The organism is Curtobacterium sp. MCBD17_021, from assembly GCF_003234525.1.
Taxonomy (GTDB): Bacteria; Actinomycetota; Actinomycetes; order Actinomycetales; family Microbacteriaceae; genus Curtobacterium.
This window is the reverse complement of record NZ_QKTS01000012.1, coordinates 1-57671: the sequence shown is the minus strand read 5'-3', so window position 1 is coordinate 57671 and position 57671 is coordinate 1. Positions and strand designations below refer to the sequence as shown.

48 protein-coding genes and 3 tRNA genes (1 of these 51 running past the window's edge) are annotated in these 57671 nt (G+C 69.5%); 27 read left to right on the top strand and 24 right to left on the bottom strand.

The features are described 5' to 3' along the window. The 5 genes from DEI83_RS16130 to DEI83_RS11560 all read left to right on the top strand — a co-directional run. Window positions 1-4238, top strand: the 3' portion of a protein-coding gene (locus DEI83_RS16130) for a DUF6049 family protein (RefSeq protein ID WP_220036783.1). 1 nt of this gene lie to the left of the window's left edge; only the last 4238 of its 4239 coding nucleotides appear in the window; only part of the start codon is in view: it crosses the left edge, with 2 bases visible at window positions 1-2; the stop codon is at window positions 4236-4238. 125 nt (window positions 4239-4363) lie between these two features. Further along, complete coding sequence (gene trxB / locus DEI83_RS11575) at window positions 4364-5359, top strand: thioredoxin-disulfide reductase (protein WP_111082108.1); 996 nt, start codon at window positions 4364-4366, stop codon at window positions 5357-5359. 82 nt (window positions 5360-5441) lie between these two features. Continuing rightward, window positions 5442-5768, top strand: coding sequence for a thioredoxin (trxA, locus tag DEI83_RS11570; protein ID WP_110825783.1), 327 nt, complete (start codon window positions 5442-5444; stop codon window positions 5766-5768). A gap of 267 nt (window positions 5769-6035) precedes the next feature. Then, window positions 6036-7337 (top strand): PLP-dependent aminotransferase family protein, encoded by a 1302-nt coding sequence (locus DEI83_RS11565; RefSeq protein WP_111082107.1) that lies wholly within the window; start codon window positions 6036-6038, stop codon window positions 7335-7337. 44 nt (window positions 7338-7381) lie between these two features. Further along, window positions 7382-8344, top strand: a complete 963-nt coding sequence (locus DEI83_RS11560) for a D-alanine--D-alanine ligase (protein WP_111082106.1) — start codon at window positions 7382-7384, stop codon at window positions 8342-8344. A gap of 2281 nt (window positions 8345-10625) precedes the next feature. Here the strand turns inward: DEI83_RS11560 and DEI83_RS11555 are convergent. From DEI83_RS11555 to rpmH, 8 genes are all read right to left on the bottom strand, one after another. Then, window positions 10626-11615, bottom strand: a complete 990-nt coding sequence (locus DEI83_RS11555) for a ParB/RepB/Spo0J family partition protein (RefSeq protein WP_111082105.1) — start codon at window positions 11613-11615, stop codon at window positions 10626-10628. Then, window positions 11615-12547, bottom strand: coding sequence for a ParA family protein (locus DEI83_RS11550; protein WP_111082104.1), 933 nt, complete (start codon window positions 12545-12547; stop codon window positions 11615-11617). The genes DEI83_RS11555 and DEI83_RS11550 overlap by 1 nt, the downstream gene beginning before the upstream one ends. A gap of 81 nt (window positions 12548-12628) precedes the next feature. After that, window positions 12629-13291, bottom strand: coding sequence for a 16S rRNA (guanine(527)-N(7))-methyltransferase RsmG (gene rsmG, locus DEI83_RS11545; protein ID WP_111082103.1), 663 nt, complete (start codon window positions 13289-13291; stop codon window positions 12629-12631). After that, window positions 13288-13821 carry a R3H domain-containing nucleic acid-binding protein gene (locus DEI83_RS11540; protein ID WP_111082102.1) on the bottom strand — a complete coding sequence of 178 codons (534 nt, stop codon included), beginning with the start codon at window positions 13819-13821 and terminating at the stop codon, window positions 13288-13290. Before DEI83_RS11540 ends, rsmG begins: the two co-directional genes overlap by 4 nt. Beyond that, window positions 13818-14792, bottom strand: a complete 975-nt coding sequence (gene yidC / locus DEI83_RS11535; RefSeq protein ID WP_111082101.1) for a membrane protein insertase YidC — start codon at window positions 14790-14792, stop codon at window positions 13818-13820. The genes DEI83_RS11540 and yidC overlap by 4 nt, the downstream gene beginning before the upstream one ends. Before the next feature lie 7 nt (window positions 14793-14799). Next, complete coding sequence (gene yidD / locus DEI83_RS11530; RefSeq protein ID WP_111082100.1) at window positions 14800-15165, bottom strand: membrane protein insertion efficiency factor YidD; 366 nt, start codon at window positions 15163-15165, stop codon at window positions 14800-14802. Further along, on the bottom strand, window positions 15162-15512 hold the full coding sequence (gene rnpA / locus DEI83_RS11525; protein WP_111082099.1) for a ribonuclease P protein component: 351 nt from the start codon (window positions 15510-15512) through the stop codon (window positions 15162-15164). The genes yidD and rnpA overlap by 4 nt, the downstream gene beginning before the upstream one ends. A 17-nt stretch (window positions 15513-15529) precedes the next feature. Further along, complete coding sequence (rpmH, locus tag DEI83_RS11520; protein WP_043595303.1) at window positions 15530-15667, bottom strand: 50S ribosomal protein L34; 138 nt, start codon at window positions 15665-15667, stop codon at window positions 15530-15532. Between the two features lie 486 nt (window positions 15668-16153). Here rpmH and dnaA point away from each other — a divergent pair, with 486 nt between their 5' ends. The 10 genes from dnaA (at window position 16154) to DEI83_RS11470 (ending at window position 27547) form a co-directional block, all read left to right on the top strand. Next, window positions 16154-17611 (top strand): chromosomal replication initiator protein DnaA, encoded by a 1458-nt coding sequence (dnaA, locus tag DEI83_RS11515; protein ID WP_111082098.1) that lies wholly within the window; start codon window positions 16154-16156, stop codon window positions 17609-17611. A gap of 456 nt (window positions 17612-18067) precedes the next feature. Next, complete coding sequence (dnaN, locus tag DEI83_RS11510) at window positions 18068-19228, top strand: DNA polymerase III subunit beta (RefSeq protein ID WP_111082097.1); 1161 nt, start codon at window positions 18068-18070, stop codon at window positions 19226-19228. A 49-nt stretch (window positions 19229-19277) separates the two neighbouring features. Beyond that, entirely contained in the window at window positions 19278-20186 is a 909-nt protein-coding gene (gene gnd / locus DEI83_RS11505; RefSeq protein WP_375334666.1) for a phosphogluconate dehydrogenase (NAD(+)-dependent, decarboxylating), read from the top strand. 37 nt (window positions 20187-20223) lie between these two features. Next, entirely contained in the window at window positions 20224-21420 is a 1197-nt protein-coding gene (gene recF / locus DEI83_RS11500) for a DNA replication/repair protein RecF (RefSeq protein WP_111082095.1), read from the top strand. Next, window positions 21420-21920, top strand: coding sequence for a DUF721 domain-containing protein (locus DEI83_RS11495; RefSeq protein ID WP_111082094.1), 501 nt, complete (start codon window positions 21420-21422; stop codon window positions 21918-21920). The genes recF and DEI83_RS11495 overlap by 1 nt, the downstream gene beginning before the upstream one ends. A 133-nt stretch (window positions 21921-22053) precedes the next feature. Further along, window positions 22054-24075, top strand: a complete 2022-nt coding sequence (gyrB, locus tag DEI83_RS11490) for a DNA topoisomerase (ATP-hydrolyzing) subunit B (protein WP_111082093.1) — start codon at window positions 22054-22056, stop codon at window positions 24073-24075. A gap of 112 nt (window positions 24076-24187) precedes the next feature. Next, window positions 24188-26872: a DNA gyrase subunit A gene (gyrA, locus tag DEI83_RS11485; protein WP_181431189.1), complete on the top strand. Its 2685-nt coding sequence runs from the start codon at window positions 24188-24190 to the stop codon at window positions 26870-26872. Further along, on the top strand, window positions 26865-27272 hold the full coding sequence (locus DEI83_RS11480) for a DUF3566 domain-containing protein (protein ID WP_111082092.1): 408 nt from the start codon (window positions 26865-26867) through the stop codon (window positions 27270-27272). Before gyrA ends, DEI83_RS11480 begins: the two co-directional genes overlap by 8 nt. Before the next feature lie 72 nt (window positions 27273-27344). Further along, window positions 27345-27421 (top strand) — tRNA-Ile (locus DEI83_RS11475). Between the two features lie 53 nt (window positions 27422-27474). Then, window positions 27475-27547, top strand: a tRNA-Ala gene (locus DEI83_RS11470). Window positions 27548-27894: 347 nt separating this feature from the next. Here the strand turns inward: DEI83_RS11470 and DEI83_RS11465 are convergent. After that, window positions 27895-28455, bottom strand: a complete 561-nt coding sequence (locus tag DEI83_RS11465) for a hypothetical protein (RefSeq protein WP_111082091.1) — start codon at window positions 28453-28455, stop codon at window positions 27895-27897. A gap of 114 nt (window positions 28456-28569) precedes the next feature. On the opposite strand from DEI83_RS11465, the gene DEI83_RS11460 reads away from it, so the two are divergent. After that, a complete protein-coding gene (locus DEI83_RS11460) occupies window positions 28570-29109 on the top strand; it encodes a peptidylprolyl isomerase (protein WP_111082090.1) in 540 nt (179 codons plus the stop codon). A gap of 5 nt (window positions 29110-29114) precedes the next feature. Then, window positions 29115-29966, top strand: coding sequence for a rhomboid family intramembrane serine protease (locus tag DEI83_RS11455; protein ID WP_111082089.1), 852 nt, complete (start codon window positions 29115-29117; stop codon window positions 29964-29966). A gap of 372 nt (window positions 29967-30338) precedes the next feature. Here DEI83_RS11455 and DEI83_RS11450 read toward each other — a convergent pair whose 3' ends face one another. Then, a complete protein-coding gene (locus DEI83_RS11450; protein ID WP_111082088.1) occupies window positions 30339-30593 on the bottom strand; it encodes a cell division protein CrgA in 255 nt (84 codons plus the stop codon). An 81-nt stretch (window positions 30594-30674) separates the two neighbouring features. Between DEI83_RS11450 and DEI83_RS11445 the strand changes: the two genes are divergently transcribed. After that, on the top strand, window positions 30675-31313 hold the full coding sequence (locus DEI83_RS11445) for an aminodeoxychorismate/anthranilate synthase component II (protein ID WP_111082087.1): 639 nt from the start codon (window positions 30675-30677) through the stop codon (window positions 31311-31313). Window positions 31314-31411: 98 nt separating this feature from the next. Here the strand turns inward: DEI83_RS11445 and pknB are convergent, their stop codons facing one another. From pknB to DEI83_RS11410, 7 genes are all read right to left on the bottom strand, one after another. Next, window positions 31412-33220, bottom strand: a complete 1809-nt coding sequence (gene pknB / locus DEI83_RS11440; RefSeq protein WP_258371177.1) for a Stk1 family PASTA domain-containing Ser/Thr kinase — start codon at window positions 33218-33220, stop codon at window positions 31412-31414. A gap of 149 nt (window positions 33221-33369) precedes the next feature. Beyond that, window positions 33370-35094 (bottom strand): serine/threonine-protein kinase, encoded by a 1725-nt coding sequence (locus DEI83_RS11435; protein WP_111082085.1) that lies wholly within the window; start codon window positions 35092-35094, stop codon window positions 33370-33372. Further along, window positions 35091-36545: a penicillin-binding protein 2 gene (locus tag DEI83_RS11430; protein ID WP_111082084.1), complete on the bottom strand. Its 1455-nt coding sequence runs from the start codon at window positions 36543-36545 to the stop codon at window positions 35091-35093. Before DEI83_RS11430 ends, DEI83_RS11435 begins: the two co-directional genes overlap by 4 nt. Then, on the bottom strand, window positions 36542-37981 hold the full coding sequence (locus tag DEI83_RS11425) for an FtsW/RodA/SpoVE family cell cycle protein (protein ID WP_111082083.1): 1440 nt from the start codon (window positions 37979-37981) through the stop codon (window positions 36542-36544). The genes DEI83_RS11430 and DEI83_RS11425 overlap by 4 nt, the downstream gene beginning before the upstream one ends. Next, the gene (locus tag DEI83_RS11420; RefSeq protein WP_111082082.1) at window positions 37978-39339 is read right to left on the bottom strand and encodes a Stp1/IreP family PP2C-type Ser/Thr phosphatase; all 1362 of its coding nucleotides are present in this window, start codon (window positions 39337-39339) and stop codon (window positions 37978-37980) included. Before DEI83_RS11420 ends, DEI83_RS11425 begins: the two co-directional genes overlap by 4 nt. Before the next feature lie 6 nt (window positions 39340-39345). Beyond that, entirely contained in the window at window positions 39346-39909 is a 564-nt protein-coding gene (locus DEI83_RS11415; RefSeq protein ID WP_111082081.1) for an FHA domain-containing protein, read from the bottom strand. Beyond that, on the bottom strand, window positions 39906-40586 hold the full coding sequence (locus DEI83_RS11410; protein ID WP_111082169.1) for a DUF3662 and FHA domain-containing protein: 681 nt from the start codon (window positions 40584-40586) through the stop codon (window positions 39906-39908). The genes DEI83_RS11415 and DEI83_RS11410 overlap by 4 nt, the downstream gene beginning before the upstream one ends. A gap of 85 nt (window positions 40587-40671) precedes the next feature. Between DEI83_RS11410 and DEI83_RS11405 the strand changes: the two genes are divergently transcribed. The 6 genes from DEI83_RS11405 (at window position 40672) to DEI83_RS11380 (ending at window position 44506) form a co-directional block, all read left to right on the top strand. Further along, window positions 40672-40758: transfer RNA gene (locus DEI83_RS11405), tRNA-Leu, on the top strand. A gap of 222 nt (window positions 40759-40980) precedes the next feature. After that, on the top strand, window positions 40981-41817 hold the full coding sequence (locus tag DEI83_RS11400) for an SDR family oxidoreductase (RefSeq protein WP_111082080.1): 837 nt from the start codon (window positions 40981-40983) through the stop codon (window positions 41815-41817). A gap of 40 nt (window positions 41818-41857) precedes the next feature. Next, window positions 41858-42739 (top strand): manganese catalase family protein, encoded by an 882-nt coding sequence (locus DEI83_RS11395; protein WP_111082079.1) that lies wholly within the window; start codon window positions 41858-41860, stop codon window positions 42737-42739. A gap of 193 nt (window positions 42740-42932) precedes the next feature. Next, window positions 42933-43115: a hypothetical protein gene (locus DEI83_RS11390; RefSeq protein WP_111082078.1), complete on the top strand. Its 183-nt coding sequence runs from the start codon at window positions 42933-42935 to the stop codon at window positions 43113-43115. 61 nt (window positions 43116-43176) lie between these two features. Beyond that, window positions 43177-43779 carry a MarR family winged helix-turn-helix transcriptional regulator gene (locus tag DEI83_RS11385; protein ID WP_111082077.1) on the top strand — a complete coding sequence of 201 codons (603 nt, stop codon included), beginning with the start codon at window positions 43177-43179 and terminating at the stop codon, window positions 43777-43779. A 91-nt stretch (window positions 43780-43870) separates the two neighbouring features. Continuing rightward, window positions 43871-44506, top strand: coding sequence for a TetR/AcrR family transcriptional regulator (locus tag DEI83_RS11380; RefSeq protein ID WP_111082076.1), 636 nt, complete (start codon window positions 43871-43873; stop codon window positions 44504-44506). Between the two features lie 7 nt (window positions 44507-44513). On the opposite strand, the gene ctaD is transcribed toward DEI83_RS11380, so the two are convergent. From ctaD to DEI83_RS11360, 4 genes are all read right to left on the bottom strand, one after another. After that, window positions 44514-46211, bottom strand: a complete 1698-nt coding sequence (gene ctaD, locus DEI83_RS11375) for a cytochrome c oxidase subunit I (RefSeq protein ID WP_258371181.1) — start codon at window positions 46209-46211, stop codon at window positions 44514-44516. A gap of 62 nt (window positions 46212-46273) precedes the next feature. Continuing rightward, window positions 46274-47440 carry a glutamate--cysteine ligase gene (locus DEI83_RS11370; protein ID WP_111082074.1) on the bottom strand — a complete coding sequence of 389 codons (1167 nt, stop codon included), beginning with the start codon at window positions 47438-47440 and terminating at the stop codon, window positions 46274-46276. 152 nt (window positions 47441-47592) lie between these two features. Further along, window positions 47593-48708, bottom strand: coding sequence for a Gfo/Idh/MocA family protein (locus DEI83_RS11365; RefSeq protein ID WP_111082073.1), 1116 nt, complete (start codon window positions 48706-48708; stop codon window positions 47593-47595). Then, window positions 48705-49520: a sugar phosphate isomerase/epimerase gene (locus tag DEI83_RS11360; protein ID WP_181431188.1), complete on the bottom strand. Its 816-nt coding sequence runs from the start codon at window positions 49518-49520 to the stop codon at window positions 48705-48707. The genes DEI83_RS11365 and DEI83_RS11360 overlap by 4 nt, the downstream gene beginning before the upstream one ends. 189 nt (window positions 49521-49709) lie before the next feature. Here DEI83_RS11360 and DEI83_RS11355 point away from each other — a divergent pair, with 189 nt between their 5' ends. The 3 genes from DEI83_RS11355 (at window position 49710) to DEI83_RS11345 (ending at window position 53065) form a co-directional block, all read left to right on the top strand. Further along, window positions 49710-51011 carry an MFS transporter gene (locus DEI83_RS11355; RefSeq protein WP_111082072.1) on the top strand — a complete coding sequence of 434 codons (1302 nt, stop codon included), beginning with the start codon at window positions 49710-49712 and terminating at the stop codon, window positions 51009-51011. Between the two features lie 71 nt (window positions 51012-51082). After that, window positions 51083-52402: a carboxylesterase family protein gene (locus DEI83_RS11350; RefSeq protein ID WP_111082071.1), complete on the top strand. Its 1320-nt coding sequence runs from the start codon at window positions 51083-51085 to the stop codon at window positions 52400-52402. A gap of 81 nt (window positions 52403-52483) precedes the next feature. Continuing rightward, a complete protein-coding gene (locus tag DEI83_RS11345) occupies window positions 52484-53065 on the top strand; it encodes a TetR/AcrR family transcriptional regulator (RefSeq protein WP_146243322.1) in 582 nt (193 codons plus the stop codon). A gap of 151 nt (window positions 53066-53216) precedes the next feature. Here DEI83_RS11345 and DEI83_RS11340 read toward each other — a convergent pair whose 3' ends face one another. The 3 genes from DEI83_RS11340 to DEI83_RS11330 all read right to left on the bottom strand — a co-directional run bounded on the left by DEI83_RS11340 (window position 53217) and on the right by DEI83_RS11330 (window position 57576). Continuing rightward, entirely contained in the window at window positions 53217-53978 is a 762-nt protein-coding gene (locus DEI83_RS11340) for an alpha/beta fold hydrolase (protein WP_258371176.1), read from the bottom strand. 74 nt (window positions 53979-54052) lie between these two features. Next, window positions 54053-54769: an alpha/beta fold hydrolase gene (locus DEI83_RS11335; protein ID WP_111082069.1), complete on the bottom strand. Its 717-nt coding sequence runs from the start codon at window positions 54767-54769 to the stop codon at window positions 54053-54055. A 71-nt stretch (window positions 54770-54840) separates the two neighbouring features. Then, window positions 54841-57576: a LuxR family transcriptional regulator gene (locus tag DEI83_RS11330; RefSeq protein WP_146243321.1), complete on the bottom strand. Its 2736-nt coding sequence runs from the start codon at window positions 57574-57576 to the stop codon at window positions 54841-54843. Window positions 57577-57671: the final 95 nt, after the last annotated feature.

Here is a 57671-nt window from a genome sequence, read left to right as displayed (position 1 = left end):
TGCAGATACTCCGTACCGTGCTCGCCGCCGCCGCGTCCGCCCTGGTCGCCACCGGTCTGGTCATCGCGCCCGCTGCGGTGGACGTCGCCGACGCCGCCACCAGCTCCAAGCCCGCCGACCCGACCACCGCCCAGTCCGGCACGACCTCGGTCGAGCTGACGCCCTCCGGGCAGGGTGTCCTCGAGCTCGGCGACGACCTCTCGCTGTCCCTCACGGTCACGAACGACACGGACGTCGCGTTGCCGGCCGGCCGTGCAGACCTCGACATCATCCGCCCGGTCGTGGGCACTCGGGACATCCTCACGGACTGGCTCGGCGACACCTCTTCAGACGGTTACGTCGGCGTCCCGATGGACTCGGTGGACGTCCCGGTGGTCCCCGCGCACCGCTCGGTCACGGTCAGCGCCATCAGCGTGCCGTTCGACGACGTGCGGCTCGGCACGCTGAACCCGTTCGGTGCCCGGCGCATCGCGGCCTCGTACGCAGCGGGGTCGACGTTCGCGGTCGGACGCTCCGCCTTCACGTGGAACCCCGCACTCGACCGCGCGCCCGTCGACGTCGCCGTGGCGATGCCCGTGACGGTCCCGGCGACCGAGGACGGCGTGCTCTCGGCCGGCGCCCTCGCTGCCGACACCGCCGTCGACGGCACCCTGACCCAGCAGCTCGACGCCGCGGAGGGCCACAGCGTCGCCCTCGCCGTCGACCCGCGCATCGTCGCCTCGATCCGGCTCCTCGGCGACGACGCCCCGAGCTCGGCGACCGCCTGGCTCGAGCGCCTCGAGGGCCTGCGAAACGAGAAGTTCCCGCTGTCCTACGCCGATGCCGACGTCGCCGGTCTCCGTCAGGCCGGATTGCCGGGCATCGCCGCGCCGATCTCCTTCGACCAGGCGATCGCCGCGGCCGTCGAGGACGACCGGTTCCCGGGCGCGACGCCGAGCCCCACGGCCCCCGCCCCCTCGGACGGCGCCACCGCCGGGACACCCGGCACGGACGACGGCGCGGACCAGGGCGGTGCCGGCCAGGACGACACCAACCAGGACGACACCGGGACGACGGGCACCCCGACCGCCGACGCCACCCCCGGTGATCCGACGGGCGACGGCACGGGACCGGGTGCTGACGCCCCCGCGGCCCTCCCCACCTCGGAGTCGCTCGTCGACTTCCCCTGGACGGTCGACACCGTCGCGTGGCCCGCCGAGGGCACCGTCGCCACGGACGACCTCACCGCGCTCGGCGCCGCCGGGTACCGCTCGACGATCGTCTCGAGCGGCAACACCTCCGCCGGCGGCAGCACCACCGTCGCCGCCTCCGAGGAGATCGGGTCGACCCAGGCCCTCGTGTCCGACCAGGCCATGTCCGGCCTTCTGCGCGAAGCCGCCAGCGCCACCGACGGACGCGCCGCCGCGAAGGCCATGTCCGAACTGTCCGCCACCCTGGCGACCGTCGCCGTCCAGGGCACCGCGACCGGACCGGTCCTCCTCACGCTCGACCGGTCCTGGCCGACGGACTCCAGCCGCCTCGAGAAGGCCCTCGACACCCTCGAGAGCACGGTCTGGGTCTCGCCGACCGACTTCTCCACCGTCGTCGACGCGACGCCCGGCTCCCTCACCCTGCAGAGCAGCAGCGTCGCTGACGACCGGCTCGCGACGCTCCGACGTCTCGTCCGCTCCGAGCAGGAACTCGCCGACTTCGCCAGCGCCGTCCAGGACCCGGCAGCGGTCACCGCCCCGGCGCGCCTCACCACCCTCGCGGCCGCGTCCAACGCCTGGCGCTCGGACACCGACGGCCTCACGACGGTGGTCGACGGCATCGTCGCCACGAACGACGAGACCGTCGGCACCGTCGGCATCGTCAACTCGAGCGACATCACCCTGCTCGGTGACCGCTCCTCGCTGCCGATCTCGGTCCGCAACCGGTCGGACTTCCCGGTCACCGTGTTCCTGACCGTCACGCCGTCGAACTCGTTCCTCCGCATCGAGGAGAACGCCGTCGAGGTCACGATCCAGCCCCGCTCCTCGACGCGCACCACCTTCCCCGTGCAGTCGGTCGCGAACGGCAAGGTCGCCCTGTCGATGTCGCTGACCAGCGCGACCGGCGCACGGATCTCCTCGCCCGCCACCGTCGAGATCAACGTGCAGGCGCAGTGGGAGACCGTCATCACGGCCATCGCCGCCGTCGCGGTGATCGCCGTCTTCGGCTTCGGCATCGTCCGCAACGTCCGACGCCGACTCCGCCGTCGCAACGGTGAGCCCGAGCCGGAGGACGACGACCCGAACCGTCCGCTCGAGGTCCAGCCCCCCGCACCGGGCGGACTCGCCGCGAGCGTCGTCGCAGCGGACCGCGCCACGCCGGCACCCGACGCCGACACCCGGCCGGGAGGCCCGACCCCCGTCCCCGGGGCCGCCACCGCCATCGCCGCGGCCAGCTCCGGCACCGACACCGTCGGATCCGACGGTGACCGTCTCGAGGACGCGATCATGCGCGCCGGAGCGCGGTCGAGCCTCCCGTCCGACGACCACGACGACGACCGCACCCGCGACGCCCGTCGCCAGCCCGAGGAGCCGACCATCAGCACCACCCCGTCCACCGGGACCGTCGACGCAGCACCGCAGGGCGAGCGGAACCTCGGGCGGGCGAGCGCGATGCTCGCGGCGGGGACGATGATCTCCCGCCTGCTCGGCTTCGCGAAGACGTTCGTGCTCGCCTACGCGATCGGTCAGACGAACTCCCGCTCGGCGGACGCCTTCGCGGTCTCGAACCAGCTGCCGAACAACATACACGCGCTCATCGCCGGTGGCCTGCTGTCCGCGGTCCTCATCCCGCAGATCGTCCGCTCGATGAAGCAGGAGGACGCCGGACGCGCGTACGTCAACAAGATCGTGACGCTCGGGGCCTCGGTCTTCGTCGTCATCACGATCGTCGCGACCCTGCTCGCACCCGTCCTGGTCCGCGTCTACGCGGCGCAGGCGAACGACGGCAAGGGGTTCTCGCCGGCGGCGACCGACCTGGCGGTGGCGTTCGCGTTCTGGTGCCTGCCGCAGATCCTCTTCTACGCGCTGTACTCGCTCCTCGGCGAAGTCCTCAACGCCAAGCAGGTGTTCGGGCCCTTCACGTGGGCACCGCTCATCAACAACGTCATCGCGATCTCGGGTCTCGTCGTGTTCATCGCCCTGTTCGGCAACCGCACGACCAACTCCGGCACCGACGACTGGACACCGCTGAAGATCGCCGTCCTCGCCGGGAGCGCCACACTCGGTGTCCTCGCGCAGGCCGCGTTCCTGCCGTTCTTCTGGAAGCGCGCCGGGCTCAGCTTCCGGCCGGACTTCCGCTGGCGCGGTGTCGGCCTCAAGGCCACCGGGACCGCCGCCGGCTGGCTGTTCGCGATGATCCTCGTCACCCAGCTCGCCGGCATCGTGCAGTCGCGCGTCGCCTCACTCGGTTCCGGGAACGCCGGCAACGCGGTACTGCAGAACGCCTGGCTGCTGTTCATGCTCCCGCACTCGATCATCGCCGTGTCGATCGCCACCGCCTACTACACGCGGATGAGCCACGAGGCCGAGCGCGGCGACCTCGCTGCCGTCCGTCGCAACCTGTCGCTGTCCCTGCGGATCGTCGGACTGTTCACGGTGTTCTCGTCGGTCGCGCTCATGGTGGTCGCCGTGCCGTTCGGGCGGATGTTCTCGAACACCTTCGACGGAGCGGTCTCCATCGGCGCGGTCCTGCTCGCCTACATGCCCGGGCTGGTCCTGTTCAGCATGCTCTTCATCATCCAGCGGGTGTTCTGGGCCATGCACGACCACCGGACGCCGTTCCTCATGCAGCTCGTCCAGTCGGGGCTCTTCGTCATCGGGGCCCTCGCCGTCACCGCGCTGCCGGGGGAGGTCATCGGCCTGGCCGTGGCCGCGTGCACGACCGTCGCCGGGTCGGCCCAGACGATCGTCGCGCTCGTGCTCGTCCGTCGGCGTCTCGACGGCATCGAGGGCCCCGTCGTCACCCGATCGCACCTGCAGTTCGTCGCCGCCGCGCTCGTCGCCGGTGCCGTCGGCCTGGTCGTCGTGCACTTCTTCGGGGCCTTCCGCGCCGACGGGTTCGCCATGGCCGACTTCACGAGCGCGCTCATCACCGTCGTGCTCGGCGGGATCGTCATGGTCGCGGTGTACTTCGGCGTCCTCGCGCTCCTCCGGAACGCCGAGGTCCGCAGCGCCGTCGACCTCGTCCGGGCGCGACTCGGTCGCTGAACCGCGGCTGCGGAGTCGGGGGGCGTCGCCGCCTCGGGCCTCCGCCGGCCCGGCACGCACGGCTGCCGGGGAATGGCCCGCCGCTACCATGGGTTCTCCCGGTAGCACGCAACGGAAGGGCAGTCATGCGCGAGCTCATCATCATCGGTTCCGGTCCCGCCGGGTTCACGGCCGGCATCTACGCCGCGCGCGCTGAGCTGAAGCCGCTCATCGTCGCCTCGAGCGTCGAGACCGGCGGCGAGCTGACCAAGACGACCGAGGTCGAGAACTTCCCGGGCTTCCCCGAGGGCGTCCAGGGCCCCGACCTCATGATCAAGATGCAGGAACAGGCCGAGAAGTTCGGTGCCGAGGTCCTGTACGACGACGCCGTCTCGGTCGACCTCACCGGCCAGGTCAAGAAGGTCACGGTCGGCTCCGGCGAGACGTACGAGGCCCTCACGGTCATCTACGCCACCGGTTCCGCCTACCGCCACCTCGGCCTCGCCGACGAAGAGCGTCTCTCCGGCCACGGCGTCTCCTGGTGCGCCACGTGCGACGGCTTCTTCTTCCGCCAGAAGAACATCGCCGTCGTCGGCGGTGGCGACTCCGCGATGGAAGAGGCCACGTTCCTCACCCGCTTCGCCGACAAGGTGACGGTCATCCACCGCAAGGACTCGCTCCGCGCGTCGAAGATCATGCAGGACCGCGCGATGAACGACCCGAAGATCGAGTTCGCGTGGAACAAGGAGGTCACCGGGATCACGGGTGACTCCGCGGTCGAGGGCGTCACGCTCAAGGACACCGTCACCGGAGAAGAGTCCTCGATGGCGCTCGACGGGCTGTTCATCGCGATCGGCAACGACCCGCGCACGCACCTCGTGCACGGGCAGCTCGAGATCGCCCCCGAGGGCACGCTCGCCGTCGAGGGCCGTTCGTCCCGAGCGCTCGGCGTCCCCGGTGTCTTCATCGCCGGTGACGTGCTCGACCCGACCTACCGCCAGGCGATCACGGCCGCCGGTTCCGGTGCCGTCGCCGCGCTCGACGCCGAGAAGTACCTCGCGGACCTCGACCACGACCTCACCGACCAGGCCGAGGGCGTCACCCCGACCGAGGCGATCATCGACGTCACCGCCAGGGTCTGACCTCGGCGCGGCCGACCGGGGGAATGCCCGGTCCGTCGACCACGTTCACCTTCCCGAACCGACTTCCGTCGAAGGAGCAAACATGAGCAACGCCAAGGCCGTCACCGACGCCACGTTCGAGGCCGAAGTCCTCAAGTCCGACAAGACGATCCTCGTGGACTTCTGGGCTGAGTGGTGCGGCCCGTGTCGCGCCGTCTCGCCGATCCTCGACCAGATCGCCGCGGAGCACGCCGACAAGATCGAGATCGTCAAGCTCAACGTCGACGACAACCCCCAGTCGGCGATGAACTACCAGATCACGTCGATCCCGGCGATGAAGGTGTTCAAGGGCGGCGAGGTCGTCAAGACGGTCATCGGCGCCAAGCCGAAGCCGGCCCTCGAGGCCGACCTCGCGGACTTCCTCGCGTAGGGACTCCGCACAGCGGTATCCGCAGCACAGACCCGGACGCCCCGCCCTCCATTCCATCGGAGGGCGGGGCGTCCGCCTGTCTGGAGGCCCGTTGCGCGGTGGGCAGGACCGCGGGCGCTGGACGGGCCTCCAGGCCGGTACGCGCCCGTGCGACGCCCGTGCGGTCGGGCCCCAGGCCACGGATCGCCGATCGGCCTGCGTCGCGGACCGACGCACGCCCTGCTCCATGTCGTACTGTGGCGAGAACGACCGAGTGGAGGTAACTCGATGACGAACGGCAACAGTCTCGACCCCTGGTACGACTCCTACGCCCAGCGCACCGCCGGGCTGAGCGCCTCCGAGGTCCGAGCTCTGTTCGCCGTCGCGTCGAGGCCCGAGGTGGTCTCCCTCGCCGGCGGCATGCCGTACGTCTCCGCGCTGCCGCGTGAACTCGTCACGGGCTCGATCGACCGGGTCATGCAGGACGACGCGGCCATGGCGCTGCAGTACGGCGGTGGGCAGGGACTGCGGTCCCTCCGCGAGCACATCGTCGACGTGATGAGCCTGGAGGGCATCCGTGCCAGCGCGGAGGACGTCGTGGTCACCACGGGGTCCCAGCACGCCCTGGACCTCGTCACGCGGCTGTTCATCGATCCGGGCGACGTCGTCCTGGCCGAGTCGCCCTCGTACGTCGGTGCCATCGGGGTCTTCCGGTCGTACCAGGCCGAGACGGTCCACGTGGCGACCGACGAGCTCGGTCTGGTCCCCGAGGCCCTGCGCGAGACGATCGCCCGTCTGCGGGCCGCCGGCAAGCGGATGAAGTTCCTGTACACGATCCCGAACTTCCACAACCCTGCCGGGGTCACGATGAGCCGCGAGCGCCGCATCGAGGTCCTCGACATCTGTCGCTCGAACGACATCCTCGTGCTCGAGGACAACCCGTACGGGCTGCTCTGGTTCGACGAGCCCGCGCCGCAGGCCATCCGCTCCATCGACGACGAGGGCGTGGTCTACCTCGGGTCGTTCTCGAAGACGCTCGCCCCCGGGTTCCGCGTCGGCTGGGCCCTGGCGCCGCACGCCATCCGCGAGAAGCTCGTGCTCGCGAACGAGTCGGCCGTCCTCGCGCCGAACTCGTTCGGGCAGTACGTCGTCAACGCCTACCTCGACGCCGCCGACTGGAAGGGCCAGGTCGACACCTTCCGCGGGCTCTACGCCGAACGACGCGACGCCATGCTCTCCGCACTGGGGGAGTTCCTGCCCGACCTCAGCTGGACCGTGCCGAACGGTGGCTTCTTCGTCTGGCTCACCCTGCCGGAGTCCCTCGACTCGAAGGGCATGCTGCCCCGCGCGGTCAAGGAGCTCGTCGCCTACACACCGGGTACCGCCTTCTTCGCCGACGGCCGCGGGGCCGGCAACATCCGGTTGTCGTTCTGCTACCCGACCTCCGAGCAGATCCGCGTCGGCGTGAAGCGCTTGGCCTCGGTCGTCAACGACGAACTCGAACTCATCGAGACCTTCGGCCCGACCGCACGCTCCCGCCCGACGCTCAGCCGCCCGACGGTCAGCTCGCCGCCGCCGAACCTGTCCTGAACAGGCCTTTCCGCACCACATCACCCCTTCGCAGAGGATCCTCCATGGCTGAGTTCGCCCGCCGTCACGTCGTCGTCGTCGCCGGGGGGATCTCGCACGAACGCGACATCTCGCTGCGATCCGGCCGACGCGTCGCGGACTCGCTCGCCGGGTACGGCTGGCAGGTGGACCTCCGGGACGCCGACGCATCGCTGCTGCCCGCCCTGAGCGCTGACCGTCCCGACGTCGTATGGCCGGCCCTGCACGGCGCCTCAGGGGAGGACGGCGCGCTGCGCGGCATCCTGGAGGCCCTCGACATCCCCTACGTCGGGTCACGCTCGACGTCCGCTCGCCTCGCATGGGACAAGCCGACGGCGTCCGCCCTCGTCTCCCGCGCCGGCGTCCGGACTCCGCGATCGATCACGCTGTCGCACGACGTGTTCCGTGAGCTGGGCGCAGTCGGCGTGCTGCAAGCCATCGCCGCCGAGCACCCGGTGCCGCTCGCCGTCAAGCCCGCACGAGGCGGTAGCGCCCAGGGGGTGACCCTCGTCGAGAACGTGGAGGACCTCCCGCGGGCCATGGTCGCCGCCTACACCTACTGCGAGGACGCCGTCATCGAGCAGCTCATCCGCGGGACCGAGATCGCCGTCGGCATCATCGACACGGGGGACGGGCCGCTCGCCCTGGCTCCGGTCGAGATCGTCCCGCGCAACGGCTTCTACGGCTACGAGGCGCGCTACAACGCCGGCGAGACGACCTTCTACACGCCGGCCCGCTTGTCGGACGAGCAGTCGAGCGCTGCGTCAGCGGCGGCGGTCCTCGCGCATCGCGCGCTCGGGCTGCGGCACGTGTCCCGCGTCGACATCATCGTCGACGGGGCCGGCACACCCTGGTTCCTCGAGGCGAATGTCCTGCCGGGACTGACCGAGACGTCGCTCGTGCCACAGGCGCTCTCGGCGTCGGGGTTCGACCTCGGGTGGACCTATGCGGAGCTCGCGGAGCAGGCCATCCGGGATCACACGGCCTGACCGAGCACGACTCGCTCCGGCGGGTGACCTGCCTGAAGCGCGGTCTGCGATCGCGGTAGGGCCGACCCCGATGTTCCACGTGGAACACCATCGCGACTCAACTCCGCCGATCTCACTCGGCGTCCGGCTTCCTGGTCACGGAGCGGTCCGAGACATCCGGCTCCGACGCTCGTCGCAGGTTTACCTGAGCAGCCATCGCGCGTGTGTCCGCAGACAGGGACTGCGTTCGAGATCGGCCCAACCCCCCGATCAGAAGTGGAAACGCTCGGTGTCGGCGTCATCGATCACACCACCACAGGCCCCGCAGTGATTGCGAATGCGGTCACCCGATCGCCTTGTGACGCGCGTATGTTCCATCTGCCACTGCACGAGTTCGCCGGACGGCGCGAGCCCCGCTGGGGGCGAAGCATCGACGGGACGACCCTCCGCCAGACATCGACGACTCCCACCCGATCGTCGCCACTGTCCAGCACGACCCAGTGGATCCGTCAATGAGACGGACGACATCGTGCACGATCCGGCCGTCGGGTGCATCGTGGACCAATCGGCGGCCGCGCTGCGCACACCCACTCTCCCGTATCAGGCTGCTGGGGACGCCGTTCTCGATCGCGGCGATCGTCCTGGCCGGTAGGCGGCGCAGCTCGATCGGTGGGATCCGACGCCGTCGGTGAGTCGGGCCACGGCCGCGCTGGCGCCTCGGTACCTCAGCTGCGCCGGACGGCTCGTTGCGCAGTAGCGTGCGAGTGCACGGATCGCAGCAGGAGCTCAGTTCCGACACCCTCGTCGGCGTCGCACTCGACCCCGTCCTGCCCGTCTGCTTCTGCAGGTGCGGTGATGAGGCCACGTGAGGAGCCCGCCCTCGCTCCGTCGACATCGGAGGGGGACTCTGCGCAAGGGCATGCTGTGGCATCGGCACAGCACCCCCGGCGAACGGACGTAACGACCATCCTTCGCTCCCGTCGTCGGCCTGCGGCGTTGCACCAGCGCTCGCAGGCACGCGGGGCGCTCCGCCACCTGCACCGCTTCATCGTGGCTCGAGGGTGCCGAAGTGGAATGCGTCTGTCCGCCCCTGGCACGATCTACCCCCTGATCGTTCTGCCCCTCGTGCCTTGCGCCCTTGATCGTTCTCCCCCTTGTACGTTGCGCCGTCTGCGTTCTGCCCGTGGGCATTGGGCCGTGATCGTTCTGCGCGTGGTGCTTCTGCCTCGGAGTCGATTGCACCAGTGGCGTCCAGTCGGGGATATCCACCCTCTGTGCGGCTGGGGGAGTGGTGCGTTGACGAGGCAGGATCCGCGCAGACGGAGCTCCGCGACGAGAGACAGTCGACGAGTCCGACGCCACAGCCAGTGAATGGAGTCTCGAGCCCGCCAGGACGTCAGTGACCGGACAACGCCATCTTCCTTGTGCTGCTCGAGCGCGAGCCACCCGGCATGTCTACCTATGCTGGCGGGCCGACGGCACTGCACGCGAGTCGTACTGTGCGGCTACCGGTAGGCAGGAGCGATGTTCCACGTGAAACACGGTCTCGCTGCAGAGCCCATGAGGAAGCACGGCAGTGTCGACGTTTCACGTGGAAGTCGGTCCGGCCCCGAGGCAGCGTCTCCTCGTCGACTGCCTCGTCCATCGGGCCAGTTCGTAGTTGTCGGCCCTCCCACGGTGCTCCTGCGCCTGAGCGCCCCGAACATCCCGCGATTGCCCGCGTCTCCGCCGAGCCGATACCGAGAACGCCGGGTCTCGAGCCGCCGACCCGAAATCCAGCTCTGGCGGTAGACGCTGCTTCAAGGAGGTCTTCTGCGGGTCGGCCGAGGACGATGGGTGCGTTTCTGGCCACCGGGAGCCGCGTCCGAGGCCGTCGACTGTGGTGGGGTTGCCCATCCGCTCATCCGTACAGCTAGCGTCACGGGACGGTGAGTCGACAGACCTGCGTACCTCGCTCGAGGTGTTCCACGTGGAACATCGTTGGCTGCTGCGTCAGTCCCGGGAACCCCCAGCCCCGAATCATCCGCAGGTTGGCGTGCGGATCTCCGTCACCATTGATCCCTCGACCGGGCACCACGGGCTCACCAGATCCGGAGCGCGGGGCCAGAGGCCGCTTTCCCACGGTCTACCGGGAGAAGTCAGCTCGGACACGTCCCTGCGCTTCACAGAGGAGGCCCAGAACGGCGCTGCCGACCGCTGTGCGCCCGCTGAAGGCCACAAGACGTCCTCCTCCTGGCCCGGAGCCGCAGACGTCCCGCGCGCCCCTCAGCGGCCGCCTGTACCCCTCGACGGTGACTCCGGGTCAGTGCGCCACATCGTCGATACCGAGTTCGCCCAAGATCCGGTTCAGGTCGTCCGGGTTCGCGAAGTCGATGGTCACCGACCCCTTGCGAGCACCGACTGCGATCTTGACGCGAGTGTTCAACCGGTCGCCGAGACGCTCCGCCATGTCGTTGAAGTGCACCTGGCGCTTGGACGGCACCGCGGGGGCCTTGGCCGGCGTCTTCGCCGAGAGTTGCTGCGCGATGGCCTCAGCCGCACGTACCGACAGGTCCTCGTTGACGATCTTCTCCGCGAGGTACTCCATGGCCTCGGCGTCGGGCGCCGCGAGGATCGCGCGCGCGTGCCCGGCCGAGAGCACGCCAGCGGCAACACGACGCTGCACGGGGGAGGGCAACCGCAGCAGACGGATCGTGTTCGTGATCTGTGGCCGCGACCGGCCGATCCGCTGCCCGAGCTGCTCCTGCGTGATGCCGAAGTCAGCCAGCAGCTGCTGGTAAGCGGAAGCCTCCTCCAGCGGGTTCAGCTGGGCGCGGTGCAGGTTCTCCAGCAGGGCGTCACGGAGCATCGCATCGTCCGGGGTGTCCTTGACGATCGCGGGGATGGTGGCGAGGCCGAGCTCCTTTGTCGCACGGAGACGTCGCTCGCCCATGATGAGCTCGTACTGCGGTGCCGTACCGGCGGCGCCGACGATCGGGCGCACCACGATCGGCTGGAGGAGTCCGATCTCGCGGATCGAGTGCACCAGTTCCTGCAGCTCTTCTTCACGGAATTCCTTCCGCGGCTGCTGGGCATTCGGAACGATGTCGAGTGGGTTGAGGTTCGCGAGCCGAGCACCCGGAACGGCGAGCAGCTCCTCCGCCGTCGCCGCGCCAGCCGCACCGCTGGTCGTGTCCGCTGCCGAGGTCCCCCCCGACGGGAAGAACACGTCGACGGGCCGCTCCTGCTGCTCGTTCGTCGTGGGGATGAGGGCGCCGATGCCGCGCCCGAGCCCGGTCCGCTTGGTTGCCATCAGGCCTTCGCTCCTCGTTCTGCGATCTCGGCCGCCGCCTCCAGGTAGGAGAGCGAGCCGGTGGAGTTGACGTCGTACGACACCACGCTCTGTCCGTAGCTCGGCGCTTCGCTCACTCGGACGGACCTCGGGATCATCGCCCGCAGGACCTGATCACCGAAGTGTGTCCGCACTTCGTTGGCGACCTGATTGGCCAGGTTGGTCCGGCCGTCGTACATCGTGAGCAGGATCGTCGACACGGCCAGATGCGGGTTGAGGTGCCGCTCGATGAGTTCGATGTTCCGAAGGAGTTGGCTCAATCCCTCGAGTGCGTAGTACTCGCACTGGATCGGGATGAGCACCTCCTTGGCCGCGACGAAGGCGTTGATCGTGAGGAGACCGAGCGACGGCGGGCAGTCGATGAAGACGTAGTGGAACGGCTCCTCGACGGAGGCGAGGTACTCGTCGAGGGCGGTGCGCAGCCGCTGCTCCCGGGCGACGAGCGAGACGAGTTCGATCTCCGCGCCTGCGAGGTGGATCGTCGCAGGCACGCACCACAGCGTCTCGGACTCGGGGGATCGCTGGACCGTGTCCGCCATGGGAGCCTCGTCGACGATGACGTCGTAGATGCTCGCCACCTCGGCCTGGTGGTCGATGCCCAGGGCGGTGGAAGCGTTCCCCTGCGGATCGAGATCGATCACGAGCACCCGTGCGCCGCCGTGAGCGAGCGCCGCAGCGAGGTTGACCGTGGTGGTCGTCTTCCCCACGCCACCCTTCTGGTTCGACACCGTGAAGACACGGGTCTTCTCCGGCAGCGGGAACTGCTGCGTCGCGATCGCTCGTCGGCGCCGGTTGAGATCGGCGATCTCCCTGGCGAGAGGTGTCGACGCGTCGTAGTCAGTGGACGAACTCAACGAGTGCCTCTTCCCCGGTCTGTGTTTCACGTGGAACATCGGGCAGTTCGGTGGTGTGCCACCGCCCCTCGACGCGCTCAGCCAACCAGCAGCAGGCCCGGTCAGACCGGACCGGTCGCGTCACTCAACTGTAGCCCGGAAGACGCGCGTGGTCTCGTCGACCACACCCACTCCGAGCTCGAGGACCTCGACGTCCTCCAGGCGCTTCCGCAGGATCACCTTGCGAGCGGCTGCGACCTCGTCATCGACCCGCGCACCCTTCATGAGGATGAGTTGCCCGCCGGAGCGGACGAGGGGGACGGTCAGCGGGATGAGCTTCGAGAGGGCGCTGACGGCACGCGCCGTAACTTGATCGAGCACGAGCTCATCGGCGACGTCCTCAGCGCGCGCGCGGACGACCGTGACGTTGGTCAGGCCGAGTCGGTCGGCTTCACCGCGGAGCCACTCGGTCCGACGCTCCATCGGCTCGATGAGCGTCATGGACACGTCCGGCCGGGCGATGGCCAGCACGAGACCGGGAAGGCCAGCCCCTGATCCGACGTCGCCCACCGATGCACCTTTCCGGAGCAGCGGTGCGAGCAGCACAGAGTTGAGTATGTGTCGAGTCCACAGCCGGGGCAGCTCGAGCGGCCCGATGAGACCCAGCTCCTCGCCACGGCGCGCGAGTTCGCTCGTGAAGGACCGCGCGCCCTCGATCTGCGCCCCGAAGAGGGTTGCGGCAACGGCCGGCTCCGTCTCCAGGACAGGAGGCTCGGAACCGGCCGTGGTGTCGGCGTCGGTCATCGGGTGACGACGGTGTGACGGTCGCGACCCTCGCCCTCGGACTCCGAGTGGAAGCCCTTCTCGGCGACCAGGTCGTGCACGAGCTTCCGCTCGTAGGACGACATCGGCGGCAGGGCAGCAGTGGTCGAACCGGCTTCGATGCGCTCGACGGCGGTGTCGACGAGACGCTGCAGCTCCGTGGCCCGCGCATCACGGGATCCACCGATGTCGAGGATCAGCCGACTGAACTCCCCGGTCTCGGCCTGCACGGCGATGCGGGTGAGCTCCTGCAGCGCGGACACCGTGTCCGGCTTCGCGAGCACCCGGAGCGCCTCACCGTCGTCCGTCACGGTCAGGTACACCCGACCGGCGCGCTCCTCGATCTCGATGTCACCATCGAGGTCGCAGATGTCGAGCAGCTCTTCGATGTAGTCGGCCGCGATGTCCGCTTCGTCGCGGGTCTCGTCCTCGCCGTCCTCCTCGGGCGCCTGGCCCAGGACCTGCTCGTCCTCGGTGGTGTCGACGACAGCTGCGGTGTCCTGCTCGGTCACTTGCTCTTCCCGTTCTTCTTGGCGCGCGACTTGCCGACCGGCTGCTGCCGCTGAGTGGTGACACGTGCCTCGACCTCGGCCACCGAGGCGCCGGTGCCGGCCTCCGTCAGGACACCGGCGGTCGCCGGGGTGCCGCGCCGCTGGGCCTTCTTGGCCAGACGCGCCTCGCGGGCGAGGGCAGCCTCGGAGCCCGGGGTCGGCATGCTGCGGATGACGAAGTACTGCTGCGCCATCGTCCAGATGTTCGAGGCGAGCCAGTAGAACATGACGCCGAGCGGGAACGAGAGACCCGAGATCACGAACACCAGCGGGAGGATGTACAGCATCATCTTCTGCTGGCGGTACATCGGAGACTCCTTGGTCTCCGGCGACATGTTCTTGGCCACGAGCTGCAGCTGCGTGATGAACTGCGAGGCGGTCATCACGACGATCATGAAGCCGGCGATGACCCGGACTTCCCAGCCGGACGCGTTCGTGAACGTCTCGTGCAGTGGGGCGCCGAACAGGGCCGCGTTGCCGAAGTCGGCGGCGAGCTCGTTCGTGAGCAGACCGATGCCGGCCTTGTTGATCTGCGCCTCGTGCAGCACGGAGTACAGCGAGAAGAAGATCGGCATCTGGATCAGCAGCGGCAGGCAGGAGCTCAGCGGGTTCGTCCCGGTCTCCTTGTAGAGCGCCATCGTCTCGCGGGACATGGCCTCGCGCGAGAACTGGTCCTTCTTGCCCTTGTACTTGTCCTGGATCTTCTTCAGCTGCGGCGCGACCTCGAGCATGCGACGCTGCGACTTGATCTGGCGCACGAAGATCGGGATCAGCGCGGCGCGCACCACGAACGTCAGGAAGATGATCGACAGGACCCACGTGATGCCCGCTGACGGGTCCATCCCGATGGTCTCGAAGAGCCAGTGGAACCCGACGAGGATCGCGGACACCACCCACTTGAGCGGCCAGAGGAGAGTGTTCAGGATCTCCATGAGGAGGTCACGCCTTTCGAGTGCGCTGGGGGAGCAGCACCGGTCGGACCGTGCCGGCCGAGTTCTGCTGTTGCTGCGGGCTCGGTGCGAGCACGAACCCGAACCGACTGACGTTGAAGGGGCGGCGACGTTCCCTGACGTCGTCGATCCCACCGGCGGCCCAGGGGTTGCACCGTGCGATCCGCCACGCTCCCATGGCCGATCCGCGGATGACGCCGTGCTGCTGGATCGCCTCGAGCGCGTACCGGGAGCACGACGGGTGGTACCGGCACACGTTGCCGTAGAGCGGTGAGATCACCGCACGGTAGGCCCGGAGCACGACGACGCACGCGTTGCGCGGGAGCAACGCGACGACCCAGAGGAACCGGTTCATGCTGCCTTCTCCACACCGCGCGCGAAGGAGCGCGTGATGTCTTCGAGCAGGGTAGGCCATCCGGCCTGCGCAGCGGCTGGCAGTGCACGAACGACGACGTCGTACCCGAGCGGGGCGCTCGGGAGGAGTCCGTGTGCGATGGCCTTCAGTCGGCGGCGCACCAGGTTGCGCGTCACCGCGTTCCCGACGGTCTTCGCCACGATGAACCCGAACCTCGTGGGACCACGATCGTCGTCGAGGCGACGGACCACCGACACGACGGCGTGCGCCGTGGCGCTCTTGCGGCCACGGCGCACGACCGTTCGGTAGTCGTCCCCTCGGACGATGCGGTTGGCTCGGGCCAACACGGCGAGGACCCCGCGGATCAGGCGGAGAGCTCGGTGCGCCCCTTGCCGCGGCGTGCGGCGAGGATGGCGCGGCCGGCGCGGGTGCGCATGCGGGCCCGGAAGCCGTGCTTCTTGGCGCGGCGGCGGTTGTTCGGCTGGAAGGTGCGCTTGCTCATGATGATCTCCACACGGCTGCTCGCGGCGAGCCGTCACGTATGCGTTGGTTGACGCGGAAGGCGCGACCGAACGGCCGCAGTCAACTGGACAACGGTACGTGACGACGGCTGACAGGTCAAACGCCGCTGCCCCGCCGGGCCGACCGTCCGCGCCACGACCGATTCTCCACACTGGGGACAACTTCCGTTCGGTGCGACGCGGTCTGGTCCTTTACAGTTGTGTCACTGCACGGCCGGATGCCCGGTACTGCGGGGGAGCACCCCGTCGGTCGCCGTCCACCAGGCCGCGGAACACTCTGTGGACAACCCTGTGGGAAGCTCGACGGTGGACCGGCGCCCAGAACACCGCGCTGACCGTCCACGAAGCGCGGGGTGCTGTCGGTACGGCCCGCGTGTCGCCGGTCGTCCACCACGAGACGCCGCCCCCGCGGACACAGCACCACCCCGAAGCCGCAACCGAGCAACGAGACCAGGAGACGAGCGGACATGACGATGCCGGCCGACCCCGTCGAGGACCTGTGGTCGTCAGTGCTCGGGATCCTGTCCGACGACGACCGGATCACCCCCCAGCTGCACGGCTTCCTCAACCTCGTCGAGCCGAAGGGCGTGCTCGCCGGGACCCTGTACCTCGAGGTGCCGAACGACCTCACCCGCGGCATGCTCGAGCAGCGCATCCGGGTTCCCATCACCGAGGCGGTCTCACGCATCGGTGACGACTCGGTGGTGAACTTCGCGATCACGGTCAACCCCGACATGGCCTCGGAGCCGCGGGTCGACGCGGTCGCGGTGCCGTCCTACGCCGAGCCCGTCCAGGAGCAGGTGCAGCAGAGCGCCGCTCCCCGCCAGTACATCGAGGCGCCGTTCGTCCCGAGCCAGGTCGACTCCCCGGGCACCAGTGGTCGCCCCGAGTCCCGGCTCAACCCGAAGTACAACTTCGACAACTTCGTCATCGGTGCCTCGAACCGGTTCGCCCACGCAGCCGCGGTCGCCGTGGCGGAAGCGCCGGCGAAGGCGTACAACCCGCTCTTCATCTACGGCGACTCCGGTCTCGGCAAGACCCACCTGCTGCACGCGATCGGTCACTACGCCGAGAGCCTCTACCCGGGGATCCGGGTGCGGTACGTGTCGAGCGAGGAGTTCACGAACGACTTCATCAACTCGATCGCGAACAACCGCTCGAACCAGTTCCAGCAGCGGTACCGCGACATCGACATCCTGCTCATCGACGACATCCAGTTCCTGCAGGGCAAGGACTCGACGCAAGAGGCGTTCTTCCACACCTTCAACACCCTCCACGACCACAACAAGCAGGTCGTGATCACGTCGGACGTCGCCCCGAAGCACCTCACCGGCTTCGAGGACCGGATGCGCAGCCGCTTCGAATGGGGCCTCATCACCGACGTGCAGGCGCCGGACCTCGAGACCCGGATCGCGATCCTCCGCAAGAAGGCGCAGTCGGACCACCTGCAGGTGCCGGACGACATCCTCGAGTTCATCGCGTCGAAGGTGTCGAGCAACATCCGCGAGCTCGAGGGCACGCTCATCCGGGTGACCGCGTTCGCGAGCCTGAACCGGACGGCCGTCGACATGGCGCTGGTGCAGACGGTCCTCAAGGACCTCATCACGCTCGACGAGGACAACGTCATCGCGCCGACGGACATCATCAACCACACCGCGGAGTACTTCAAGCTCTCGGTCGACGACCTCTACGGCTCGTCCCGCTCACAGGCGATCGCGACCGCCCGCCAGATCGCGATGTACCTGTGCCGTGAGCTGACGAGCCTGTCGCTGCCGAAGATCGGTCAGCTGTTCGGGAACCGTGACCACACGACGGTCATGTACGCGAACAAGAAGATCGCGGAGCTCATGAAGGAGCGCCGCTCGATCTACAACCAGGTCACCGAACTGACCAGTCGGATCAAGCAGGACCGCCGGTACCGGTAGCGAGCGGCTCCCCGCCACCCCCCCGTCCAGGAGGCCCGTCCCAGACCCGGGATCGGCCTCCTTCTGCGTGTGTCCACCATCTGAGACGGTTCCATGCGGCGGATTCCCCACAGTGTGGAAAGCCTGTGGATAACTGTGGAGGACACGCCGCTCGCTTGTTCACAGGCGGAGGAGTGGTTGTGGAAACTGGGGATGGAAGTGGATAGACGACCAATCCTCATCCAGAGGGCGCTCACACGCCGCCAACAAGTCACACGGTTGTAGTTCCCAGTCCAGGAGCGGCATCCCCAGAGTTGTCCACAGTGTGCACAGGCGTTAAGACCATTACTCCTCTCTTCTCTCTCCCTCTCCCTGGGCCAACCTTGTGGACGGCGGGATGACAGGAATCCGCGGTCTCCCGCCGCTGTGCCACAATGGGGCGGCCGGGCAGTCAACCGATCGACAGGGGTCCACGCTGTGAAGTTCGAGGTCAACCGGGACGTCTTCTCCGAAGCCGTCTCCTTCGCGGTGAAGCTCCTCCCACAGCGCACGACCCTCCCGATCCTCTCCGGCGTGCTGATCCACGCAGACGGTGACCGGCTGACGCTCTCCTCGTTCGACTACGAGGTCTCGGCCCAGACGTCGATCGCCGCCCAGATCGACGACCCCGGCACCGTGCTCGTCTCCGGCCGGCTGTTGAACGACATCGCGAGCCGCCTGCCGAACGCCCCGGTCACGTTCTCCACCGAGGACTCCCGCATCACCGTCACCTGCGGCTCGGCGCACTTCACGCTGCTCTCCATGCCGGTGGAGGAGTACCCGACGCTCCCCGAGATCGGTCCCCAGACGGGTGTCATCCCGGGTGACTCGTTCTCCGAAGCCGTGTCCCAGGTCGCCGTCGCCGCCAGCCGTGACGACGTCACCCCGGTCATCACCGGCGTCCAGCTCGAGGTCGGGGAGAGCGACGTCTCGCTCATCGCGACCGACCGCTACCGCGTCGCCGTCCGGACCATCCAGTGGGACTCGGGTCGCCCCGGCGGAGAGGCCGACTCCGCGACGACCCTGCACGCGCTCGTCCCGGCCCGGACCCTCCAGGAAGTCGGCCGCACGTTCGGGTCGGCGACCACCGTCTCGGTCTCGATCAGCGGCGGTTCCGACCGTGAACTCATCGCGTTCCAGGCCGACGACAAGACCGTGACGTCCCTGCTCATCAAGGGCAACTACCCGCCGGTCCGCCGGCTCTTCCCCGACACGGTGCAGGACCACGCGGTGATCAACACCGCTGAACTGGTCGAGGCCGTCCGACGGGTCTCCCTCGTCCTGGAGCGCGAAGCGGCGCTCCGGTTCTCCTTCTCGGTCGACGGGCTCACGCTCGAGGCGATCGGTTCCGAACAAGCGCAGGCGTCAGAGTCGATCGATGCGTTGCTGACCGGTGAGGAAACGGTGGTCTCCCTGAAGCCGGCGTTCCTCCTGGACGGGTTGAATGCGGTGCACTCCGAGTTCGTCCGGATCTCCTTCACGAAGACTGAGAACCCGAACAAGCCCGGACCGGTCCTGATCACCGGGCAGTCCTCGCGAGAGGAACCTGCCACGGACGGGTACCGGTACCTGCTGCAGCCCAACCTGCTGCTGCGCTAGCCGCAACAGCCATCCAGCGCTGGCGCGTGGACACCAGCATCAGCGCGACATCGACGAAGAAGAGGAAATCATGCAGATCGGTCTTGTCGGCCTCGGGAAGATGGGCAACAACATGCGTGCGCGTCTGCGCAACGCAGGGATCGACGTCGTCGGGTACGACGCCAACCCCGCCGTCTCGGACGTCGCCGACCTCGGCGCCCTGGCAGAAGCCCTCACCGACAGCAAGCGTCTCGTGTGGGTCATGGTCCCGCACGGCAAGATCACCCACGACGTGATCACCGACCTGGCCGGCGTGCTCGGCGAGGGCGACCTCGTCATCGACGGTGGCAACTCGAAGTGGCTCGACGACACCATCCACGCCGAGCAGCTCGCTGCCAAGGGCATCCGCTACATGGACGTGGGCGTCTCGGGCGGTGTCTGGGGCAAGGACAACGGCTACGGCCTCATGGTCGGCGGTGCTGCCGAGGACGTCGAGTTCGCGATGCCCGTCTTCGACGCACTGCGCCCCGAGGGTCCGCGCGAAGAGGGCTTCTCGCACGCCGGCGGCATCGGCGCGGGCCACTACGCGAAGATGGTCCACAACGGGATCGAGTACGCGATCATGCAGGCGTACGGCGAGGGCTACGAGCTCCTCGAGGCGAAGGACATCATCAAGGACGTCCCCGCCGTGTTCGCCGGATGGCAGCGCGGCACCGTCGTGCGCTCCTGGCTGCTCGACCTCATGGTCCTCGCGCTCAACGAGGACCCGAAGCTCGACGCCATCGAGGGCTACGTGGAGGACTCCGGCGAGGGCCGGTGGACCCTGGAAGAGGCCATCGAGCACGCGGTGCCGATGCCCGCGATCTCGGCGTCCATCTTCGCGCGCTTCGTCTCGCGTCAGGGCAGCGCGTCCCCGACGATGAAGGCCGTCGCGGCGCTCCGCAACCAGTTCGGCGGCCACGCCGTCAAGAAGGCGTAGCCGGTCGGGGTAACCCCCTCGACCCGTTTCGGCCCGCGTGCACGTCGACCATCTGCAACTCTCCGACTTCCGGAACTACCGGGAGGCGGACGTCGACTTCGCACGCGGGCCGAACCTGTTCGTCGGTCGCAACGGCCAGGGCAAGACCAACCTGGTCGAGTCGATCGGCTACCTCTCGACCCTCGGGTCGCACCGCGTCCCCACCGACGCCGCGCTCGTGCGGCAGGGATGTGACTCGGCGATCGTCCGGGCACGGCTCGCGCACGAGGACCGCAGCATCCTCGCCGAGGTGCAGATCAACCGGACCGGGTCGAACCGGGCGCAGGTGAACCGGTCGGCCATCAAGCCCCGCGAGCTCCCGCGCTACTGCACGAGCGTGTTGTTCGCCCCCGAGGACCTGGCTCTCGTGCGCGGGGAGCCCTCCGGCCGGCGCCGCATGATCGACGAGCTCCTCGTCCAGATCGCGCCGCGCATGCAGGGCGTCCTCGCCGACTACGACCGGACGCTCCGGCAGCGCAACACCCTGCTGAAGTCGGCACGGGCGAGCGGGGCGAAGGCCGGGGCGCTCTCCACGCTCGACGTCTGGGACGACCGGCTCGTGGCGTTCGGCGCCGAGATCATCGCCGCCCGCGACCACCTCACCCGCCGACTGGCACCGTTCGTGACCGAGTCGTACGCGACGGTCGCGGGTGAGCGGCACCAGGCGTCGATCGCCGGTGTCCTCAGCGTGCGGGGTGCTGATCCGGAGGACGCGGCGGCCACCGACCCGGTCCTCGGGACGCCCGAGGAACCCGTCACGGTCGCGTCCGCAGCAGAGGCGTTCCGCGTGGCGCTCGAGCGCCGTCGGCGGGACGAACTGGACCGCGGTCTGACGCTCACCGGACCCCATCGCGACGACGTGCTCTTCGAGCTGAACGGGTTACCGGCCCGCGGGTACGCCAGTCATGGTGAGTCCTGGTCCTTCGCGCTGGCCGTTCAACTGGCGTCGGCGACGATCCTGCGTGCCGAGTCCTCTCTCGGCGACCCGATCATCATCCTCGACGACGTGTTCGCGGAGCTCGACGAATCCCGCCGTGAGCGCCTGGCCGGGGCGGTCGCGGACTACGAGCAGGTGCTCATCACGGCCGCCGTGCACGGCGACGTGCCGGGTCAGCTCGCGGCACACACCGTGCGGATCGAGGCGGGCGCGATCGTCCGGGACGCGGACGACGCCGCGGACGGGACGGCACCCTGATGCCGAAGCCCTGGAAGCCGGCCGAGCCGTCGCGCGTCTACCAGCACTTCAAGGCGGTGTTCGGCGACCCGTCGAAGCGCGGGGTCGACGCCCGGCGCCGACGCGCAGCCGGACAGGACCCGGACTCGGTGCCGTACGGGAAGGGACGTGAACCCACCGGCCTCGGTGACGTGATGGGTGCGCTGACTGCCGAGCTCGGCTGGACGGAGCCGCTCGCCCGGTCCGAACTGTTCGTCGACTGGCCGAGCGTCGTCGGCGAGGAGCTCGCGAAGCACTCGAACCCGGTGACGATCGAGGACGGTGCGCTCGTGATCCGGTGCGACTCGACGGCCTGGGCGACCCAGCTGCGACTCATGCGCGGGACCGTCACGACGACGATCGCGCAGCGGTACCCGGCGGCGGGCGTGGAATCGATCCGGGTTTCCGGCCCGGACGCCCCCACGTGGAAACGTGGCCTCAGGTCGGTCCAGGGGCGCGGCCCCCGCGATACCTACGGTTGACCAGACGAAATCATCCATCTGTCGGAAGTTCGTCGCTCTGTGAGCCGTACGGCCTCCGGTCGGAGCCGTCCCTGCGGTAGACTGGCGAGTGCAGTGCGCGGGTGTTCCGTGCGCAGGCAGGAGCACTCCCGACATGACATCTGAATCTGACGACGAGCAGCGAGACCCGCAGAGCGACGAGGCCCAGCCGCAGGAGCAGGCCCCGCAGAGCGAACCATCGTACGGCGCGGACCAGATCCAGGTGCTCGAGGGGCTCGAAGCCGTCCGGAAGCGCCCGGGCATGTACATCGGCTCGACCGGTCCCCGTGGTCTGCACCACCTGGTCCAGGAGATCGTCGACAACTCCGTCGACGAGGCACTCGCCGGGTACTGCGACACCATCGACGTCACCATCCGTGAAGACGGCGGCGTCCGGGTGGTCGACAACGGCCGAGGCATCCCGGTCGACATCCACCCGAACGAGGGCATCTCGACGGTGCAGCTCGTCCTGACCGTGCTGCACGCCGGCGGCAAGTTCGGCGGCGGCGGCTACGCGGTTTCCGGCGGGCTGCACGGGGTCGGGTCCTCCGTCGTGAACGCGCTCTCGAGCGAACTCGACGTCGAGGTCCGTCGCCAGGGGCACGTGTGGCGGCAGAGCTACACCGACGGTGTCCCCGTCGCGCCGCTGTCGCAGGACGAAGCCTCCGACGAGACCGGCACGACGATCACGTTCTGGCCGAACGCCGAGATCTTCGAGTCCGTCGAGTTCGACTACGAGACGCTCCGTACCCGGTTCCAGCAGATGGCGTTCCTCAACAAGGGACTGCGCATCACCCTGACGGACGAGCGCACCCCCGACGAGGGCGAAGAGGCCCGCAAGGACTCCTTCCGCTACGAGCGCGGCCTGGCCGACTACGTCGAGTACCTCAACGCGCAGAAGAAGGCCGACCTGGTCCACCCCGACGTCATCGGTTTCGAGGCCGAGGACACCGAGCGCAAGATCGCGCTCGAGGTCGCGATGCAGTGGAACACCTCGTACCAGGAGAGCGTCCACACCTTCGCGAACACGATCAACACGCACGAGGGTGGCACCCACGAAGAGGGCTTCCGCGCGGCACTGACGACGCTCGTCAACCGCTACGCGCGTGAGACGAAGATCATCAAGGAGAAGGACGACAACCTCACGGGTGACGACATCCGCGAGGGCCTGACGGCCGTCATCTCCGTCAAGCTCGGCGAACCGCAGTTCGAGGGCCAGACCAAGACGAAGCTCGGCAACACCGAGGCGAAGTCCTTCGTCCAGCGCGTCGTCGGCACGGAGCTCGTGCACTGGTTCGAGAGCAACCCGTCGCAGGCGCGTGACGTCGTGCGGAAGGCGATCCAGGCCTCCCAGGCCCGTCTCGCCGCCCGCAAGGCCCGCGAGACCACCCGGCGCAAGGGGCTGCTCGAGTCGGGCGGCATGCCCGGCAAGCTCAAGGACTGCCAGTCGAAGGACCCGACCCTGTCGGAGATCTTCATGGTGGAGGGCGACTCCGCCGGCGGTTCCGCCGTGCAGGGGCGCAACCCGATGACGCAGGCGATCCTGCCGCTGCGCGGCAAGATCCTCAACGTCGAGAAGGCCCGCCTCGACCGTGCCTTGGCGAACCAGGAGATCCAGTCGATGATCACGGCGTTCGGTGCCGGCATCGGCGAGGACTTCGACCCGGACAAGGCCCGATACCACAAGATCGTGCTGATGGCGGATGCCGACGTCGACGGCCAGCACATCACCACGCTGCTGCTCACGCTGCTGTTCCGCTACATGCGGCCGCTCATCGAGCGCGGCTACGTGTACCTCGCGCAGCCGCCGCTGTACCGCCTGAAGTGGTCGAACGCGGCCGACCAGTACGTCTTCAGCGACCGCGAGCGCGACGCGATGCTGCAGTCCGGCATCGCCGCCGGCAAGCGCATCCCGAAGGACAACGGGATCCAGCGCTACAAGGGCCTCGGCGAGATGGACTACAAGGAGCTCTGGGACACCACGATGAACCCGGACACCCGCACGCTCCTGCAGGTCACGCTCGAGGACGCCGCCGCGGTGGACAGCGTCTTCGCGACGCTGATGGGCGAGGACGTCGAGTCCCGTCGCCAGTTCATCCAGCAGAACGCGAAGGACGTCCGCTTCTTGGACATCTAGGCCGGGAGGCGCGGCGCACGCCGCGTCGACCCGACCCGACCCCTTCTGGTCGCGCCCGGCGTGACCAACGGACGACGAGCCTCCAGGCTGTCAAGGAAGGCAACGCAAGCACATGGCTGACGACAACGAGAACGGCGCCGACGAGCCCGAGATCGTGCACGGCTCCAGCGGGGACATCGTCGTCTCCGGTGACCGCATCTCGCAGGTCGACCTGCAGCTCGAGATGCAGCGCTCGTACCTCGACTACGCGATGTCCGTCATCGTCGGCCGTGCCCTGCCAGAGGTGCGCGACGGTCTGAAGCCGGTGCACCGTCGCGTGATCTACGCGATGTACGACGGTGGCTACCGGCCGGACCGTGCCTTCTCGAAGTGCTCGCGCGTCGTCGGCGACGTCATGGGTCAGTTCCACCCGCACGGCGACAGCGCGATCTACGACGCACTCGTCCGGCTCGTGCAGCCGTGGTCGCTCCGCTACCCACTCGCGCTCGGTCAGGGCAACTTCGGGTCGCCGGGCAACGACGGCGCCGCAGCCCCGCGGTACACCGAGACGAAGATGGCCCCGCTCGCCCTCGAGATGGTGCGGGACATCGAGGAAGAGACCGTCGACTTCCAGGACAACTACGACGGTCGCACGCAGGAGCCGTCGATCCTGCCGTCGCGGTTCCCGAACCTGCTCGTCAACGGTTCCGTCGGCATCGCGGTCGGCATGGCGACGAACATCCCCCCGCACAACCTGCGCGAGGTCGCCGCCGGTGCCGTCTGGGCGCTCGAGCACCCGGACGCCACGCGTGAAGAGCTCCTCGAGGCGCTCATGCAGCGCATCAAGGGTCCGGACTTCCCGACCGGGGCGCAGATCCTCGGCACCCGCGGGATCGTGGACGCCTACCGGACCGGTCGTGGCTCCATCACCATGCGCGCCGTGGTCAACGTCGAGGAGATCCAGGGCCGCACCTGCCTCGTCGTCACCGAACTGCCGTACCAGGTCAACCCGGACAACCTGGCGATCAAGATCGCGGAACTCGTCAAGGACGGCCGTCTCGCCGGCGTCGCCGACATCCGCGACGAGACGTCGGGCCGGACCGGTCAGCGGCTCGTCATCGTGCTGAAGCGTGACGCGGTCGCCAAGGTCGTGCTCAACAACCTGTACAAGCACACGCAGCTGCAGGAGAACTTCGGCGCGAACATGCTCGCCATCGTCGACGGAGTGCCGCGCACGCTCGCACTCGACGGGTTCATCAGTGCGTGGGTCGACCACCAGATCGAGGTCATCGTCCGGCGGACCCGGTTCCGCCTGCGTGAGGCCGAGAAGCGCGCGCACATCCTGCGTGGGTACCTGGCGGCGCTCGACGCCCTCGACGAGGTCATCGCCCTCATCCGCCGGTCGCCCGACGTCGAGGAGGCTCGGAACGGCCTCATGGAGCTGCTCTCGGTCGACGAGATCCAGGCCCGCGCGATCCTCGAACTCCAGCTGCGTCGTCTGGCCGCTCTCGAGCGCCAGAAGATCCACGAGGAGGCCGAAGCGCTCGAGCTGAAGATCGCGGACTTCGAGGACATCCTCGCCCGTCCGGAGCGCCAGCGCTCGATCATCATCGACGAGCTCACCGAGATCGTCGACCGCTTCGGTGACGACCGTCGGACCGAGATCATGCTCGGCTTCGACGGCGACATGAGCATGGAAGACCTCATCCCGGAAGAAGAGGTCGTCGTCACCATCACCCGCGGTGGCTACGTCAAGCGCACCCGGAGCGACCAGTACCGCTCGCAGCACCGCGGCGGTCGTGGTGTCCGCGGCGCCCAGCTCCGCGCGGACGACGTCGTCGAGCACTTCTTCGTCACGACGACCCACCACTGGCTGCTGTTCCTCACCGACCAGGGCCGGGTGTACCGCGCGAAGGCGTACGAGCTGCAGGAGGCCGGGCGCGATGCCAAGGGCCAGCACTCGGCGAACCTCCTCGCCATGCAGCCGGACGAGCAGATCCAGCAGGTCCTCGACATCCGCGACTACGAGGCAGCGCAGTACCTCGTCCTCGCGACCGAGCAGGGTCTCGTGAAGAAGACCGCGCTCACCGAGTACGACACGAACCGCACCGGCGGCATCATCGCGATCAACCTCCGTGAGGGTGACAAGCTCCGGTCCGCGCTGCTGGTCGACGAGCACGACGACCTGCTGCTGGTCTCCCGCCACGGGATGTCGCTCCGCTTCACGGCGACGAACGACACCTTGCGCCCGATGGGTCGATCGACCTCCGGCGTGAAGGGCATGTCCTTCCGTGGTGACGACTCGCTGCTGTCGGCGTCGGTCGTGTCCGACGACGGGTTCGTCTGGGTCATGACCGAGGGCGGCTACGCCAAGCGCACCTCCGTCGACCAGTACCGCACCCAGGGACGCGGCGGCCTCGGCATCAAGGTGGCCCGCCTGGCAGCCGATCGCGGTGACCTGGTCGGTGCGCTCATCGTCGGCGAGGACGACGAGGTGCTCGTCGTGCTGCAATCGGGCAAGGTGGTAAGGTCTGCCGTGGCCGAGGTCCCCGCCAAGGGACGCGACACGATGGGGGTCGTCTTCGCGAGGTTCGCGGAGAACGACCGGATCATCGCCGTGGCCCGGAACAGTGAGCGGAACCTGGACGACCAGGCGGACGCCGAGATCGAGCCCGCGGGCCCGGTCGAGACCGTCAGCCCGGACGAAGCGGTCGCCGACGCCGCCGACGCAGAGCTCGTGGAGGAAGTCTCCACCGACGCGCTGCCCACCGACGCCGCGCCTGTGGAGGCCGGAGAGGACGAGTCAAGCAATGAGTAGTGTCGCCGAGAAGCTCCAGCGGAAAGCGAAGCGGCCCGTCGGGACTCGTCAGGTCCGACTCCGCCTGGTGTACGTCGACTTCTGGTCGATGGTGAAGCTGTCGTTCCTCATCGCCCTGGCCGGCTCGATCGTGATCGTCGTGGCCACGGCGCTGGTGTGGGTCATCCTCAACCAGACCGGCGTCTTCGACCAGGTCGACAGCCTGTTGAAGGACGTCACCGGTCAGAACAGTTACTCGATCATGGACCAGTTCTCGCTGGGCCAGGTCCTCGGGTTCTCGATCGTCGTCGGCATCCTCAACGTCGTCGTCGGGACCGTGCTCGGTGCGATCGTCAGCGTCCTGTACAACCTCAGCGTGCGGATCACGGGTGGCGTGCTCGTGGGCTTCACCAACAACTGACCCGGTCCGGGTGGGCCGATCGGCTCGATTTCGCTCCAGCGCGATCGTACGGTAGGCTTTCATCCGGTCTGAGGGGCTATAGCTCAGGCGGTTAGAGCGCTTCGCTGATAACGAAGAGGTCCAAGGTTCAAGTCCTTGTAGCCCCACCACAACTCAACTCCCGCGTCGGAACTCTCGACGTGGCGGCCGGTTCGGTCGCTCCGGGGCCTTAGCTCAGTTGGTAGAGCGCTGCCTTTGCAAGGCAGATGTCAGGAGTTCGAATCTCCTAGGCTCCACTCCCTCTGCGTGAGCTCTGCTCCGCTCGTTCCTCGGTTCGCCGCGGTCGGTCGTCGTGCCAAGCCGCGCCGCCGCTCCTGCGGCGCGTCGTCGTCGTCGGTGGTCGGCTCCTCGTCGCTCGTACGCTGAGGTTGCGCGACGTGCCGCGCGCTGTTCCTCGAGGTTCCGGAATGTGCTGCTCTCGACGCTCGAGGTGCGCGAATTCTGGAACCTCGACGGTGGGACGGCGGGACGGCCGGGTGTTGTGCGAGCTCGAGGTCGGCGGGCCGGCGTGCGCCGCTCGGGCCTCCCGGGAACGACGAAGGGCCCCGGCACAGCGCCGGGGCCCTTCGAGCGAACCAGGAGGTCAGGCGGCGGGCTTGCCCGCGTTGTCAGCGTCGTCGGCGACCCACAGGTCGTCGTCGGCGCGGAGCGTCTGGTACGCCGCGTAGGCAGCACCGGCGACCGCGACGACACCCACCACGATGAGGGCGACCCCACCGAAGCCGATGCCCTTCTTCTCCGGGACGGGAGCCTGCTTGAGGAACACCCCGCCTCGCTTCTGCGCTTCCTTCACGATCTTCTGGACACGCGGGTCCTTCGCCAGGTCCCCGACGCTGAGCACGGAGCCAGCGGTCGAGATGAGGCCGGGCACGACCTCGGACTGGAAACGCTGCGAGGCACTCTGAGCGGCAGAGGTCGCAGCGTGCACGCCCGTCGCGACCGCGGGACGGAGCCCGTTGTCGATCGCGTTCTGGACGCGGGGAGCGAGGTCCTTCCGGGCAGCATCGGCGGCGTGTCCCCGGGCCTCGGCCAGGATGGCGTTCGCGTGCTCCAGGACCTTCCGCTGCTCCCCGAGGAGCGTCGCGGTCTTGCCCTTGAGCTTCTTGATCTGCTTCCGGCGCTTGCGCGGGATCTCGATCGACATTCGGTACCTCCATGGGTCGACGTGCCCCCATCCTGCCACCAGGTCGGCTGACAGGTCACAGATCACCGGCTGTGCGTCCCGTGCAGATCCAGCGCCACATGAGAGAATCGGGTCATGTCTCTGCACACCGCTGTCGCAACGATCCACACCAACAAGGGCGACATCCGCGTCAACCTCTTCGGCAACCACGCCCCGAAGACCGTCCAGAACTTCGTCGGTCTGGCGACCGGCACGCAGGAGTGGACGCACCCCGGCACCGGCAAGGTGTCGACCGACAAGCTCTACGACGGCGTGGTCTTCCACCGCATCATCAAGGACTTCATGATCCAGGGCGGCGACCCGCTCGGCCAGGGCATCGGCGGCCCGGGTTACCGCTTCGACGACGAGATCTCGCCGGAGCTCACGTTCCAGAACCCGTACATCTTCGCCATGGCGAACGCCGGTATCCAGGGCGGCCGCGGGACCAACGGCTCGCAGTTCTTCATCACCACGGTGGCGACCCCCTGGCTGCAGGGCAAGCACACCATCTTCGGTGAGGTCGCCGACGACGAGTCGCGCGCGGTCGTCGACGCGATCGAGGGCGTCCAGACCGACGGTCGTGACAAGCCCGTCGAGGACGTCGTCATCCAGAGCATCGACGTCGAGGACGTCTGACCCGGGTGACCGACTCCACCTCGGCTTCGTCGAACACCTGCTACCGGCACCCGGACCGGCCGAGCTTCGTGCTCTGCCAGCGCTGCGGGCGGACCATCTGCCCGGAGTGCCAGACGCCGGCAGCGGTCGGGGTGCACTGCCCCGAGTGCGTCCGTGAGCAGCGGGCGAAGTTCACGGAGAACCGTCGGGCATCCGGCCCGAGCAGCCTGACCGTCGCGCGGCGCCGCTTCGCGATGCTCGACCAGAAGGCGACGGTCGTGTTGATCGCCGTCTCGGTGGTCGTCTGGCTGCTCGACCAGCTGTCCGGGGGCTTCCTCGCGCAGTGGCTCGCGTACAACTCCGCCCTGCTGCCGACGCAGCCGTGGCGGATCGTCACCGTGCTGTTCGTGCACTCGAGCTTCCTCCACATCGCTTTCAACATGTGGGCGTTGTTCATCTTCGGTCGGATGCTCGAGAACATGCTCGGCACGTGGCGGTTCCTGGCGCTGTACTTCATCGCCGGGATCGGCGGGTCCATGCTCGTGACGTTCCTGGCCCCGGGAACCTGGGTGGTCGGGGCGTCAGGTGCGATCTTCGGCCTCTTCGCGGCGTTCTTCGTGCTGCAGCGCAGCCTCGGGAACAACGCGGTCTCGCTGTTGGTCGTCATCGGGTTGAACCTGGTCATCGGGTTCCTGCCCGGAACGAACATCTCGTGGCAGGCCCACGTGGGCGGCATCCTGGCCGGCTTCGTCACCGGCTTCGTGTTCGCGCGGACGAGGAACGTCCGGCAGCGCGGGTTGCAGACCACGCTCCTCGTCCTGGAGGCCGTGGTCGCCATCGCGCTCTGCTTCGTCGGGTACGCACTCACCTCCGCCTGACCTCACGACGGCTCACGAGAGAACGCCCCACCGCTCCGGCGGTGGGGCGTTCTGCATGCCGTCCCGGCACGGACCAGCGGTCAGCGCTCCGGCAGCGCTGGGCGTCGGCCGTTCTCCACACCTCGACCAGAAGTTGTCCACAACTGTGGAGAGACCAGTGAGTTACACCCGTGTGATTATCCCCACTGTGGACGAGCCTGTGGAGAACTCCGGCCAGGGAGTGTGGAACGTTGTGTGGAGAACCTGCCGATCTGTGGAGAACCCGGGGCGCGCCTCCCGGCGGGAGGGCCGCTGGCGAGTTCCTTGTGGACAGACGACGACGCCCGCCACACCAGCAGGTGCGATGGGCGTCGGATCGGATCGCTGGACTGCTCAGCGCCACCGGGTGGTCATGAGGAAGCCGATGAACATGATGCCGAAGCCGATGAGGATGTTCCACGAGTTCAGCGTCGGGACCGGGAGCGTGCCGCCGGAGACGTAGAAGACGATGACCCAGGCGAGACCGATGAGCATGAAGCCGAACATGACCGGCTTGAACCACACGGGGTTCGGTTGGTCCCCCGCGGTGTCGACCGAGTCGGCTCGGGTCTTCCGGGCGGGCTTGGTGCGGTCCTTGTCCATGGCCATGGCCGGTATCCTACCGTCACCAGGCGTGAGCGCGGGCCGACGGAGGCTGCTCACATCCCCCACGAGTACGGTGAACGGCCCATGACCAAGATCCTCGTCGTCGACAACTACGACAGCTTCGTGTACACCCTCAACGGCTACGTCCAGCAGCTCGGAGCGGACACCGACGTGGTGCGCAACGACGCGTTCCCGCAGGACGAGATCGCGGACCGGATCGCCGAGTACGACGGTGTGCTGCTCTCGCCGGGTCCCGGCACGCCCGCCGACGCCGGGGTCTCGATCCCCACCGTCCGTGCGGCGATCGCGGTCGACAAGCCCCTGCTGGGAGTGTGCCTCGGGCACCAGGCCATCGCGGAGGCCCTCGGGGCCACGGTCACCCACGCGGAAGAGCTCATGCACGGCAAGACCTCGCAGGTGGACCACGACGACAGTGTGCTGTTCTCCGGCGTCCCGCACCCCTTCACGGCCACGCGGTACCACTCGCTGGCCATCGTCAACGGCACCGTCCCCGATGAACTGACGGTCACCGCCCGGACTGCCGGCGGCGTCATCATGGGCGTCCAGCACCGCGGAGCCCCCGTGTACGGCGTGCAGTTCCACCCGGAGTCGGTGCTCACCGAAGGCGGGTACCGGATGGTCGGCAACTGGCTGGAGACCGCCGGACTCGACGGTGCCGCGGAGCGCGCAGCCGGACTCGGGCCGCTCATCACCGGCCGCTAGGCGGACCAGCCGGCCGGCGCCCACGGAGCGGGATCCCCGCACCGGGGCTGTCGCTGACGACGACGCCCCCGTCAGGCCGACCGGCTCGTCCGCTCGGGTCAGTCGCCCGCGCCGTCGTCGCCGTCCTGGTCGCCGGCGCCGTCCTGGTCGCCGCCGTCAGCGGGCGGAGAGAGCTGGCGCGACGGCTGGGACGATGCGGCGCAGTACGTCAGCACGACCGTGCTGCCCTGGGCGACGTCGCTGGACGGGATGCTCTGCTGCGTGACGGTGTTCCCGGTGCACGCGTACGAGGGTGACCCCTGCACCGTGAGGCCGAGGCCCCGCAGGGTCGCATCCGCGGTGGTGAAGGGCTGCTGGGTCACGTCGGGGAGCTTCACCTTGCCGTTGGACACGACCAGGTCCACGACGGATCCCTTGGGCTGCGCCCCACCAGAGGCCGGGTCGGTGCTCAGGACGGTGCCCTCGGGAGCCGTCGCCGAGTAGTCGGACGTGACCGCGCCCACCCTGAAACCGGCGTCCTCGAGTGTCTTGGTCGCCGCGTCCTGGGAGGCCGATCCGACGTCGGGGACGGCCACCTGCTCCGGACCGGTGGACACGACGAGGCGGATCTCCTGCTTGCGGGCGACGGGTGTCCCCGACCCGGGCTCGGAGCGGATCACCGTGTCCTTCGGCACGTCGTCCGACGGCTCCTCCACGCTCACGGGTGTCAGGCCACGGGCGGCGAGCCGGTCCCTCGCCTCGGTGTACGTCTGCCCCGCGACGCTCGGCACCTTGACGGAGGAACTGACCGGGGGCTTGCCGGGCTCGAGGTTGACGACGAAGTACGCGACGGCGGCGATCACCGCGACGGTCAGGACGATGCCGAGCCAGATCCAGGCCACCGGAGGTCGGTTCTGCGTGCGCTGTGGCGGGCGTTCCTGGGTGTCGTCGAGTTCCCGGAACGCGACGTCGGCCGTCGCGGCCGCGCGTGGGTTGACACCGAACAGCAGTGACGCGTCGTCGGCAGCGGCGGCGGCGAGCTTCTTCGACGAGGTCGGCACGTGACCGGCAGCGGCCTGCTGCAGGTCACGGCGGAACTCCGCAGCGTTCTGGAAGCGCCGGGTGCGGTCCTTCACGAGGGCGTGCAAGGTCACCGCGTCGAGCGCCGGGGACACCGTGGAGGTGATCGTCGAGGGAGCGACGGGCTGTTCGCTGACGTGCTGGTACGCCACGGCGACCGGCGACGCACCGAGGAACGGCGGGCGGCCGGTCAGCAGTTCGAACAGCACGATGCCGGTCGAGTACAGGTCCGTGCGGGCGTCGACGAGCTCGCCGCGGGCCTGCTCCGGCGAGAAGTAGGAGGCGGTCCCGAGGATCGACGTGGTCTGCGCGACGGTGGCCGACGTGTCCGTGATGGCGCGGGCGATCCCGAAGTCCATCACCTTCACCTGGCCGGAGTGCGTGATCATCACGTTGGCCGGCTTGATGTCACGGTGCACGACGCCGGCACGGTGCGAGAACTCGAGGGCGGTCAGGATGCCCTCGACGATGCGGGCCGCTTCTTCCTGCACGACCGGGCCCTCGGCGACGATCTCGCTGAGCGGACGACCCTCGACGTACTCCATGACGATGAAGGGGACCTGCACCTCGGCGCCCGTGGGTTCGCGGACGGTCTCCTCGCCGGCGTCGTAGACGCGGACGATCGTCGGGTGCGCCATCCGTGCCGCCGCCTGGGCCTCTTGCCGGAACCGCGTGCGGAAGGCCGGGTCGTTCGCGAGGCTCGGCTTCAACAGCTTGACCGCGACCCGCCGACCGAGTCGAGTGTCGGTCCCGACGTGGACGGTGGCCATGCCCCCTCGACCGATGACGTCACCGATCTCGTAACGGTTGGCGAGGAGCGTGATCCCCGCGGTCACACCTTCTGGCACGTACTCCTCCGAATGTCCGTCCGAGCAAGTGTACGGCAGGGGTGTCTGGTGGGACGCTGGCCGACCGCGCTGACGGGTCAACCGTTACCGGAACGTGGCGAGGCCCTGACACGCATCGTGCCAGGGCCTCGTGACGGTCTCGCGCTGACTCAGTCCTGCGGGGTGGCGGTCGGCGTCGGGGCGTCCGTCGGCTCCGGCGGCTGCACCCAGGTGGCGGTCGCCGGGTCCGAGCTGCTCGACGCCGCGAGGTTGCCGCACGTCACGGTGTAGGACAGCGTCACGTCGTTGCCCGGCTGGTCGGCCTGGATGTCGACGGAGGTCTCGGACGTGTCGCCGCTCGTCGCGCCGGAGGCGTCCTTCCCGCCGGAGACCGTCCACGAGTACTTCGAGACGGTGTACCCGGTCGGGCAGGTCGCGGTCGACCAGCTGAACGTCACGGCGCCGGTGGCCGACACCGCGCCGGCACTCGGCGTGTTCGGCTTGTTGACCGAAGGAGGCGCGGTGTACTCCCGCAGGGTCACGAGCGTGCCCTCGGCCAGGCTGCCGGTGGGGCTGATCGACTGCACGGTGTTGGCCTGCTCGGCCGAGGCTGCGGGGTCGCCGTCCTGGACCTGCACGGCGAAGCCGAGCGACTGGAGTTCCGCACGGACCTCGTCGGTGGACCGCCCGACGTAGTCGCCGGGGTTGATCGTCGTCCGCGTCTCGGTCGGGGTCGGCGTCGGCTCCTCGGTGGGCGTCTGGACCGGGGAGGGCGTCACCGAACGGCTCGGCGACGGACCGGGATCCGCGTCCTGGCCCTGGTTCGCGAACACGATCCCGCCGATGACGAGTGCCGCGACGACCACGGCCGCGACGAGCCACCAGATCCAGGCCCGGCTCTTCTTCTCTTCTTCGTCGTCCTCCGGCCCGGCGGGCGTCCGAGGAGCACCACCGACGACGGGCGCGTTCGGCTGCGTGCCGATCAGTGCCGTGGCGTCGTCGTTCCCGGCCGGCGGGTTGAAGGCGACGGTGCCTGCGCCGGCGAGCGCGGGGACCGCGACGGTCGCGGCGGCGACGTCACCGCGGCGCAACGCCTGGGCGGCACGCGCCAGGTTGGCAGCCGTCGCGGGACGGTCGGCGGGCTTCTTCGCGATGCAGGACATCACGAGCGCCGCCACCGGCTCCGGGACCGTGCCCGGGAGCGCCGGCGGCTGCTCGTTGATGTGCGCCATCGCGATCGCGACCTGCGACTCGCCCGTGAACGGTCGACGCCCCGCCAGGCACTCGTACGCGACGATGCCGAGGGAGTAGATGTCGGTCGACGGGGAGGCCGGGTGACCGCTGGCCTGTTCGGGCGAGAGGTACTGCACCGTCCCCATGACCTGACCGGTCGCCGTGAGGGGGACCTGGTCGGCGATGCGCGCGATCCCGAAGTCGGTGATCTTGACGCGGCCGTCCGGGGTGATGAGCAGGTTGCCGGGCTTGATGTCGCGGTGCACGAGGCCGACCGCGTGCGCGGCCTGCAGGGCGTTCGCGGTCTGGGCGACGATGTCGAGGACCTTGTCGACCGGGAGGGTGTGCTCCCGCTCGATCATGGTGGAGAGTGCCTCACCCGGGACGAGCTCCATGACGAGGTAGGCGCTGCCGTCCTCCTCGCCGTAGTCGAAGACGTTGGCGATGCCCTCGTGGTTGACGAGGGCGGCGTGCCGGGCCTCGGCGCGGAAGCGCTCGAGGAACCCGGGGTCACCGAGGTACTCGTCCTTGAGGATCTTCAGGGCGACGGTGCGACCGATGACCAGGTCGGTCGCCTGCCACACCTCTCCCATGCCGCCGATGGCGACCCGGGACGAGAGCTGGTACCGCCCACCGAAGGTGAGTCCGCTGGTGGGTCTCATTTGTTCAGCACCGCCTCCATGACTTTCTTCGCGACGGGAGCCGCGACCGTGTTGCCGACGCCGGACTGACCGAGTCCGCCGCCGTTCCCGACGACCACGGCGACCGCGACCTCGGGGTCCTTGGCCGGGGCGAAGCCCGTGAACCAGAGTGTGTACGGATCGCCCGTCCCGCCCTCGGCGGTCCCGGTCTTGCCCGCGACGTCGACACCGTCGATCTTCGCATTCGTTCCGGTCCCGGCCGCGACGACGCTCTGCATCGCCTCGGTCAGGTCGGCGGCCTGGTCGGACGACAGGGGCGCGCTGTACTGCTTCGGGGAGAACGACTCGACGGTCTTCAGGTCGCTCGTCTCGATCGACTCGACGAGCGATGGCTGCATCACCCGACCGCCGTTCGCGATGCCCGACGCCACCATCGCCATCTGCAGCGGGGTCACCCGGTCGTTGGCCTGGCCGAACGCGCTGAGCATGAGCTGCGCGGTGGACTCCGGCTCCGGGTACTGGCTGGGCGTGGCCGAGGTCGGGATGTCGATGACGTCGCCGAAGCCGTACGCGTCCGCGGTCTTCTTGATGGTGTCGTACCCGAGCTTCTGCCCGAGTTCGGCGAAGGGGATGTTGCACGAGTACTGGATGGCGACGCGGAGCTTGACCTCGTCGCCACCGCCGCAGCTGCCGCCCTCGGCGTTGTTGATCCGCGAGCTCGTCCCCGGGAGCGTCAGGGTCGACGGGTTCGGCAGGGTCGAGTCGAGGGTGAAGTCGCCGCTCGCCAGTGCGGCGGAGGCCACGACGAGCTTGAAGACCGATCCGGGCGTGTAGAGGTCGCCGGCGATGGCACGGTTCTGGAGCGGCTTGGTGGGGTCCGCCTCGAGCGCCTGGTACCGGGCGATGACCTCGTCGGTGTCGTGCGAGGTGAGCGAGTTCGGGTCGTAGCCGGGCTTCGACACCATCGCCAGGACCTTGCCGGTCTTCGGCTGGATCGCCACGACCGCGCCGGTGTTCGCACCGAGGGCGTCGTAGGCCGCCTGCTGCACGTCGGGGTCGATCGTCAGGTTGACGTTGTCGCCTCGGACGTCCTGTCCGGTCAGGATCGCGTTGAGGTTCTGGAAGAAGGACTCGTCGGAGTTCCCCGAGAGCACCGCGTTCTCGGCGCTCTCGATGCCCGTGTTGCCCTGCCCGATCGTGAAGTGACCGGTCACCGCCGAGTACAGCTCGCCGTTGTTGTACTTGCGCTGGTACTGGTACTGGTCGTCGACCGCGGTGGACTCGGCGATGGGCTTGCCGTCGACGAGGATCGCACCGCGCTTGGTCGAGTAACTGTCGAGGATGGTGCGCGAGTTCCGGGAGTCGGCACGGAGCGAGTCCGCCGAGAAGAACTGGATCGAGGTCGTCGACACGAACAGGGCGACGAACATGAGCACCACGACGGTCGAGACGCCGCGGAGTTGGCGGTTCATCGGCGCTCCTTCCTGGACCGGCCACGGCCGGCGTTGCCCCGGTCGGCGAACGCACCCTGCTGGATGCGCTGCTCGGCGGGGATGGAGTCGGTCAGCCGCAGCAGCATCGCCGCGATGATCCAGTTCGCCACCAGGGACGAACCACCAGCCGCCATGAACGGCGTGGTGAGGCCCGTGACGGGGATGATCCGGGTGATGCCACCGACGACCACGAAGACCTGCAGGGCGATCGTGAAGCCGAAGCCGATCCCGAGCAGCTTGCCGAAGTCGTCCTGCGCCATGAACCCGACCCGGATGCCCCGCGAGACGAGGATGACGAACAGCCCCAGGATCGCGAAGACGCCGATGAGGCCGAGCTCTTCCCCGAGGGAGGCGATGATGTAGTCCGCGTTGGCGACCGGCGTGATGTACGGCCGACCCTGGCCGAGGCCGGTGCCCGTGATGCCGCCGTTCGCGAAGCCGAAGAGCCCCTGCACGAGCTGGTAGCTGCCCTGGGTCTCACGCGAGAAGATCTGCTGGTCGAACGGGTCGAGCCACTGCTCGAACCGGCCCTGCACGTAGACGAGCGCGCTCGCGGCCGCCAGCGCACCGCCGATGAACAGCCCGAGGCCGATCACGACCCAGCTGAGCCGCGCGGTCGCGACGTAGATCATCACGAGGAACAGGCCGAAGTAGAGCAGCGCGGTGCCGAGGTCGCGCTGGAACACCAGCACGCTCATCGCAGCTCCCCACACGATCAGGATCGGTCCGAGGTCGCGGGCGCGCGGGAACGTCATCCCGAGGAACTTCCTGCCGACGATCGACAGGCTGTCCCGAGCCGTGACGAGGTACCCGGCGAAGAAGAGCGCCATGGTGATCTTCGCGAGCTCGCCCGGCTGGAACGAGAACGGCCCGATCCGGATCCAGACCCGTGCGCCGCCGATGTTCGTGCCGATGCCGGGCAGCATGGGCAGCAGGAGCAGCACGATGGTGAGCAGCATGAAGATGTAGCGGTAGCGCTGCAGGAACCGGTGGTTGCGTACGAGGAGCAGCGTCGCGATGGCGAGCACCATGGCGAGCAGGGTCCACGCGATCTGCTTGACGCCGATCGCGTCCCAGCCGCTGTCGCCGTTGTGGATGTCGATGCGGTAGATCTCCGCGATCCCGATGCCGTTGAGCACGAGGGCGATCGGCAGGACGAAGGGGTCCGCGTTCTTCGCGACGACGCGCAGGACGACGTGCATCACCAGTGCGAGTCCGAGGATCGAGGCGCCCGTCCAGAGCACCGAGGTGTCGAAGACCCTGCCCTTGGTGCCGAGCTGCACGAGGACCATCGCGCCGGCGCAGATCCCGCAGGCGATGACGAGCAGGGCGAGCTCGAGGTTGCGCGCCCGCGCGGGCTCACGGAGCTTGATCGTGATCGCCTGGGTCAGCGACGGTGCGGTCGTGGCGCTCATCGTGCGCTCCTGGACGGGGAGGGGGACGGCGAGGGGCTGCGTGACGACGACGGGTCGGTGGAGGGCGACGGGCCCGCACCGGACCCACCGGTGCCGCTCTGGTCCTGCCCGGTCTCGGCAGCGGTGCGGAGGCGCTCGACGATGTCACGGGCGTCCTCGAGCGACGTCGCGTTGATCGTGGAGCGGACGTTCTCCCTGGTGAAGTCGGGCAGCTCGGCGATCGCGATGTCGGTGTCCTCGTACACGTCGGACAACGCGACCGGTCCGATGGTCTGCTGGACGCCCTTGTAGATGGCGACGGAGCCACGGTCGGTGCCCACGTAGTAGTGGTCCTGCACGATGCGGTACCCGATGAACACCGCTCCGACGAGGACGAGCACCGCCACCACGAGCGCGACCGACCACGAGATCCGACGGCGGATGCGGCGACGACGGTCCTCGGCGATGAGCTCGGCGAAGTACTGGTCGGACTCGGGTTCGAAGTGCGAGTCCTCCGGTGCCGCGGAGACCTTGAGGGGGTGCAGCAGGATCGTGGGGAGGCGGATCGGCTTGCGACCCGTCGACGCTTCGAAGGTCAGCGGGGCTGCGGCGGATCCGACGGTGGTCGCGGCGTCGTCGTCCTCGCCCGGCTCGGAGTCGGTGACGTCGAGCACCACGACCGTGACGTTGTCGGGCGCGCCGTGGTCGAGCGTCTCCTTCACGAGGCGCTGCGTGACCTGGTTGGCGTCCATCGTCGAGGCGAGCGCATGGCGGATGCGCTCCTCTGCCAGGTACGAGGACAGGCCGTCGGAGCAGAGCAACCACCGGTCGCCCGGGCGGATGTCCATGACGGCCGTGTCGACCTCGGGCGCCGCGTCGACGTCGCCGAGCACGCGCATGAGGACCGAGCGCCGCGGGTGCACGGCGGCTTCCTCCGGGGTGATCCGTCCGCTGTCGACGAGCCGCTGCACGAACGTGTGGTCGGACGTGATCTGCTGCAGCTCGCCGTCCCGCCAGCGGTAGATCCGGGAGTCGCCGATGTGGGCGATCGCGAGCTGGTCGCCGACGCGGATCATGGCGCTCACGGTGGTGCCCATGCCCGTGAGCTCCTGGTGCTCGAACACCGTCTCGGTGATGAGCTGGTTCGCGGCGATCAGGGCCGACTGCAGCGCGAACTCGGCGTCGTGCGCGGACGGGAACTCACGGTCGACCTCGCGGATGCGACGGATCGCGATCGCCGAGGCGACGTCACCGCCGGCGTGCCCGCCCATGCCGTCGGCCACCGCGAACAGGTGCTGACCGGCGTAGCCGGAGTCCTGGTTGTTCGCGCGGATGCGCCCCACGTGGGACACAGCGGCGCTCAGCGTGCGAGCCGGCATCCGGGCCTACCGCCGCAGCTCGAACGTCGTCGTCCCGATGGTGATCGGGGTGCGTTCCGCGACGGTGGTGGGAGCGGTGACCTTCTGGCCGTTGACGAAGGTGCCGTTGGTCGACCCGAGGTCGGTGAGCACCCAGGCTCCGCCCTGCAGGTCGAGCCGGGCGTGGTTGGTCGACGTGTAGTCGTCACGGATCACGACGTTGCTCTCGCTCGAGCGGCCGATCGTGATCGGTCCGCCGCCGAGCGGCATCTCCATGCCCTCGCGCGCGCCCTCGGTGATGACGAGTCGGGTGGCGACCGGCGTGGCGGGGGCGGTCGGACCTCCGGTCTGGCCGATCAGCTCGGTGAAGGCGCTGGCCGAAGAGGTGTTCCGGGCGGCCGCCGCACCGGCGCCGGCGGGGACCGGCGGGGTGGTGGGACCGGACGGACCGGCCTTCGGGTCGGTGGGGATCGCGCGCACGCGCTGGCCGAACAGGTCGCTCCGGAGCGCGAAGACGATCACGAAGACGAAGAGCCACAGCACCGCGAGGAACGCGAAGCGCAGGACGAGCAGGGTCAGGCCCGTGGTCATCGCGCACCTCCGTCGTTCTCCGGGATCACCCGGAACACCATACGGGTACGACCGATCTCGATGGTGGAGTCCGGCTCGAGGATCGCCTGCTGGAAGCGTTCGCCGTTGAGTTTCGACCCGTTCGTGGAGCCCAGGTCGTTCACCTGCGCGTGCTTGCCGTCCCAGAGGACCTCGACGTGCTTCCGGCTGGTCCCGGTGTCCGCGACGGTGATGTCGGCGTCCGTGCCGCGGCCGATGACGGTGCGTCCGCGGTGCAGCCGGTGTCGTTGCGATCCGATGTCGAGGACGGCCACCCACGCGACGTCGCGCTGCACGGTGGTCGAGTCGATCTCGAGGATCCCCGTCGACAGCGTGCCGTCCTGCTGGAGGCGGATCGTCACCGGACCGGAGAACGAGTAGTTCTGCGCCACCGCGTGCTGCTGGACCCGCTGCGTCAACTCGTCGAGGAGCGGGCGACCGACGTCGTTCATGCGCGTGTGGTCCGGCGGCGCCAGGCGCACCGTGAACTCGTTCGGCACGAGGATGCGCTCGCGTGAGACCACCGCGGCCTTGGTGTCGAGCTCGCGTCGGAGGGCCGCAGCGATCTCGACCGGCTGCACACCGGAGCGGAAGGTCTTCGCGAAGGCACCGTTGACGGCGCGCTCCAACCCTCGCTCGAAGTTGTCCAGTAGGCCCATGGTCTCCACGTTCTCGGTCGCTGACCACTGCATGGTAGTGGTTGGCTCCGGGCTCCGTCTGTGCATGGTAGTGTTCTCGTCGCTGGCGCGAGTGGCGGAATTGGTAGACGCGCACGGTTCAGGTCCGTGTGCTGGAAACGGCGTGGGGGTTCAAGTCCCCCCTCGCGCACCAGGCAGAAGACGAAGGCCCCGATCGGGAGATCGGGGCCTTCGTCGTTCCCGGCCCGCGTCCGTGACACGAGCGATCTCGCCCGCGATCCGCGGGCCTCCGGGGATCCCGCCCCGGTCGCGGCCGAACCCGTCCGCGCGATCTGAACACTCCGGACGCGTACTCAGCGACCGCCGCCGACCATCGCCCCTGCACGACGCAACCACCTTCGTCACAGGGAGCGACATGAGCGATCAACAGCAGCAACCCCCCGGTTCCGAGCAGGCGATGTCGCCGAAGCCGGACCACGGCGAGACGAGCTACACCGGTTCCGGCAAGCTCACCGGCAAGCGTGCGGTCATCACCGGCGGGGACAGTGGCATCGGCAAGGCGGTCGCCATCGCCTTCGCCCGGGAAGGGGCGGACGTCCTCATCTCCTACCTCCCCGAGGAGGAGGACGACGCGCAGGAGACGAAGCACTGGATCGAGGACGCCGGTCGCAAGGCCGTGCTGTTCCCCGGTGACGTCAGCGACCCCGCCTACTGCCGGAGCGTCATCGACACCGCCGTGTCGGAACTCGGCGGCATCGACGTCCTCGTCAACAACGCGGCGTACCAGATGACGCACGAGACGATCGAGGAGATCAGCGACGAGGAGTGGGACCACACCCTCGCGACGAACCTCAGCGCGTACTTCCACCTGGTCAAGGCCGCCTTGCCGCACCTGTCGGCCGGAGCGTCGATCATCGGCTCCAGCTCGGTCAACTCCGACAACCCGAAGCCCGACCTGGCGCCGTACGACGTGACGAAGGCCGGTGTCGCGAACCTGTCGGCCGCCCTGGCGCAGCTGCTCGGCCCGCGCGGGATCCGCGTGAACAGCGTGGCACCCGGCCCGATCTGGACGCCGCTCATCCCCTCCACCATGCCCCCGGAGGAGGTCGGGCAGTTCGGCAAGCAGACGCCGCTCGGCCGCCCGGGTCAGCCCGCCGAACTCGCACCGGTGTACGTCCTGCTGGCGAGCGACGACGGCAGCTACGTCTCGGGAGCGCGCGTCGCCGTCACCGGCGGCACGCCGATCCTCTGACCGCTCGCCCCCACCACCACCACTGAGACAGGAGAACGATTTGTACTTCCACAAGCAAGAGCTCCAGTTCAAGTCCACGCCCGACAAGCCCGACGCGGTCTACGCCCGCAAGCTCCAGGAGGTGCTCGGCGGCCAGTACGGCGAGATCTCGGTCGCGATGCAGTACCAGTTCCAGGCGTGGAACATGCACATCCCGGGCAAGTACCGCGACATGGTGTTCGGCATCGGCGCCGAGGAGATGGGCCACGTCGAGATGCTCGCGACGATGATCGCGCAGCTGCTCGAGAAGGCCCCGCTCGGCATCACCGGTGACGCGGTGCAGGACGACCCGACGGTCGCTGCGGTCCTCGGTGGCACGGACATCCAGCACGCCATCGTCGCCGGCGCCGGTGCGCGTCCGGTCGACAGCATGGGCAACCCGTGGCAGGGCTCGTACATCACCGCCAGTGGCAACCTGCTCGCCGACTTCACGGCGAACGAGAACGCCGAGATGCAGGGCCGCGTCCAGGCCGCCCGGCTCTACCACATGACCGACGACCACGGCGTGCGGGACCTGCTGAAGTTCCTCATCGCCCGCGACACCATGCACCAGAACATGTGGGCGACCGCGGCTGCGGAACTCCGCGAGTCCGGGCTCGAGACCATGCCGGTGCCGAGCAACTTCCCGCAGCACAAGGAGAACCAGGAGGTCAACTACCAGTACCTCAACTTCTCCGACGGTGCCGAGGCGAAGAACGGCCCCTGGGCGAGCGGCCCCTCGTTCGACGGCAAGGGCGAGTACTCGTACCACGACGGCCCCACCACGTCGTCGCCGATGCCGCCGCCCACGCACCCGGACGCGCGCTTCTACGGCACGACCGAACTGCCGAACACGGTCGAGAAGATCGCCGGCACGGTGCAGGACAAGCTCAACAAGGAGTAGTCCCGGCGCAGTGCGACGACACGAGCCCTTCCTCACGACGAGGAGGGGCTCGTGTCGTTCCACCAGGCGGTCTGGAGGTTCGGCGCGCGAAATGTACAACCCTCCGAAAAGTTCGTTGACCACATAGTTCACGATGTGAAAGAGTCATTTCGTCCGGACGGACAGCAGTCTCTCGACGAGGAAGGCGCCCACCATGCAGAGCACGTACCACGGCACGTCGCACGACACTCGCTTCGGCGGGTCCCACCCGCGCGTGGGCCTGACCGACCCGGCCGTCATCGAGGCGTACGTCGCCCAGCGGATCCAGGACCCGTCGCTGCTGTCCCGCCGCTCCGAACTGTCCTACGCCGACTTCTTCGTCGCGCCGGCCGCCTGACCGGGCAGTCCGACCTCCAGCACGACCTCCCGGATCGACCGGGTGAGGAAGACCAGCACCCATGCCGTTGACCGTCGTCCGCCGCGAGCACGTCCACCTCTACGCACGTGAACCGCGCACCCGGTCCGCCAAGACCGCCGTCGACGCACTGCTCCGCCTCCAGCACGCGGAAGAGGACCAGCTCGAACGGGCCCGCGTCGAGAGCGGGCTGACGAAGAACGAGTTCCTCACCGTCCGCTACATGCTCCAGGCCCACCGCGACGGCCGGACGATGGGACCGAAGGACCTGGCCGTGATGCTCGGGGTGTCCAACGCCTCGGTCACGAAGATCGTGGACGGGCTCGTCGAGAAGGGCGACCTGGTCCGGTCACCGCACCCCACGGACCGCCGAGCGCAGGTGCTCGAACCGACCGTGCAGGCGGCCCGCAAGATCGACGTGTCGTACGAGACCTTCCACCAGGCCGTCGTCGAGGTCATCGACCACCTGTCGGCCGAGGACAACGAGGTCCTGGCCCGGTGCCTCGGGCAGATCACGGCGGCCCTCGACGCAGGTGCGGCCGCTCCGGTGGACGAGTACACGGTCGACGAGTCCACCGTCCGTGCGCTCCCCGACCCGGCCGGGTCCGCGGTCGACGACCGCCCGGCGGCGGACGCCGCGTCCTGACGCGCCTCGGACGCGAGGTCTGGTCCGGGTCGTGATCCGGGCCTCCCGCCCGGCACTGGCCGCGAAAACCTTCCAGCGGTAAGTTAGCAGGATGACCGACCCGGCCGACGAGACCGACGCGGCTCCTCCGCGCCGCGGCGGCTACCGCAAGGGCACCGAGCGACGCGCACAGATCCTCGACGAGATGATCCGGATGGTCGCCGAGCAGGGCGTCGACGCGTCCTCGCTGCGGTCCGTGGCCGACGCCCTCGGGATCACCCACGCGGCACTCCGGCACTACTTCCCCAGCCGCGACGACCTGCTCCTCGCGGTCTACCGCGAGCACGAGGTCCGCGAACAGGGTGCGCCCGAGCGGATGAAGTCGGCGATCGGTGACATGCGGGAGAGCGCCGCGCGGAACCGGGCCGTTCCCGGCCTCGTCCAGCTCTACACGACGCTCTCCGCCGACGCCGTGCAGGAGGGTCACCCGACCACGCGCGAGTTCATGCGCGACCGCTTCACCCGCCTGCGCGCGGACCTGGCGGACCTCATCCGCACCGACCAGGCCGCCGGACGGATCCGCGAGGACCTCGATCCCGAGGACCTGGCGAGCCTCAGCATCGCGGCTTCGGACGGCCTGCAGGTGCAGTGGCTGCTCGACCCCGACGCCGTCGACGGCGAGCGTGTGCTGCGGCTGCTGGAACGGATCGTGCCCCCCGGCAGCACCGAGGGGCACGACGACCACTGAAGCGGGGTCAGGCCTGCTGGCCGGGGCCCTCGGGCTCGCGCGTCTTGCCGCTCGCCTGGTCGTGCGTCGCCGCGTCCGGCGCGTCCATCGCCCGACCGACACCGACGGGGATGCCGGCCTCCGGGTGGTTCAGGTCGAAGGCGGGGGACTCGGAACGGATCCGCGGGATCGCCGTGAAGTTGTGCCGCGGCGGGGGGCAGCTCGTGGCCCACTCGAGCGAGCGGCCGTAGCCCCACGGGTCGTTGACCCGCACGCGCTGCCCGTGCCGCATCGTCTGGACGATGTTGAGGAAGAAGGGGAGCATCGACGCCGCGGTGACCATCGCCCCGACGGTCGACACCTGGTGCAGCCAGGTGAACCCGTCCTCCGGCAGGTAGCTCGCGTACCGCCGGGGCATGCCGATCACGCCGAGCCAGTGCTGGATGAGGAACGTCGTGTGGAACCCGATGAAGAGCATCCAGAAGTGGATCTTCCCCAGGCGCTCGCCGAGCATCTTCCCGGTGAACTTCGGCCACCAGAAGTAGAAGCCGGAGAACATCGCGAAGACGACCGTGCCGAACACGACGTAGTGGAAGTGCGCGACGACGAAGTACGAGTCGTGGACGTGGAAGTCCAGTGGCGGTGACGCCAGGATCACCCCGGTGAGGCCGCCGAACGTGAACGTGACCAGGAACCCGATGGCCCAGAGGATCGGCGTCTCGAACGTCACCGAGCCCTGCCACATCGTGCCGGTCCAGTTGAAGATCTTCACGCCCGTGGGGACCGCGATGAGCATCGTCATGAGGGAGAACCAGGGGAGCAGGACCCCGCCGGTGGCGAACATGTGGTGCGCCCAGACCGAGATCGACAGCGCCGCGATCGTGATCGTCGCGTACACGAGCGTCTTGTAGCCGAAGATCGGCTTGCGGCTGAAGACCGGGAACACCTCGGAGACGATGCCGAAGAAGGGCAACGCGATCACGTAGACCTCGGGGTGGCCGAAGAACCAGAACAGGTGCTGCCAGAGGAGCGCCCCGCCGTTCGCCGGGTTGTAGATCTGTGCGTCGAACGCCCGGTCCAGCAGCAGCCCGAACAACGCGGCCGCGAGCACCGGGAACGCCATGAGCACGAGGAGGGAGGTGATGAGCACGTTCCACGTGAAGATCGGCATCCGGAACATCGTCATCCCGGGGGCCCGCATGGTGATGATGGTCGTGATGAAGTTCACCGCGCCGAGGATCGTGCTGAAGCCGGTGAGACTCAGTCCGGCGACCCAGAGGGTGCTCCCCAGGCCGGGTGCGAACGTCGCGTCGGACAGCGGCGCGTACGCCGTCCACCCGAACGAGGCGGACCCGGCAGGTGTGAGGAAGCCACCCATCGCGATGAGGCTGCCGAAGACGTACAACCAGTAGGACAGCGCGTTGAGGCGGGGGAACGCGACGTCCGGAGCGCCGATCTGCAGCGGCATGATCGCGTTCGCGAACCCCGAGAACAACGGCGTCGCGAAGAGCAGCAGCATCACGGTGCCGTGCATCGTCATGAGCTGGTTGTACTGCTCCCGGGTGTCGAGGACGTCGAGTCCGGGGGTCGCGAGTTCGGTCCGCATCACGACGGCCATCAGTCCGGCCAGGCAGAAGTACCCGAACGAGGTGACGAGGTACAGGTTGCCGATCGTCTTGTGGTCCGTGGAGGTGTGCCAGTGGACGGCTCGGATGCCGGTCCGCAGTGGTCGTCGTCCGAGGAGTTCGTCCGGCTCCTCGCCGAGTGCCGGGGGCGTGGTCGTCTGTGTCACGGCGTGGTCCGTCCGATCGTGGTCCGCGAGCGTGCGGCATCGAGGTGGGTGCGTGTGCCCGGGTTCGTGCGGGCCGTCGCGAGCGCGACGTGGCCGAGGTCGTCGGGCGCCCCGGCGGCGGCTGGTCGTCGGGCTGCACGCTGCCGTGCCGCTCCCGTGCCCAGCGTGAAGAGGTCGGCGATGCCGCGTTCGACGAGCTGGTCGTCGCCGTTCGCGACGAGTGCCGGCAGGACGTGCGACAGCAGCAGCATCACGACGTCGCGCGCCGGGGCCGGGCGTTCGGTCGTCGGGTCGACGAGGCACCCGTCGAGCCCCTCGAGGGCCGCCCGCCAGTTCGCCAGCCGCACGGCGCAGGCGGGGGTGAGCGGAGCCTCCCGTCCGGCGGCCGCGTCGCGGGCCGCGGTGTCGACGAGGGCGCGGACCAGGCCGGCGACCGTGACCGTCGTCCCCGGGTCGAGCGGCACGTCGGCCACCCGGACCTCGACGGTCGGGTGGTTCCGCGAGAGCCGAGCGTCGAGGTACAGCATCCCCGGGTCGAGCAGTGCGCCGCTCCCGAGCATCGCCTCGGTGACGGACCGGTACCGGGCCAACGAGCCGAATCGTTCCATCGGCCCGGAGGACGGCCACTGGTTCCAGAGCATCGACCGCCAACTCGCGTGCCCGGTGTCGACGCCGTCGTGGAACGGGGAGTTCGCGCAGAGGGCGATCAGGATCGGCGTCCACGTACGGATCTGGTCGAGGACGGCCACGCCCTCCTCGGGGGAGTCCACCGACACGTGCACGTGCAGTCCCGAGGTGAGCACGCGCCGGGGCAGCGTCCCGTACCGCTGCATGATCGTCGCGTACCGCGCCGAGTCCGTCGGATGGGGGTCCACCGGGCACGGGGACGTGGCGAGGGGGGCGGCGTGCGCCCCGGCCTCCGAGGCGAGCGACTCGGTGAAGTCGCGGTTCGCGAGCACCTGCCCGCCGAGGGCGGCGAGGGACGAGTGCGGCCGGGTGATGACCTCGATGGCCTCGCGGTGCATCTCGCCGACGACCTCGCCGCCGTCACCGGGGCCACCGGCGGCGATGGCGCGGGCGAGGACCTGGTCGGCGACCGGGACCGGGCGGCCCGTCCTCCGGTCGATGAGCAGCAGCTCTTCTTCGACTCCCATGGTGCGCATGCACTCGAGTGAATGCGCCCTCGGCTGCGTGCCGTGCCCGAGTGGCCGGAGTGCGCGGACGGTCGATCCGGAGTGCGCGGACAACGAGCCCGGACACACGCGACGGCCGGCCCCCGAGGGGACCGGCCGTCACGGGTGTGGTGGTCCGGGGACTACGCGTCCACGCCAGCGGTCAGGACCGCGGCGGCGGGGTCGAAGTCCTCGGGCAGCGGCGGGACCGCGTCCACGGTCGAGGTGATCTCGACGGCCGATCCCGACTCGGCGGCGTCACGGATGCCGAGCAGCACGTCGAGGACGTGCAGCGCCACGGCGCCGGAGGCCCGCTCCGGACGGTCCTCGGCGATCGCGCGCGCGAGCTCGACGACGCCGGTCCCGCGGCCCCAGGTGGAGCCGACGGCGGGGAGCGTCTCGGGCTCGTCGTGCCCGTACCGCCACAGCTGCGACGACCCCTCGAAGGTGTTCGGGTCCGGGAGCGAGATCGTGCCGAGCGTGCCGTTGATCTCGACGAAGCCCATCCGCGGCAGTGCGTGCTGGAACGAGAACGTCGACTGGGCGGACTGTCCGCCGGCGAACTCGATGAGCGCGGCGTGGTGGGTCGGGACCTCGACGGGGAACGTCTCGCCGGCACGGTCACCCGAGGCGATCGTGCGGCGGTCGAGCGACTTCGAGGACACCGCCTGCACCCGGCTGGCGGTGCCGAAGGCGTGCACGAGCGTCGTGACGTAGTACGGCCCCATGTCGAAGAGCGGGCCGGCACCGGTCGCGAACAGGAAGTCCGGGTTCGGGTGCCACGCCTCGGGTCCGGGCACGTGGAACAGCGTCGTCGCGGTGAGCGGCTCGCCGATGTCACCGCGGGCGATGGCGCGGAGCGCGGTCTGGATGCCGGCGCCGAGCACGGTGTCCGGCGCGGTCGCGACGCGGAGGCCCTTCGCCTGTGCCGACGCGAGCACGGCGGCGGCCGAGTCGTGGTCGGTGGCGATCGGCTTCTCGCTCCACACGTGCTTGCCGGCGTCGATGATCTGCTGGTCGACCTCGGCGTGCACGGCCGGGATCGTCAGGTTGATGACGATCTGGACGTCGTCGCGGGCCAGGAGCTCCTCGACCGTGCCCGAGGCCGCGACGCCGTACGCCGACGCCTGCGCGGCGGCCCGGTCGAGCAGGACGTCGGCGACGAAGCGGACCTCGACGTCGGCGAACTGCGTCAGGTTCTCGAGGTACTGCGTGGAGATGTTGCCGGCACCGATGATGCCGATCCCGACGCGGCTCACGCGGCACTCCCCGCGGTGTCGTTCGCCTGCAGCCACGTGAGGGACTCGGTGATGCCCTCGAAGACGTCGCCCTTGTACGCGTCGAACTCGACGACGCGGATCGCCTGCGGCGCAGCGGCGAGGATGCCCGCCACGTCGACGTCGCCCTGCCCGGCCGGGGTCTGGTTCTCGAAGGCGCGCTGGAGGGCCTCGGGAACGATGAGCGCGCTCTCGGACGAGGGCAGCGCGGTGCGGATGTCACCGTCGACCTTGCCGTCCTTGACGTGGATGGCGACGACGCGCTCGCCGAGGCTCCGGAGCACGGCGGCGGCGTCCGCGCCACCGACCGTCGCCCAGAAGGTGTCGACCTCGAGCGCGGTCTCGGGCGAGAGCTGCTCGACGAAGAGGTCGTAGACGGTCCGGCCGTTGACCTTGTTCGTGAACTCCCACTGGTGGTTGTGGTAGCCGAACTGCAGGCCACGGGCAGCGGCCTCGGCGGTGAGCACGTTGACGCGCTCGGCGATGGCCTTGACGTCGTCGGCGGTCTGCCAGCGGTCGGTCGGGATGAACGGGTCGATGACCGTGCGGATGCCGAGGCGCTCGGCGGCGTCCCAGATCGGCACGGTGTCCTCGGCGTCGATCACGGCGACGTGACCGGACGGGGCCTGCAGCCCGGTGGCGGCGAAGGCGCGCTCGAGGTCGGCGGCGCGCTCGACGAACGCGTACGGCTCGACGTTCTCGTAGCCGATCTCGCGGACCCGGGCGATGGCTGCGTCGAGGTCTTCGGCGATGGCGTCGCGCAGTGAGTAGAGCTGCACAGAGGTGGTGGGCATTGCAGAGGCTCCTTCGATCCTGACAGGTGTGCGGCCGACGGAGACACTGCTCCACGGCGAGACGATCACGACGCTACCGCAGAAACCACCCGGTGTGTAGTTTTCACGGTCGCTGACTTCGCGGTGCCATGTATGCTCGCGCTCGTAAAACCGTACGAGGTATGGTTTTCATTGACTCAAGGAGGCGTCATGAGCACACCCGAACCCGCGGAGACCCCGGTGCTGGTGCACCCGGAGCAGGGGATCACCCAGCCGGTCAGCACCCTGCGTGTCAGCGTCGGCTACCAGATCGCACTGTTCCTCGGACAGTTCGGCCTGTTCGTGGCGCTCATGGCGCCGGTCTACGTGAGCATGCAGCTCAAGGCGGAGGCGCTCGCCGGCGACGACGCCGCGAACGTCATCGGCTCGGTGCTGCCGATCGGCGCGTTCGGGGCGCTCATCATGAACCCGCTCGCCGGTGCCCTGTCCGACCGGACCCGGACGCGCTGGGGCCGCCGCCGTCCGTGGATGCTCACCGGCGTCGTCGTCTTCGCGATCGCCCTGGGCTGGATCGCGTACGCGCCGGACACCCTGCAGCTGACGCTCGGCTGGCTCCTCGCGCAGCTCGCCGCCAACACCGTTCTCTCGACACTGACCGCGAGCTTCGCCGACAACGTCCCCGAGTTCCAGCGCGGCAGGTCGTCGAGCATCATCGCGCTCGCCCAGAACACCGCCGTCCTGGCCGGCACGTACCTGTCCGTGTTCTTCGTCGCGAACCTGCCCGTGCTGTTCATCGCGCCGGGCATCCTGGCGATCGTCCTGGTGGTCGTCTACGCCGTCGTCGCGCGTGACGAGCTGCCGACGTACCCGCTGAAGAAGTTCACGTTCCTGAACCTCATCTCGTCGTTCTGGACGAACCCGATCAAGAACCCGGACTTCGCGTTCGCGTGGTGGTCGCGCTTCCTCATCATCTTCGCGACGTTCATGTTCACGACGTACCGGCTGCTCTACATGAAGGAGCACATCGGCCTGTCGAGCGACGCCGAGGCCACCGCCGCCGTCGCGTTCGGCGTCCTGCTCTACACGATCGCGCTCCTGGTCAGCGCCGCCCTGTCCGGCTGGGCCTCGGACCGGCTCGGGCGCCGCAAGGTGTTCGTCGCCGGCTCGACCGCACTGTTCGCCGTCGGGCTCATCGTCCTCGCGCACGCCGAGACGGTGAACGGGTTCTACGTGGCCGAGGTCATCATGGGCTTCGCCTACGGCATCTACTCCGCGATCGACACCGCCCTCGTCGTCGACGTGCTGCCGAACGCCGACCGGCCCGGCAAGGACCTCGGCGTCATCAACATCGCCAACGCGCTGCCGCAGTCCCTCGCGCCCGCCGCGGCACTGTTCTTCCTGCAGTTCGGCACCGGGGGCTCGCCCGACAACTACGAGCTGATGTGCTGGGCGGCAGGAGGCGTCGCCATCATCGGCGCGCTCGTGGTGCTGCCGATCAAGCGGGTCCGCTGACGCGACCCGAGTCGGACTGGAGGCCCGTGGCCACGCAGCCACGGGCCTTCCGTCCGTCGTACGGTTGCGGGATGACCACCGCGCCGACCCGCACCTTCACCGCCCCCGTCGGCCGGATCGTCGGGCACCACGACGGCGCGGTCGTCCGCGCGCTCGGCATCCCGTACGCCCGGTCCGAGCGTTTCGCGTGCCCCGAGCCGATGCCGCCGTTCGCCGAGGACTTCGTCGCCGACACCCCCGCACCGGTGCCGCCGCAGCCGTCGACGCCCGTGCTCGAGGAGCTCATCCACCCCATCGAGGCCGAGGTCTCCGAGCACTGCCAGGCGCTCTCGGTGACGATGCCCGCCGACGTCCGCGACGACGAACGCCTGCCGGTGATGGTGTGGATCCACGGCGGCTCGTACGTCGTCGGCGGCGGGGACATCCCGATCCACGACCCGCGCGCCCTCGTCGAGGAGCAGCGGGTGGTCGTCGTGGCCGTGACCTACCGGCTCGGGGTGCTCGGCTTCCTCGGCGACGGGGAGCGCGTGCCGGCGAACCTCGGGCTGCTCGACCTCGTCGCGGCGCTCCGCTGGGTGCAGGTGAACATCGCGGCGTTCGGCGGCGATCCGGAGTCCGTCACCCTGTTCGGCCAGTCCGCGGGCGGCGACGCGATCGCCCACCTGATGGCCGCCGACGGCACAGCCGGGCTCTTCCGCCGGGCGATCGTGCAGAGCGCGCCGCTCGGCCTGTCCCGCCGCCGCGCCCGGATGAACCGCGCCATGGTCCGGGCCGTCGGCACGGTCGGACCGGACGCCGGTCTCGACGAGGTGCTCGCGCTGCAGGCCGCGGCGGAACGGGTCGCCCTGCCGCACGGGCTCCGCGGCGGGATGCCGTTCGGTACGCAGTACGGGCACGCGCCGCTGCCGACCGAACGGCAGCTCGACGCGGCCTGGCGTCGGGTGGCACCCCACGTCGAGGTCATGATCGGGTCCGCGTCGGACGAAGCCGCGCTCTACATCCCGATGGTCCCGGGACTGGCGGCCCTCTGCCGGACGCGCACGGGCCGCGCGCTCGTCCGCTGGCCGCTCGTCCGACCCCTCACCGCGGTCATCTACGGCCGGGACGCCCGGGTGTTCGCCGCACGACACCGTGCCGCCGGTGGCCGGGCCGTCGTGTACCGGTTGCACCGCGGGGTCACGGTCCGACCGACCGGGGCCGTGCACATGAGCGACGTGCCGCTGCTGCTCGGCGACCGACAGGCCTGGGCCGGCAGCCGCTTCGTCCCGGAGCGGGACTGGGCAGCGGTCGAGCGACGGGGTCCGCGGATCCGCGCGGTCTGGGCGGAGTTCGCACGCACCGGACGGGTCACGGTCGCCGACGACGAGACGCTGACGTTCGACCGGGGCTGACCCGGTCCAGCGCCCGGACCGGTGAGGCACCCCTCGAACTGGCGGTCGCGCCATCGCCGCCCGCGACGGATGATCGTCCTCATGCCCGACGTCGATCTCCGCCACCGCATCGTCTCGGCAGCGATCGAGGCGTTCCGGCGATCGGACTTCCACAGCGTCGGCCCGGCTGAGGTCGCGGCGCTCGCCGACGTCACCGTCGAGCAGCTCACCGACGCGTACCCGGTCTGGGAGCTGCTCGTCGTCGCCGTGATGGACCGCTGGGACAACGGGGCCCGCCGGAGGCTGTGGCACCTGGCCGAGGAACAGGGCGCCGCCGCGTACCTCCGTGCCCGACTGGAGTCCGGCCTCGCCGACCCCGCGCTGGTCCGGATCCGCATCGCCACCCTGAGCGCCGCGTCCGCACCGTCGCACCCCGCCGCCGGGTGGTTCCGCACCCAGTACGAGCACGCGTTCGACGACGTCACCCTGGCCCTCGTCCGCGACGTCCTCGCCGGGCGGGAACCCCGCGGCACGTCCCCCCGCCACGCTGCCGAGCAGCTCGTCGCCCTGTACGAGGGACTGCAGCTGCAGGCCATGCTCCGGGACGACGCGGACCTGCTCACCGGGTGGGACCGTGCCGTCGCGCGGATGCGCGCCGGGTGGGGTGCGGTCGCGCTCGTCTGACGGGCCACCGCGCGGTCCGGCGGAGCCCCTCGTCCGCTCACCGCTCCGGCGGCGTACGCGGCGACGGACCGGAGGCGCGGTGCAGGGGAGCCGATCGGCCCTCCTGCACCGCGCCTCCAGTCCGGTCCGCTGCGGACGCAGCGTCGCGGAGTCAGCCGCGGATGAACGCGAGGATGTCGGGGTTGATGACGTCCGCGTGGGTCGTCAGCATCCCGTGCGGGTAGCCCTCGTAGATCTTCAGCGTCGCGTCGCTGAGCAGTTCGGCCTGCTTCAGGGCGGCGTCCTGGTACGGCACGACCTGGTCGTCGTCGCCCTGCAGGACGAGGACGGGCACGGTGATGGCGCGGAGGTCCTCGGTCTGGTCCGTCTCCGAGAACGCCTTGATGCCCTCGTGGTGGGCGACGGCACTGCCCGTCATGCCCTGGCGCCACCAGTTGGCGATGACCGGCTCCGACGGCGTCACGCCGTCGCGGTTGAACCCGTAGAACGGGCCGGAGGCGACCGCCTGGAAGAACTCGGCGCGGTTCGCGGCGAGGGCCTGCCGGAACCCGTCGAAGACCGAGATGTCGGTGCCCTCGGGGTTCGCGTCGGTCTTGACCATCAGCGGCGGCACGGCGGAGACGAGGACCGCCTTCGCGACCCGTCCCTGCGGCTGGCCGTACTGCGCCACGTACCGGGCGACCTGACCGCCACCGGTCGAGCGACCGATGTGGATCGCGTCGTGCAGGTCGAGGTGCTCGACGACGGCGGACACGTCCCTGGCGTAGTGGTCCATGTCGTGGCCGGTGCCGATCTGCGACGAGCGCCCGTGACCGCGGCGGTCGCTCGCGATGACGCGGAAGCCCTCGGCCAGGAAGTACAGCATCTGCGCGTCCCAGTCGTCCGAGGACAGCGGCCATCCGTGGTGGAACACGATCGGCTGCGCGTCCGGGTTCCCCCAGTCCTTGAAGTAGATCTTGCACCGTCGTCGGTGGTCTGGTGTGGTCGTCAGCCGAGGTCGGCGACGGCGTCGGCGATGAACGCGGCGACCTCGGCGGGGTGCGTCCGCATCACCAGGTGCGGCCCGTCGATCTCGACGACCCTGCGGAAGCCGGCGCGCTCGTAGCCGAAGCGCTCGACGTCGGGGTTGATGGTGTGGTCGGCGCTCGCGACGATGCCCCAAGACGGCGTGGTCTTCCACGCGGCCACGGAGGCGGGCTCGCCGAAGGCGACGGCGGACAGCGGTCGTTGCGAGACCGCGAGGACCTCTGCCTCCTCGTGGTCGAGACCGGCCGCGAAGACGGCGGGGAACGCGTCGATCGCCACGGAGACGTCGGTGCCGGGGTCCGCTCCCTCGACCGGGTAGGGCGCGTAGACGAGGTTCGCGGCGAGGTCGCTGTCGGGGAAACCGCCCTGGAGGGTGCTGAGGCTCTCGCCCTCCTCGAGTGCGTACGCGGCGACGTACACCAGTCCGACGACGTTCTCGGCCGCGCCGGCGACGGTGATGACCGCGCCGCCGTAGGAGTGGCCGGCGAGCAGGACCGGTCCGTCGATCTGCTCGACGAAGGACCTGATGGCGGCGGCGTCACCGGACAGGCTGCGGTTGGCGACGGGCGGGACGAGGACCTGGTGGCCCTGGTCGAGGAGGAGCCTCGTGACGGGCGCCCAGCTGGCGGCGTCGGCGAAGGCCCCGTGGACGAGGACGATGGTGGGTGATGCGGCCATGGTCGCGAACCTATCCGCGGGCGTGACCGCCGCACATCGGTCACGGTGACTGAGATCGCCCGTGGACCGACCTAGACGTCGACGGACGGTTGCGGGGTCCCCTGGCTCACGAGGACGTCCGACAGCTGCCGTCGGTCGGAGATCCCGAGCTTCTGGAACGCGGCGTAGAGGTGTGCGCCGACGGTCCGGGGCGAGACGAAGAGGTGCTCACCGATCGCCCGGTTGCTCAGTCCACGAGCGGCGAGCGTGCAGACCCGCAGCTCCTGCGGGGTGAGCCGCTCGTCACGTCGGCCGGTCAGCGGCAGCCGCTCTCCCGTGGCCCGGATGGCGTCGCTCGTGCGTTCCTCCCACGCGGGCGCGGGCGTCTCCCCGAACAGGGTGAGGGCTGCGTGGAGGGCGGCGCGGGCGTCCTCGCTCTGCCCCGCAGCGTGGAGACGGCGTCCGAGACGGAGGAGTGTCCGGGCCTTCACGTACGGCATCGGCCAGCGGGCATCCCGTACCGCAGCCCAGGCTGTCGCGAGCTCACCGTCGGGGACGAGCGCGATCCTGGCATGGTCCAGAGCGGCCCGGACCATCGGCGCGTGCCACCGTGCGTGCAGCTGTTCGAGGTCCGTGAGCCGCTGCTCGGCGTCCTTCCGCTTGCCGGAGTCCAGCGCGGCGTCGACGAAGTCGGGTGACGTGATCACGGCGAAGTCGGGGTGGTACGCGTCGTGTCCGGGGTCGGCGATGCACCGGAGGCGCTCCAGGGCCTGCGCTGGTCGGCCGGACACCAGGTGCGCCGCACCCGCGCTCCCCATGACGGTCGCACGCATCGCACTCGACCGGAGCACCTGTGCGCCGGCCTCCGTCCCACCGGTGATCGCCTCGACGTCCGGTTGCCGGCCGTCGAGTGCGTCGAACCACGCGAGTGCGCACCGTGCCGCGGCGGAGAACCCGGCATCCCCCAGGTCGCGGCCGAGCGACACCGCCTGTTCGGCGAGGACGCGGGCCTTCGCGACGTCCCCGCCCAGGTACGTCGTCATGGAGGTCCCCATCAGCGCCTGCGAGAACGTCCGCAGCTCGCCACGCGCCCGCATGCTCGCGAGGGCCCGGTCGAGGAGCACACGGGCGGTGTCGATCTCCCCGACGAGGTTGAGCGCGTACCCGAGGAGCCACGCCGTCTCCTCGTCCTCGGCGGACGCCGCCGCCCCGAGCGCGAGTTCCAGGACCCGATCGCCCCGGACCACCGGCTCCGTCCGCGCAGCGAGGAGGATGGACCGCGGGTCGTCCTCCGGCAGCGCGAGCGCCTCGACGACGGCGAGCATCGGGTCACCGGGGCTCGGCTCCAGGGTGTGGTCCCACGCGAGCGCGGCCAGGTGGAGGAGCGCAGCCGTGGCATGCTCGACTCCGCCGGCAGCCTGCATCTCCGAGACGGCGTGGAGCGCCGGCCCGAGGTCACCCCTGGCCAGTCCCGTCCGACCGGTGGGCAGCGTCTCGGACACCCACGCCGCCCGTGCCGCGCGCAGCCGGTCCGGGGCCTCCGAGCTGGCCCGGTGTGCCAGGAGCGACGCCTCCGACACCCGCCCCGACAGACCCGCCAGCTCCGCCGCGGCGATCAGCCGGTCGACCCGCAGGGCGACGTCCGAGGTGAGCTCCGCCGCCCGCTCGACCGCACGGCCGGCGACGAACGGGTCGGACATCGCCGTCCGGCCGTCGGCGAACGCAGCGATCTCGTCGGCGAGGAGGTCGTCGTGACCCGTCGCGAGTTCGGCTCGCCACCAGATCGTCCGCGTCGGCTCGTCCTCGTGCTCGCGCAGGAGCGCCGTCAGCACCGCGGCACGTTCGGTCGGCGACGACGCTGCCAGGACGGCCGACTGCACGAGCGGGTGTCGGAAGCGGATGGCCCGAGGAGCGACCCACTCGAGGAGTCCGGACGTCGACGCTCGTTCGGTCCATGCCGGCGCCGGGACCTTCCCGAGTGCCCGTCCTGCGACCTGGGCCGCTTCTTCCGCGCTCGCGCCGCTCGAGAGCGCCACGGCGAGGAGGGCGAGCCTCGTGGGCTGGTCCAGCTCGGCGTAGCGGTCGGCGAACTCCTGTTCCACCCGCCCGACGACAGGCCGCGGGCGGGGGCGACCCGTCGGTCGGTGCAGACCGAGTTCACGGAGCGCGAGCGGGTTCCCCGCGGCGCGGGCCATCAGCTCGCGTCGAGCCTGGCCCGTCGGCGCACCGGGGACCGCGTCGAGCAGCTCCGCGGCGGCCGCGTCGTCGAGGGGCGCGAGGTGCAGGCGTCGGACGCCGGGCTCGTCGGGAGCGTCCGTGTTCCGCGTCGTCATCAGCACGACGATCGGGTCCTCCGTGACGCGACGGGCGACCATCCGCAGTGCCCATGCGGACGGCGTGTCGATCCAGTGCAGGTCCTCCGCGACGATCAGCAGCGGCTTCGTGGCGGCTGCGTCCGAGAGCAGGGTCAGCGCCGCGAGCCCGGCGAGGAGCGGTGACGGCTGCACGCCCGGTTCGACCCCGAACGCGATGTCCAACGCATGCCGTTGCGGTGCCGGCAGGCTCGGGATGCCCGCGCGCAAGGGGTACAGGAGCATGTGGAGGGCCGCGTACGGCTCCGCTGCCTCGTCCAGCGTGCCGGTCGTCATGAGGACCCGCACGCTCCGGCTGTTCGCGTACTCGACCACGTCGGCGACCAGCGACGACTTGCCGATCCCCGCTTCGCCGTCGACCACGAACGCGGAACCGCCGCTGTCCACGTCGTGGATCGCGGTGCGGAGGGCTGCGATCTCCCGTTCGCGCCCGATGACGGGCTGCGCCATCGTCATGCCCACAGTATGCCAGCGGCACTGCCCCGAGCGGGGTCCGGGGGTGCGGGCCGCAGCTGCGCCCCACCCCGGTGACCCCGTCACCGCCCCCGCAC

Coding starts and splice junctions, on each gene's coding strand:
- DEI83_RS11425 (WP_111082083.1), bottom strand. CDS start 37,981: ATGAGCGCCACGACCGCACCGTCGCTGACCCAGGCGATCACGATCAAG.
- rpmH (WP_043595303.1), bottom strand. CDS start 15,667: ATGAGCAAGCGCACCTTCCAGCCGAACAACCGCCGCCGCGCCAAGAAG.
- DEI83_RS11345 (WP_146243322.1), top strand. CDS start 52,484: ATGCCCGACGTCGATCTCCGCCACCGCATCGTCTCGGCAGCGATCGAG.
- DEI83_RS11460 (WP_111082090.1), top strand. CDS start 28,570: ATGTCTCTGCACACCGCTGTCGCAACGATCCACACCAACAAGGGCGAC.
- DEI83_RS11495 (WP_111082094.1), top strand. CDS start 21,420: ATGCCGAAGCCCTGGAAGCCGGCCGAGCCGTCGCGCGTCTACCAGCAC.
- DEI83_RS11390 (WP_111082078.1), top strand. CDS start 42,933: ATGCAGAGCACGTACCACGGCACGTCGCACGACACTCGCTTCGGCGGG.
- DEI83_RS11555 (WP_111082105.1), bottom strand. CDS start 11,615: ATGGCAACCAAGCGGACCGGGCTCGGGCGCGGCATCGGCGCCCTCATC.
- gyrB (WP_111082093.1), top strand. CDS start 22,054: ATGACATCTGAATCTGACGACGAGCAGCGAGACCCGCAGAGCGACGAG.
- DEI83_RS11355 (WP_111082072.1), top strand. CDS start 49,710: ATGAGCACACCCGAACCCGCGGAGACCCCGGTGCTGGTGCACCCGGAG.
- rsmG (WP_111082103.1), bottom strand. CDS start 13,291: ATGACCGACGCCGACACCACGGCCGGTTCCGAGCCTCCTGTCCTGGAG.
- yidC (WP_111082101.1), bottom strand. CDS start 14,792: ATGGAGATCCTGAACACTCTCCTCTGGCCGCTCAAGTGGGTGGTGTCC.
- DEI83_RS11550 (WP_111082104.1), bottom strand. CDS start 12,547: ATGTTCCACGTGAAACACAGACCGGGGAAGAGGCACTCGTTGAGTTCG.
- DEI83_RS11415 (WP_111082081.1), bottom strand. CDS start 39,909: ATGACCACGGGCCTGACCCTGCTCGTCCTGCGCTTCGCGTTCCTCGCG.
- DEI83_RS11380 (WP_111082076.1), top strand. CDS start 43,871: ATGACCGACCCGGCCGACGAGACCGACGCGGCTCCTCCGCGCCGCGGC.
- DEI83_RS11420 (WP_111082082.1), bottom strand. CDS start 39,339: ATGCCGGCTCGCACGCTGAGCGCCGCTGTGTCCCACGTGGGGCGCATC.
- dnaA (WP_111082098.1), top strand. CDS start 16,154: ATGACGATGCCGGCCGACCCCGTCGAGGACCTGTGGTCGTCAGTGCTC.
- DEI83_RS11565 (WP_111082107.1), top strand. CDS start 6,036: ATGACGAACGGCAACAGTCTCGACCCCTGGTACGACTCCTACGCCCAG.
- DEI83_RS11435 (WP_111082085.1), bottom strand. CDS start 35,094: ATGAGACCCACCAGCGGACTCACCTTCGGTGGGCGGTACCAGCTCTCG.
- DEI83_RS11430 (WP_111082084.1), bottom strand. CDS start 36,545: ATGAACCGCCAACTCCGCGGCGTCTCGACCGTCGTGGTGCTCATGTTC.
- DEI83_RS11410 (WP_111082169.1), bottom strand. CDS start 40,586: ATGGGCCTACTGGACAACTTCGAGCGAGGGTTGGAGCGCGCCGTCAAC.
- DEI83_RS11445 (WP_111082087.1), top strand. CDS start 30,675: ATGACCAAGATCCTCGTCGTCGACAACTACGACAGCTTCGTGTACACC.
- DEI83_RS11370 (WP_111082074.1), bottom strand. CDS start 47,440: ATGCGCACCATGGGAGTCGAAGAAGAGCTGCTGCTCATCGACCGGAGG.
- trxB (WP_111082108.1), top strand. CDS start 4,364: ATGCGCGAGCTCATCATCATCGGTTCCGGTCCCGCCGGGTTCACGGCC.
- DEI83_RS11400 (WP_111082080.1), top strand. CDS start 40,981: ATGAGCGATCAACAGCAGCAACCCCCCGGTTCCGAGCAGGCGATGTCG.
- DEI83_RS11450 (WP_111082088.1), bottom strand. CDS start 30,593: ATGGCCATGGACAAGGACCGCACCAAGCCCGCCCGGAAGACCCGAGCC.
- DEI83_RS11330 (WP_146243321.1), bottom strand. CDS start 57,576: ATGACGATGGCGCAGCCCGTCATCGGGCGCGAACGGGAGATCGCAGCC.
- DEI83_RS11560 (WP_111082106.1), top strand. CDS start 7,382: ATGGCTGAGTTCGCCCGCCGTCACGTCGTCGTCGTCGCCGGGGGGATC.
- gyrA (WP_181431189.1), top strand. CDS start 24,188: ATGGCTGACGACAACGAGAACGGCGCCGACGAGCCCGAGATCGTGCAC.
- trxA (WP_110825783.1), top strand. CDS start 5,442: ATGAGCAACGCCAAGGCCGTCACCGACGCCACGTTCGAGGCCGAAGTC.
- yidD (WP_111082100.1), bottom strand. CDS start 15,165: ATGAACCGGTTCCTCTGGGTCGTCGCGTTGCTCCCGCGCAACGCGTGC.
- DEI83_RS11385 (WP_111082077.1), top strand. CDS start 43,177: ATGCCGTTGACCGTCGTCCGCCGCGAGCACGTCCACCTCTACGCACGT.
- DEI83_RS11360 (WP_181431188.1), bottom strand. CDS start 49,520: ATGCCCACCACCTCTGTGCAGCTCTACTCACTGCGCGACGCCATCGCC.
- DEI83_RS11465 (WP_111082091.1), bottom strand. CDS start 28,455: ATGTCGATCGAGATCCCGCGCAAGCGCCGGAAGCAGATCAAGAAGCTC.
- DEI83_RS11335 (WP_111082069.1), bottom strand. CDS start 54,769: ATGGCCGCATCACCCACCATCGTCCTCGTCCACGGGGCCTTCGCCGAC.
- DEI83_RS11350 (WP_111082071.1), top strand. CDS start 51,083: ATGACCACCGCGCCGACCCGCACCTTCACCGCCCCCGTCGGCCGGATC.
- DEI83_RS11480 (WP_111082092.1), top strand. CDS start 26,865: ATGAGTAGTGTCGCCGAGAAGCTCCAGCGGAAAGCGAAGCGGCCCGTC.